The 55,926-nt window shown below is 67.1% G+C and carries 56 protein-coding genes (1 of these 56 only partly in view); 37 read left to right on the forward strand and 19 right to left on the reverse strand.

The window, feature by feature from the left end; translation table 11 throughout:
* The 7 genes from ABTX24_RS21275 to ABTX24_RS21305 form a co-directional block, all read left to right on the forward strand.
* Positions 1-1,611, forward strand: a 1,611-nt coding sequence (locus ABTX24_RS21275) for an acetyl/propionyl/methylcrotonyl-CoA carboxylase subunit alpha (protein ID WP_350842380.1), incomplete at its 5' end; no start/stop codon positions are given.
* A 299-nt stretch (positions 1,612-1,910) separates the two neighbouring features.
* Positions 1,911-2,492 carry an adenylate kinase gene (locus ABTX24_RS21280; protein ID WP_350842382.1) on the forward strand — a complete coding sequence of 194 codons (582 nt, stop codon included), beginning with the start codon at positions 1,911-1,913 and terminating at the stop codon, positions 2,490-2,492.
* Positions 2,493-2,643: 151 nt separating this feature from the next.
* The gene (gene egtB / locus ABTX24_RS21285) at positions 2,644-3,900 is read left to right on the forward strand and encodes an ergothioneine biosynthesis protein EgtB (RefSeq protein ID WP_350842384.1); all 1,257 of its coding nucleotides are present in this window, start codon (positions 2,644-2,646) and stop codon (positions 3,898-3,900) included.
* Positions 3,897-4,367, forward strand: a complete 471-nt coding sequence (locus ABTX24_RS21290) for a hypothetical protein (protein ID WP_350842386.1) — start codon at positions 3,897-3,899, stop codon at positions 4,365-4,367. The genes egtB and ABTX24_RS21290 overlap by 4 nt, the downstream gene beginning before the upstream one ends.
* Positions 4,364-5,338: an L-histidine N(alpha)-methyltransferase gene (gene egtD, locus ABTX24_RS21295; RefSeq protein WP_350842388.1), complete on the forward strand. Its 975-nt coding sequence runs from the start codon at positions 4,364-4,366 to the stop codon at positions 5,336-5,338. Before ABTX24_RS21290 ends, egtD begins: the two co-directional genes overlap by 4 nt.
* Positions 5,339-5,398: 60 nt before the next feature.
* On the forward strand, positions 5,399-5,722 hold the full coding sequence (locus tag ABTX24_RS21300; protein ID WP_350842390.1) for a hypothetical protein: 324 nt from the start codon (positions 5,399-5,401) through the stop codon (positions 5,720-5,722).
* Positions 5,719-6,129: a MerR family transcriptional regulator gene (locus ABTX24_RS21305; RefSeq protein WP_350842392.1), complete on the forward strand. Its 411-nt coding sequence runs from the start codon at positions 5,719-5,721 to the stop codon at positions 6,127-6,129. The genes ABTX24_RS21300 and ABTX24_RS21305 overlap by 4 nt, the downstream gene beginning before the upstream one ends.
* Before the next feature lie 18 nt (positions 6,130-6,147).
* Here the strand turns inward: ABTX24_RS21305 and ABTX24_RS21310 are convergent, their stop codons facing one another.
* Positions 6,148-6,825 (reverse strand): TetR family transcriptional regulator, encoded by a 678-nt coding sequence (locus tag ABTX24_RS21310; RefSeq protein ID WP_350842393.1) that lies wholly within the window; start codon positions 6,823-6,825, stop codon positions 6,148-6,150.
* A 71-nt stretch (positions 6,826-6,896) separates the two neighbouring features.
* Between ABTX24_RS21310 and ABTX24_RS21315 the strand changes: the two genes are divergently transcribed.
* The gene (locus tag ABTX24_RS21315; protein ID WP_350842395.1) at positions 6,897-7,748 is read left to right on the forward strand and encodes a 3-hydroxybutyryl-CoA dehydrogenase; all 852 of its coding nucleotides are present in this window, start codon (positions 6,897-6,899) and stop codon (positions 7,746-7,748) included.
* A 26-nt stretch (positions 7,749-7,774) separates the two neighbouring features.
* Complete coding sequence (locus ABTX24_RS21320) at positions 7,775-8,938, forward strand: acyl-CoA dehydrogenase family protein (protein ID WP_350842397.1); 1,164 nt, start codon at positions 7,775-7,777, stop codon at positions 8,936-8,938.
* A gap of 7 nt (positions 8,939-8,945) precedes the next feature.
* Here the strand turns inward: ABTX24_RS21320 and ABTX24_RS21325 are convergent, their stop codons facing one another.
* Genes ABTX24_RS21325 through ABTX24_RS21335 form a run of 3 tightly spaced genes read right to left on the reverse strand, consistent with a single transcriptional unit; the run spans position 8,946 to position 11,172 of the window.
* A complete protein-coding gene (locus ABTX24_RS21325; protein WP_350842399.1) occupies positions 8,946-9,179 on the reverse strand; it encodes a hypothetical protein in 234 nt (77 codons plus the stop codon).
* Positions 9,180-9,181: 2 nt separating this feature from the next.
* Positions 9,182-10,459 (reverse strand): sensor histidine kinase, encoded by a 1,278-nt coding sequence (locus tag ABTX24_RS21330; protein WP_350842401.1) that lies wholly within the window; start codon positions 10,457-10,459, stop codon positions 9,182-9,184.
* Positions 10,456-11,172: a response regulator transcription factor gene (locus ABTX24_RS21335; protein ID WP_350842403.1), complete on the reverse strand. Its 717-nt coding sequence runs from the start codon at positions 11,170-11,172 to the stop codon at positions 10,456-10,458. The genes ABTX24_RS21330 and ABTX24_RS21335 overlap by 4 nt, the downstream gene beginning before the upstream one ends.
* Before the next feature lie 193 nt (positions 11,173-11,365).
* On the opposite strand from ABTX24_RS21335, the gene ABTX24_RS21340 reads away from it, so the two are divergent.
* From ABTX24_RS21340 to ABTX24_RS21355, 4 genes are all read left to right on the forward strand, one after another.
* Positions 11,366-12,433 carry an AAA family ATPase gene (locus tag ABTX24_RS21340; protein ID WP_160022092.1) on the forward strand — a complete coding sequence of 356 codons (1,068 nt, stop codon included), beginning with the start codon at positions 11,366-11,368 and terminating at the stop codon, positions 12,431-12,433.
* Positions 12,430-13,374 carry a DUF58 domain-containing protein gene (locus ABTX24_RS21345; RefSeq protein WP_350842404.1) on the forward strand — a complete coding sequence of 315 codons (945 nt, stop codon included), beginning with the start codon at positions 12,430-12,432 and terminating at the stop codon, positions 13,372-13,374. The genes ABTX24_RS21340 and ABTX24_RS21345 overlap by 4 nt, the downstream gene beginning before the upstream one ends.
* Before the next feature lie 16 nt (positions 13,375-13,390).
* Positions 13,391-14,395 (forward strand): VWA domain-containing protein, encoded by a 1,005-nt coding sequence (locus ABTX24_RS21350; protein WP_350842406.1) that lies wholly within the window; start codon positions 13,391-13,393, stop codon positions 14,393-14,395.
* A 225-nt stretch (positions 14,396-14,620) separates the two neighbouring features.
* Complete coding sequence (locus ABTX24_RS21355) at positions 14,621-15,463, forward strand: S1C family serine protease (protein ID WP_350842408.1); 843 nt, start codon at positions 14,621-14,623, stop codon at positions 15,461-15,463.
* Between the two features lie 1,083 nt (positions 15,464-16,546).
* On the opposite strand, the gene ABTX24_RS21360 is transcribed toward ABTX24_RS21355, so the two are convergent.
* Positions 16,547-16,723 (reverse strand): hypothetical protein, encoded by a 177-nt coding sequence (locus ABTX24_RS21360; RefSeq protein ID WP_350842409.1) that lies wholly within the window; start codon positions 16,721-16,723, stop codon positions 16,547-16,549.
* Between the two features lie 678 nt (positions 16,724-17,401).
* On the opposite strand from ABTX24_RS21360, the gene ABTX24_RS21365 reads away from it, so the two are divergent.
* From ABTX24_RS21365 to ABTX24_RS21375, 3 genes are all read left to right on the forward strand, one after another.
* Positions 17,402-18,004 carry a hypothetical protein gene (locus ABTX24_RS21365; protein ID WP_350842411.1) on the forward strand — a complete coding sequence of 201 codons (603 nt, stop codon included), beginning with the start codon at positions 17,402-17,404 and terminating at the stop codon, positions 18,002-18,004.
* 2 nt (positions 18,005-18,006) lie between these two features.
* The gene (locus tag ABTX24_RS21370) at positions 18,007-19,452 is read left to right on the forward strand and encodes a hypothetical protein (RefSeq protein WP_350842413.1); all 1,446 of its coding nucleotides are present in this window, start codon (positions 18,007-18,009) and stop codon (positions 19,450-19,452) included.
* Positions 19,453-19,612: 160 nt separating this feature from the next.
* Entirely contained in the window at positions 19,613-20,848 is a 1,236-nt protein-coding gene (locus tag ABTX24_RS21375) for a hypothetical protein (RefSeq protein WP_350842415.1), read from the forward strand.
* A gap of 215 nt (positions 20,849-21,063) precedes the next feature.
* Here the strand turns inward: ABTX24_RS21375 and ABTX24_RS21380 are convergent, their stop codons facing one another.
* Positions 21,064-22,743 (reverse strand): alpha/beta hydrolase, encoded by a 1,680-nt coding sequence (locus ABTX24_RS21380; protein WP_350842417.1) that lies wholly within the window; start codon positions 22,741-22,743, stop codon positions 21,064-21,066.
* Positions 22,744-22,835: 92 nt separating this feature from the next.
* On the reverse strand, positions 22,836-23,390 hold the full coding sequence (locus ABTX24_RS21385) for an LURP-one-related/scramblase family protein (RefSeq protein ID WP_350842419.1): 555 nt from the start codon (positions 23,388-23,390) through the stop codon (positions 22,836-22,838).
* Between the two features lie 260 nt (positions 23,391-23,650).
* Here ABTX24_RS21385 and ABTX24_RS21390 point away from each other — a divergent pair, with 260 nt between their 5' ends.
* From ABTX24_RS21390 to ABTX24_RS21400, 3 genes are read left to right on the forward strand one after another with little or no spacing between them, the layout of a single operon-like run.
* A complete protein-coding gene (locus tag ABTX24_RS21390; RefSeq protein ID WP_350842421.1) occupies positions 23,651-25,105 on the forward strand; it encodes a basic amino acid/polyamine antiporter in 1,455 nt (484 codons plus the stop codon).
* A 27-nt stretch (positions 25,106-25,132) separates the two neighbouring features.
* The gene (locus ABTX24_RS21395) at positions 25,133-26,383 is read left to right on the forward strand and encodes an arginine deiminase (protein ID WP_350842423.1); all 1,251 of its coding nucleotides are present in this window, start codon (positions 25,133-25,135) and stop codon (positions 26,381-26,383) included.
* A gap of 17 nt (positions 26,384-26,400) precedes the next feature.
* Positions 26,401-27,465, forward strand: coding sequence for a lysylphosphatidylglycerol synthase domain-containing protein (locus tag ABTX24_RS21400; RefSeq protein WP_350842425.1), 1,065 nt, complete (start codon positions 26,401-26,403; stop codon positions 27,463-27,465).
* Positions 27,466-27,544: 79 nt separating this feature from the next.
* Here the strand turns inward: ABTX24_RS21400 and ABTX24_RS21405 are convergent, their stop codons facing one another.
* Entirely contained in the window at positions 27,545-27,718 is a 174-nt protein-coding gene (locus ABTX24_RS21405; RefSeq protein WP_160022078.1) for a CsbD family protein, read from the reverse strand.
* Positions 27,719-27,772: 54 nt separating this feature from the next.
* On the reverse strand, positions 27,773-28,168 hold the full coding sequence (locus tag ABTX24_RS21410; protein ID WP_350842427.1) for a hypothetical protein: 396 nt from the start codon (positions 28,166-28,168) through the stop codon (positions 27,773-27,775).
* 67 nt (positions 28,169-28,235) lie between these two features.
* Between ABTX24_RS21410 and ABTX24_RS21415 the strand changes: the two genes are divergently transcribed.
* The 5 genes from ABTX24_RS21415 (at position 28,236) to ABTX24_RS21435 (ending at position 34,356) form a co-directional block, all read left to right on the forward strand.
* Positions 28,236-29,270 carry an AraC family transcriptional regulator gene (locus tag ABTX24_RS21415; RefSeq protein ID WP_350842429.1) on the forward strand — a complete coding sequence of 345 codons (1,035 nt, stop codon included), beginning with the start codon at positions 28,236-28,238 and terminating at the stop codon, positions 29,268-29,270.
* Positions 29,271-29,396: 126 nt separating this feature from the next.
* Entirely contained in the window at positions 29,397-30,353 is a 957-nt protein-coding gene (locus tag ABTX24_RS21420) for a 3-hydroxyacyl-CoA dehydrogenase (RefSeq protein WP_350842431.1), read from the forward strand.
* Between the two features lie 45 nt (positions 30,354-30,398).
* Positions 30,399-31,940, forward strand: a complete 1,542-nt coding sequence (locus ABTX24_RS21425; RefSeq protein WP_350842433.1) for a flavin-containing monooxygenase — start codon at positions 30,399-30,401, stop codon at positions 31,938-31,940.
* Positions 31,937-32,812, forward strand: coding sequence for an alpha/beta fold hydrolase (locus ABTX24_RS21430; RefSeq protein ID WP_160022068.1), 876 nt, complete (start codon positions 31,937-31,939; stop codon positions 32,810-32,812). Before ABTX24_RS21425 ends, ABTX24_RS21430 begins: the two co-directional genes overlap by 4 nt.
* Complete coding sequence (locus ABTX24_RS21435; RefSeq protein ID WP_160022067.1) at positions 32,806-34,356, forward strand: long-chain-fatty-acid--CoA ligase; 1,551 nt, start codon at positions 32,806-32,808, stop codon at positions 34,354-34,356. The genes ABTX24_RS21430 and ABTX24_RS21435 overlap by 7 nt, the downstream gene beginning before the upstream one ends.
* Positions 34,357-34,430: 74 nt before the next feature.
* On the opposite strand, the gene ABTX24_RS21440 is transcribed toward ABTX24_RS21435, so the two are convergent.
* Positions 34,431-34,685, reverse strand: a complete 255-nt coding sequence (locus ABTX24_RS21440) for a hypothetical protein (RefSeq protein ID WP_350842435.1) — start codon at positions 34,683-34,685, stop codon at positions 34,431-34,433.
* Positions 34,686-35,039: 354 nt separating this feature from the next.
* Here ABTX24_RS21440 and ABTX24_RS21445 point away from each other — a divergent pair, with 354 nt between their 5' ends.
* From ABTX24_RS21445 to ABTX24_RS21455, 3 genes are all read left to right on the forward strand, one after another.
* Entirely contained in the window at positions 35,040-36,371 is a 1,332-nt protein-coding gene (locus ABTX24_RS21445) for an LPXTG cell wall anchor domain-containing protein (protein WP_160022063.1), read from the forward strand.
* Positions 36,372-36,669: 298 nt separating this feature from the next.
* A complete protein-coding gene (locus tag ABTX24_RS21450) occupies positions 36,670-37,182 on the forward strand; it encodes a SigE family RNA polymerase sigma factor (RefSeq protein ID WP_160022061.1) in 513 nt (170 codons plus the stop codon).
* A complete protein-coding gene (locus ABTX24_RS21455; protein ID WP_350842438.1) occupies positions 37,179-38,294 on the forward strand; it encodes a beta propeller repeat protein in 1,116 nt (371 codons plus the stop codon). Before ABTX24_RS21450 ends, ABTX24_RS21455 begins: the two co-directional genes overlap by 4 nt.
* An 18-nt stretch (positions 38,295-38,312) precedes the next feature.
* Here the strand turns inward: ABTX24_RS21455 and ABTX24_RS21460 are convergent, their stop codons facing one another.
* On the reverse strand, positions 38,313-39,782 hold the full coding sequence (locus ABTX24_RS21460) for a peptide MFS transporter (protein WP_350842440.1): 1,470 nt from the start codon (positions 39,780-39,782) through the stop codon (positions 38,313-38,315).
* A gap of 70 nt (positions 39,783-39,852) precedes the next feature.
* Positions 39,853-40,548, reverse strand: a complete 696-nt coding sequence (locus ABTX24_RS21465) for an SDR family NAD(P)-dependent oxidoreductase (RefSeq protein ID WP_350842442.1) — start codon at positions 40,546-40,548, stop codon at positions 39,853-39,855.
* 154 nt (positions 40,549-40,702) lie between these two features.
* On the opposite strand from ABTX24_RS21465, the gene ABTX24_RS21470 reads away from it, so the two are divergent.
* Entirely contained in the window at positions 40,703-41,554 is an 852-nt protein-coding gene (locus ABTX24_RS21470) for a helix-turn-helix domain-containing protein (RefSeq protein ID WP_350842443.1), read from the forward strand.
* Positions 41,555-41,559: 5 nt separating this feature from the next.
* Here ABTX24_RS21470 and ABTX24_RS21475 read toward each other — a convergent pair whose 3' ends face one another.
* On the reverse strand, positions 41,560-41,943 hold the full coding sequence (locus ABTX24_RS21475) for a winged helix-turn-helix transcriptional regulator (RefSeq protein ID WP_350842445.1): 384 nt from the start codon (positions 41,941-41,943) through the stop codon (positions 41,560-41,562).
* Between the two features lie 87 nt (positions 41,944-42,030).
* Here ABTX24_RS21475 and ABTX24_RS21480 point away from each other — a divergent pair, with 87 nt between their 5' ends.
* Positions 42,031-42,921 carry an NAD(P)-dependent oxidoreductase gene (locus ABTX24_RS21480; RefSeq protein ID WP_350842447.1) on the forward strand — a complete coding sequence of 297 codons (891 nt, stop codon included), beginning with the start codon at positions 42,031-42,033 and terminating at the stop codon, positions 42,919-42,921.
* Between the two features lie 54 nt (positions 42,922-42,975).
* Here the strand turns inward: ABTX24_RS21480 and ABTX24_RS21485 are convergent, their stop codons facing one another.
* Positions 42,976-43,836 (reverse strand): alpha/beta fold hydrolase, encoded by an 861-nt coding sequence (locus ABTX24_RS21485; RefSeq protein ID WP_350842449.1) that lies wholly within the window; start codon positions 43,834-43,836, stop codon positions 42,976-42,978.
* Between the two features lie 25 nt (positions 43,837-43,861).
* Between ABTX24_RS21485 and ABTX24_RS21490 the strand changes: the two genes are divergently transcribed.
* Together ABTX24_RS21490 and ABTX24_RS21495 are read left to right on the forward strand one after the other, a co-directional pair.
* The gene (locus ABTX24_RS21490) at positions 43,862-44,041 is read left to right on the forward strand and encodes a hypothetical protein (protein ID WP_350842451.1); all 180 of its coding nucleotides are present in this window, start codon (positions 43,862-43,864) and stop codon (positions 44,039-44,041) included.
* A 131-nt stretch (positions 44,042-44,172) separates the two neighbouring features.
* Positions 44,173-44,850 carry a hypothetical protein gene (locus ABTX24_RS21495; RefSeq protein ID WP_350842453.1) on the forward strand — a complete coding sequence of 226 codons (678 nt, stop codon included), beginning with the start codon at positions 44,173-44,175 and terminating at the stop codon, positions 44,848-44,850.
* 5 nt (positions 44,851-44,855) lie between these two features.
* Here the strand turns inward: ABTX24_RS21495 and ABTX24_RS21500 are convergent, their stop codons facing one another.
* Together ABTX24_RS21500 and ABTX24_RS21505 are read right to left on the reverse strand one after the other, a co-directional pair.
* Positions 44,856-45,266, reverse strand: a complete 411-nt coding sequence (locus ABTX24_RS21500; protein WP_350842455.1) for a hypothetical protein — start codon at positions 45,264-45,266, stop codon at positions 44,856-44,858.
* Positions 45,267-45,285: 19 nt separating this feature from the next.
* Positions 45,286-45,933, reverse strand: a complete 648-nt coding sequence (locus ABTX24_RS21505; protein ID WP_502890787.1) for a hypothetical protein — start codon at positions 45,931-45,933, stop codon at positions 45,286-45,288.
* A gap of 114 nt (positions 45,934-46,047) precedes the next feature.
* On the opposite strand from ABTX24_RS21505, the gene ABTX24_RS21510 reads away from it, so the two are divergent.
* The 5 genes from ABTX24_RS21510 to ABTX24_RS21530 all read left to right on the forward strand — a co-directional run bounded on the left by ABTX24_RS21510 (position 46,048) and on the right by ABTX24_RS21530 (position 51,293).
* Positions 46,048-46,626, forward strand: coding sequence for a carboxymuconolactone decarboxylase family protein (locus ABTX24_RS21510; protein WP_160022037.1), 579 nt, complete (start codon positions 46,048-46,050; stop codon positions 46,624-46,626).
* Between the two features lie 123 nt (positions 46,627-46,749).
* Entirely contained in the window at positions 46,750-48,012 is a 1,263-nt protein-coding gene (locus ABTX24_RS21515) for a hypothetical protein (RefSeq protein WP_350842457.1), read from the forward strand.
* A 66-nt stretch (positions 48,013-48,078) separates the two neighbouring features.
* Positions 48,079-48,594, forward strand: a complete 516-nt coding sequence (locus ABTX24_RS21520) for a YxiG-like protein (RefSeq protein ID WP_350842459.1) — start codon at positions 48,079-48,081, stop codon at positions 48,592-48,594.
* Between the two features lie 167 nt (positions 48,595-48,761).
* Positions 48,762-49,634 (forward strand): tyrosine-type recombinase/integrase, encoded by an 873-nt coding sequence (locus ABTX24_RS21525; protein ID WP_350842461.1) that lies wholly within the window; start codon positions 48,762-48,764, stop codon positions 49,632-49,634.
* Between the two features lie 153 nt (positions 49,635-49,787).
* The gene (locus tag ABTX24_RS21530) at positions 49,788-51,293 is read left to right on the forward strand and encodes a toll/interleukin-1 receptor domain-containing protein (protein ID WP_350842463.1); all 1,506 of its coding nucleotides are present in this window, start codon (positions 49,788-49,790) and stop codon (positions 51,291-51,293) included.
* Between the two features lie 146 nt (positions 51,294-51,439).
* On the opposite strand, the gene ABTX24_RS21535 is transcribed toward ABTX24_RS21530, so the two are convergent.
* On the reverse strand, positions 51,440-52,705 hold the full coding sequence (locus tag ABTX24_RS21535; RefSeq protein WP_350842465.1) for a hypothetical protein: 1,266 nt from the start codon (positions 52,703-52,705) through the stop codon (positions 51,440-51,442).
* Positions 52,706-52,938: 233 nt separating this feature from the next.
* Here ABTX24_RS21535 and ABTX24_RS21540 point away from each other — a divergent pair, with 233 nt between their 5' ends.
* The gene (locus ABTX24_RS21540) at positions 52,939-53,118 is read left to right on the forward strand and encodes a hypothetical protein (protein WP_350842467.1); all 180 of its coding nucleotides are present in this window, start codon (positions 52,939-52,941) and stop codon (positions 53,116-53,118) included.
* A gap of 284 nt (positions 53,119-53,402) precedes the next feature.
* Here ABTX24_RS21540 and ABTX24_RS21545 read toward each other — a convergent pair whose 3' ends face one another.
* Together ABTX24_RS21545 and ABTX24_RS21550 are read right to left on the reverse strand one after the other, a co-directional pair.
* Positions 53,403-54,314, reverse strand: a complete 912-nt coding sequence (locus ABTX24_RS21545; RefSeq protein WP_350842469.1) for a DUF8453 domain-containing protein — start codon at positions 54,312-54,314, stop codon at positions 53,403-53,405.
* Between the two features lie 546 nt (positions 54,315-54,860).
* Positions 54,861-55,926 carry the final stretch of an NACHT domain-containing protein gene (locus tag ABTX24_RS21550; protein ID WP_350842471.1) on the reverse strand. Its footprint extends 1,781 nt past the window's final position, so the window shows 1,066 of its 2,847 coding nt (coding positions 1,782-2,847); the start codon falls outside the window, past its right edge; it ends in the stop codon at positions 54,861-54,863.

Raw genomic sequence — 55,926 nt, forward strand, 5'->3', positions numbered from 1 at the left:
TCCTACGCCCTGGGTGGCGCGACCCCGGCGGAGTCGTACCTCTCGATCGAGAAGATCCTCGACGTCGCCAAGCAGTCGGGTGCGGACTCGGTCCACCCCGGCTACGGGTTCCTGGCCGAGAACGCCGACTTCGCCCAGGCCGTGATCGAGGCGGGTCTGACCTGGATCGGTCCCTCGCCTGAGGCCATCGATGCGCTGGGGGACAAGGCCAAGGCCAAGCAGATCGCTTTGAAGGCCGGGGCGCCGTTGGCGCCGGGGCTCAAGGACCCGGTCAAGGACGCCTCCGAGATCGTCGACTTCGCCAAGGAGTACGGCCTGCCGGTCGCGATCAAGGCCGTCTTCGGCGGCGGTGGCCGCGGTCTGAAGGTCGCCCGGACCCTGGAGGAGATCCCCGACCTGTACGAGTCCGCGGTCCGCGAGGCCGTGGGTGCGTTCGGGCGGGGTGAGTGTCTGGTGGAGAAGTTCCTCGACAAGCCCCGTCACGTCGAGACCCAGTGCCTGGCCGATACCCACGGCAACGTGGTCGTGGTCTCCACCCGGGACTGCTCCCTGCAGCGCCGCCACCAGAAACTGGTCGAGGAGGCCCCCGCCCCGTTCCTGACCGAGGAACAGAACAAACGGCTGTATGAGTCCTCCAAGGCCATCTTGCGCGAGGCCGGCTACGTCGGCGCCGGAACCTGTGAGTTCCTGGTCGCCGCCGACGGCACCATCTCCTTCCTCGAGGTCAACACCCGCCTCCAGGTCGAACACTGCGTCTCCGAGGAAGTCACCGGCCTCGACCTCGTGCGGGAGATGTTCCGCATCGCCGCCGGCGAAGAGCTCGGCTACGACGACCCCGAGGTCCGCGGCCACTCCATCGAATACCGCATCAACGCCGAAGACGGCGGCAACAACTTCATGCCCGCCCCGGGCACCCTCACCGAATGGGCACCCCCCGCCGGACCCGGCGTCCGTCTGGATGGCGGCTATGAGAAGGGCGAGACCATCCCGGGAGCCTTCGACTCCCTCATCGCCAAGCTGATCATCACCGGCACCACCCGTGAACAGGCCCTGGAGCGTTCGCGTCGTGCCCTGGACGAGTTCAAGGTCGACGGGATGCCCACCGTGATCCCGTTCCACCAGGCCGTCGTGAACGACCCCGCCTACACCGCCGCCAACGGGTCCTTCGACGTCTACACGACCTGGATCGAGACCGACTTCGACAACCAGATCACCCCGTACGCTGGCGGTCTGGGTGAAGCCGAGGAGGCCGGCGAGCGTCAGACCGTGGTGGTCGAGGTCGGCGGCAAGCGCCTCAACGTCTCCCTGCCCGCCGGGCTCGGCGGCCTCACCACCGGTGGCGGTGCCGCGGCGAAGAAGCCCAAGCGCTCCGCGAAGAAGACCGGCGCGGCCGCCTCCGGCGACTCCGTCACCTCCCCGATGCAGGGCACCATCGTCAAGATCGCCGTCGACGAAGGCCAACAGGTCGCCGAGGGCGACGTCGTCGTGGTCATCGAAGCCATGAAGATGGAACAACCCCTCAAGGCCCACAAGGCCGGCACCATCACCGGACTGAACGCCACCGTGGGCGAGACCGTCACCAACGGCGCCGTCATCGCCGAGATCAAGTAGCTGAAGGGACCTGTGATGACACCAGCGCCTGCGACTCTCCCCAGGCCCCAGTCACGCGGCAACGTGAGCATGCAGTGGCTGGCGACGGCGCCGCAGACACAGCCGCGGCACTCTCGCGACCGCTCGCCGTGGGGGACCGTACACATCCGGAGGAACGGCTCCCAGCGAACGGCCTGCGGAGAACCGACCGCGCTCTGGTACACGTTCTGGGAGCTCCCGATCAACATGACGTCTCCCGAGATGTGCCGGTCGTGCGCGCAACGTGCCGCGGGCGAGCCCGCGACCATGGCGGGTCGCTGATGCGGATCATCATCATGGGCCCGCCGGGCGCTGGTAAGGGAACTCAGGCCAAGCGCCTCGCACAGCACTTCGGCATCCCGGCCATCTCCACCGGCGACATCTTCCGCGCCAACGTATCGCTGGCCACTCCACTCGGTCTGGAGGCCAAGCGCTACCTGGACGCCGGTGAGTACGTGCCGGACGAGATCACCAACAACATGGTCCGCGACCGGATCGGCGAGCCCGACGCGGCCAACGGCTTCCTTCTCGACGGCTATCCCCGCACGCTCGCACAGGTCGAGGAGCTCGACGGGATGATCAGACCCGCCGGCGACGAGATCGATGGCGTCATCAGCCTCGTCGTCGACGAGGACGAGGTGGTCGAGCGGCTGCTGCAGCGTGCCCAGACGGAGGGCCGAGCGGACGACACCGAGGACATCATCCGCCGTCGTCAGGAGATCTACCTCGAGCAGACGGCGCCGCTCATCGACGCGTACCGCGAGCGCGGTCTCATCGTCGAGGTCGACGGCCTCGGTGAGGTCGACGAGGTCACCAAGCGGATCCTCAGCGCCTGCGATTCATCCGCAGACGCCGTCTGCTGACACGCGAACGGTGACGTCGGTTGCCGCACACCGGGGCCGGTATGGCCCCGGTGTGCGGCACGGCTAAAAGCGCGTGGCGAAGGTTGGGCGACCAGGCAGAGTAGTTCGTAGCACTCGCCGTACTCGACCCTCCACCGTCAGGAGACGTGAGATGGACACGACCACTGCGATCGCCCGCTTCGACGAAGTCCGGGCCGACACCGAACGCCTCGCCGCACCCCTCTCCCCCGAGGACCAGACGGTCCAGTCGATGCCGGACGTCTCGCCGACCAAGTGGCATCGCGCACACGTGACCTGGTTCTTCGAGACCTTCGTACTGGCCGAGAACGAGCCCGGCTTCACACCGTTCCAGGACAAGTACTGGTTCCTCTTCAACAGCTACTACGAGCAGGTCGGGCCGAGGTACGCGCGGCCGATGCGTGGCGTGATCAGCCGCCCCGGTGCGTACGAGGTCGGTGACTACCGCCGCAACGTCGACGACCGGGTGCGGGACCTGCTCGACCGCGTGGACGAGGGCACCTTCGCCAAGCTCGCTCCGACCATCGAGCTCGGCTTCCACCACGAGCAGCAGCACCAAGAGCTGCTGCTGATGGACATCAAGCACGTGCTGTCGCTCAACCCGCTGCAGCCGACCTACGCCGGGCGTCCGGTCGCGGCCGGCGGGACCGACCGACTGGGGTGGGTCGACCTCGACGGTGGTCTGGTCGAGATCGGGTCCGAGGGTGGTGGGTTCTGCTTCGACAACGAGCTGCCACGGCATCAGCAGTGGCTGGAGCCGTACCGGCTGGCTGACCGGCTGATCACCAACGGCGAGTGGCTGGAGTTCATGGCCGACGGCGGCTACCGGCGCCCCGAGCTGTGGCTCTCGGACGGGTGGGCGCGGGTCAACGCCGAGGGCTGGGAAGCGCCCTTCTACTGGCGCGACCTCGACGGAGAGTGGTTCGAGCACACCCTGCACGGCACGTCCCCGCTCGACCCCGGGCTGCCGGTCTGCCACCTGAGCCACTACGAGGCCGATGCGTACGCCACCTGGGCAGGCAAGCGCCTGCCCACCGAGGCCGAGTGGGAGCACGCTGCCCGGACGTACGAGGTGATCGGCAACCTCGCCGACCGGGACAGCTTCCACCCACGGGCGGCCGGCCCCGCGACCGGCGGCCTGCGACAGCTCTTCGGGGACTGCTGGGAGTGGACCTCCTCGGCGTACCTGCCCTACCCGGGCTTCCACCCCGCCGCCGGCGCGATCGGTGAGTACAACGGAAAGTTCATGTCGAGCCAGATGGTGCTCCGCGGCGGCTGCGCGCTCACCCCGCCGGGACACACCCGCGCCTCGTACCGCAACTTCTTCCCGCCTGGTGCGCGCTGGCCCGTCACCGGGCTCCGGCTCGCCGACGACGGGCGTCGTGCGTGACCTGGTCGGCAGCCGTCACCTGTGCCCATCGCGGCATCCTCGGACCAACCCACACCCACGTCGACTGGGCCTGTGACCACGACTACTGCCCCGCTCCGCTGCGACTCGGCCCATGGACCGCCGCGGTCAGCGGCACCATCGACGACTCCTGGACGCTCATCCTCGACAAGGCGCAGCAGGAACGCCTGCCGATCGGCTCTGCCGTGGTCCAGATCGCCAACGAGATATCGGTCGGCGGCTTCTCGGTCCTCCTCAGCGACGGGGAGGAGCTTGCCCTGCTGACCGGTGACGAGGGCGGCCACCTGGTCGAGCCGGCGTCCTGGGAGTACGTCGTCAGCGGCCGTCCGCTCCCGGGCGCTCCGTCCACCTCGATCCCGCCGCGCACCATCGGCGTCCTCAGCCCGTGCGGGCCCACCTGGTGGCGACTCGACATGCCGCTTCACAACCCGAAGGAGAACCTCGCGTGACCCTCGACAGCACCGACCTCACCACCCTGCTGACCGCCGAGGACCTGCGCCGGAGCCTCGCGGAGGACGCCCGCACCGGCCTGAGCGCGTCGCCGAAGTGGCTCCCGCCGAAGTACTTCTACGACCAACGGGGTTCGGAGCTGTTCGAGGAGATCACCCGGCTGCCGGAGTACTACCCGACCCGCACCGAGCGAGCGCTGCTGACCGAGCATGCCCGGGAGATCGCCGAGGCCTCCGACGCCGAGGTGCTTCTGGAGCTCGGGTCCGGGTCCTCGGAGAAGACCCGGCTCCTGCTCGACGCGCTGACTCGGACCGGCCGGCTGACGACGTACGTCCCCGTCGATGTCAGCGCCAGCGCGCTCACCCAGGCGATGGACGCGCTCGCCGACGAGCGGCCGGGGCTCGCGCTACACGGTGTCGTCGCCGACTTCGACCAGCATCTCGGGCAGCTGCCGACCCCGGGACGCCGGCTGATCGCGCTGCTCGGCAGCACACTGGGCAACTACGACCGCCCCGGCCGCGAGCGGTTCCTGGGATCGGTCGCCGCCGCCATGCAGCCCGGGGAGGGTCTGCTGCTCGGGCTGGACCTGGTCAAGGACCCCGGTCAGCTGGTCGCCGCCTACGACGATTCCGCCGGCGTGACCGCCGAGTTCAACCTCAACGCACTGCGCGTTCTCAACAAGAGTCTGGGCGCCGACTTCGATCTCGACGGGTTCCGGCACCTGGCGCGGTGGAACGCCGACGAGGAGCGGATCGAGATGCGGCTGGTCGCGCAGGACTCCGCCCGCGTGGAGCTGAGCGAGCTCGAACTCGTCATCAAGTTCGACGAAGGTGAAGAGCTCCTCACCGAGCTGTCCTGCAAGTTCCGTCGCAGCATCGCCGCACTCGAGCTCGCCGCGGCGGGCTTCGGCGACCTTCGCTGGTGGACCGATCCGGAGGAGGCGTACGCGCTCGTCCTGGCCACCCGCTGAGCGACGCCGGCAGGCTTGGGCTTGCAACCTGTACCAAGGTCCAGGTTTACCGTGGTGGGTATGGAGAACCTGCTGACCACCGACGCGTGCACGCTGCCGACCGCTGAGCGCCCGCTACGACTGGCGGAGTTCGATGACCTGTTCGCCACGTCGGTCCGCGGCGTTCGGCGCCGCGGCGACGGCGTACTCATGCAGCTCACCGGCACGGAGGGGCTCCTCGAGCGCGTCCGCGACCTCGCCGCACGCGAGACCGCGTGCTGCTCGTTCTTCACCTTCACGATCGAGGGCACCGACCAGGACCTCACCCTCGACATCTCGGTGCCGCCCGACCGTCGGGAGATCCTGGACGCCCTGGCCGAACGAGCCCAGGAGCTGTCGGCATGAGCCTGCGGATCGCCGACGTCGCCCGGGCGGCCGGCGTGAACAAGGAGACGTTGAGGTACTACGAACGCCGCGGGCTGATCGCTCAGCCGGACCGAAGTCCGGGCGGGCATCGGCTCTATGACGAACGAGCCGTGCAGACTCTGCGGATCATCAAGGCCGCCCAGCGTCTCGGGTTCACCCTCGACGAGGTCGCCGACCTGATCGAGGTCGGCCGCCGGCGAGGGCGCGACTCCGGACTCCAGACGCGCGCTCGGGCCAAGCTGGTCGAGGTCGAGGCCAGGATGGCGGACCTCACGGCGATCCGGGACAACCTCCGCGCGGCCCTCGACGCCGGTTGCGATGACCTGCACGAGTGCGCGAGCAGCGACTGCTGCCCGCTGCCGTTCGCGGAGATCACCACCCGATAGGCCGACGTGCCTCGCGGCTCAGGGCGCTTCGTCGTCCAGCAGGGGCTGCAGCTGCGCCTGGATGGCGGCGGGCGTGGCCGAGGTGCGCAGCACGACCACGGTGGAGGACGGCTCGAGCCCTGAGGGCTGATAGCGCTCGAGGGCGACCCGCATCGCCTGGTCGAACTCGCTCTCGGGATCGGAGGTCTGGTCCCGGAGCCAGCGCCGGAGCACGTAGTTGTGGGCGGTCACGAGGTCGGCCGCCAGCAGATCGGCGCGCAGATGTCCGTCAGGCAGGTGGGACATCCACTCCCGAAGCCAGCGTGCGAACAGCCGCTGGTACTGCTGGATGCCACCCGTCTCACGGGCGCGCAGGGCAGGCACCGAGCCGACCAGGCGGTAGCGCGCTCGCGCCAGCTCCCCCTCGTCGAGGTAGTGACGCAGCACCACGCGCGCCGCCTCACTCAGCGCGACGGCGCGCGTCGCCGGGGTCGCCGCGGCCAGACGCTCGTCGATGCGGCCGAGCAGCAGGTCGTGCTCGGGAAAGATCACGTCGTCCTTGGACCCGAACGCACGGAAGAAGGTCGTACGCCCGACGCCGGCGCGACGCGCGATGTCCTCGGCGGTCGTCGCGTCGAAGCCGCGTTCCTCGAACAGTTCGTACGCCGCGGCGACCAGGCGATCCTTCGTCGTCGCTGATCGAGGCTTCTCGCTCATGACCTGAACCTACTTGTTGGTACGCCGTTCCGTCTATAAGGTACGGCGTACCAACACCTAGGAGGCTGCACATGAACGGGTTCAACCGCGTCGGCGTCGTCGGCGCCGGACTGATGGGGGCCGGCATCGCCGAGGTCACCGCGCGCGCCGGCAAGGACGTCGTCCTCATCGACGCCAACCCCGCGGCCGCCGAGGCCGGCCTCGACCGGCTACGGGCCTCCCTCGAACGGGCCGAGCAGCGCGGCAAGATCAGCGACGCCGCCGAGGTGCTGGAGCGCATCACCGTCAGCAGCGACCTCGAAGCACTCGCCGACCGGGACCTGGTCATCGAGGCGATCGTCGAGGACGAAGCCGCCAAGACCGCGCTGTTCACCCGGCTCGACGCCATCGTCACCGACCCCGAGGCCGTACTGGCCTCCAACACCTCCTCCATCCCGATCATGAAGCTCGCGGTCGCCACCGAGCGGCCCGCGCAGGTGATCGGGCTGCACTTCTTCAACCCGGTCCCCGTGCTCTCCCTGGTGGAGCTCGTGCCCAGCCTGCTGACCGCGCCGGAGACCGCCGACCGCGTGCGTACGTTCGTCGAGAACGACCTCGGCAAGCACCCCATCGACTCCCAGGACCGGGCCGGCTTCGTGGTCAACGCGCTGCTGATCCCGTTCGTGCTCTCCGCGATCCGGATGCTGGAGTCCGGGTTCGCGACCGCCGAGGACATCGACCAGGGCCTCGTCCGCGGTGCGGCCCACCCGCAGGGACCGCTGGCGCTGGCGGACCTGATCGGGCTGGACACGACCAAGGCCGTGGCCGAGTCGCTCTACGAGGAGTTCAAGGAGCCGCTCTACGCCCCGCCCCCGCTCCTCGCGCGCATGGTCGACGCCGGTCTGCTGGGCCGCAAGACCGGCCGCGGCTTCTACCACTACTGACCAACGCCATCGATCAAGGAGGCACCATGTCCGACGACTTTCCCTACCTCGAGCTCGCCGACCACCACCTCGACCTGCGCGAGGCCGTGCGCGCGATCGCGGTGAACAAGATCGCTCCGTACGCCGCAGAGGTCGATGCCGACGCGCGGTTCCCGACCGAGGCCTACGACGCGCTCGTCGCCTCCGGCCTCCACGCGGCGCACGTGCCCGAGGAGTACGGCGGCGAGGGCGCCGATGCCCTGGCGACCTGCATCATCATCGAGGAGATCGCTCGCGTGTGCGCCTCCTCCTCCCTGATCCCCGCGGTCAACAAGCTCGGCAGCCTCCCGCTCATCCTGGCCGGCTCCGAGAGCCTCAACCAGCGATACCTCCCGCCGCTCGCCGCCGGCACCTCGACGTTCTCCTACGCCCTCTCCGAGCGCGAGGCCGGCTCCGACACCGCCTCCATGAAGACCCGCGCCGTCCGCGACGGCGACCACTGGGTGCTGAGCGGCCAGAAGTCGTGGATCAGCAACGCAGGTGTCTCCGACTACTACACGGTTCTCGCGGTCACCGATCCTGACGGCCGGCGCGGATCCAACGTGAGTGCCTTCGTCGTGGAGAAGGGCGACGAGGGGTTCACCATCGGCGCACCCGAGAAGAAGCTGGGCATCAAGGGCTCCCCCACCTGCGAGCTGATGTTCGACGCCGTCTACCTGCCTGACGACCGCGTCATCGGCGAACCCGGCACCGGCCTTCAGCTCGCCCTGCGCACCCTGGACCACACCCGCATCACGATCGCCGCCCAAGCCGTCGGCATCGCCCAGGGCGCCCTCGACCATGCACTGGCCTACGTCCAGGAGCGCCAGCAGTTCGGCAAGCACATCGCCGACTTCCAGGGGATCCAGTTCATGCTCGCCGACATGGCCATGAAGCTCGAGGCCGCCCGCCAGCTCGTCTACGTCGCTGCCGCCAAGTCCCAGCGGGACGCCGGCGACCTGTCCTTCTTCGGGGCAGCCGCCAAGTGCTTCGCCAGCGACACCGCCATGGAGATCACCGTCGACGCCGTCCAGCTCCTCGGTGGAGCCGGCTACACCCAGGACTTCCCCCTCGAACGCATGATGCGCGACGCCAAGATCACCCAGATCTACGAAGGCACCAACCAGATCCAGCGCGTGGTGATGGCACGCCAGCTGCTCGGGAAGCGGTAGCCGCGGTTCAGCTCGCCCAGCAGTCGTCCCACGTCTCGTACGTCCGGTCGTCGGCGTACGTCGTCGACCAGCGGGCTTCCTCGACCGTCTCGACCGTGCCGTAGTAGGTCGTCGGCTTGGTGGGCGGCGGGGGCGCCGGGTCCACCTGGACGGTGACGTTCATGCAGGCGCTGGTGACGGCTCCGAGCAGAACCACCGGGGCAAGAGCTCGTACGCCGAACCACGTCGTTGCTGTTCTCATGCTCACTCCTCGAGCGGTGGGTCGGCGGGCAGCCCCAGCAGCGGGTCGCCTTCTGGTGGCGAGTCGGTGCGCCCCGCGGAACGGTTCATGGCGTGGTCGGGGAGCCAGAGCACGAAGGTGCTCCCGGCCTTCCCGTGGCTGACCAGGACGAGCCGGCCCTCGTGGCTCTCGGCGATCTGGCGGGCGATGGAGAGGCCGAGGCCCGACCCGTCGGTGACGGCGTCGTCGCCGGACGTACCGTTCCCGCGGTAGAACCGGTCGAAGACGCGTTCCTGGTTCGCCTCGTCGATTCCCGGTCCCTCGTCGGCGACCGCGGCCCAGGCCCAGCCGTCGCGGCTGCCCATGCCGACCGTGAGGGTGGAGCCGGCCGGGGCGAGTCTGACGGCGTTGGACAGCAGGTTGGCCATGACGCGCTGCAGCGCGTCGGGGTCGCCGACGACGACCGGTCCACCATGGCTGCGCTCGACCACACTGAGACCGCGTGCCTCCGCCGGCAGCCGGTACTCCCGAACGGCCGCGGTGACGGCTCCGGCCAGGTCGACCTGACGGTCGGTGAAGGCCTCCGATCGGCTGCGGGCGATGGCCAGTAGGTCCTCGATGAGGCGGCGCATCCGGCGGGTCGCCTGGAGCACGACCAGGCTGGCCTCGCGCCGCTCGGGGATCGTGGAGCGTTCGTTGGCGAGGACGGCCTCGACGTTGGTGTGGATGAGCGAGACCGGGTTGCGCAGCTCGTGGGAGACGTCCTCGACGAACCGGCGCTGGTCGGAGAACGCCCGGTCGAGGCGGGCGAGCATGGAGTCGATGGTGTCGGCGAGCGTACGCAGCTCGTCGTGCGGCCCGGTCGCGCCGATGCGCCGGGTGAGGTCGGAGGCGTTGATCTCCTGGGCGGTGCGGGTGATCGCGCCGACCGGCCGCAGCGCGCGACCGGCCACCCACCAGCCGATGGCCAGGCTGAGCACGAACATCACGATCAGCGCGATGATCGAGTAGTTGCGCAGCGTCTGGAGCGAGGCGTAGTTGACCGCCTCCTGGACGTCGGCGAAGTCCGCGGCCTGGAACTCCTGGCCCGGCTTGTAGACGATGTGGCCGTCCTCGGTCTCGAACTTCTTGACCGTCACCGGGTCCAGCGGCGCGGCGCTGATGCTGCTGGAGACCGCGAGATAGACCCCCGCGAGCAGCAGCGCGGTCACGCCGAACAGGAGCGAGGAGTACGTCAGGGTCAGCCGCACCCGCACCGTACGGAGCCAGCGGGGCACCCGCGCCAGCCGGCCCTCACTCATGCGGTCACACCCCGGTCCAGCTCGGGCAGATCCCGGAGCCGGTAGCCGCGGCCGACGACGGTCTCGAGGGCCGGCGCCTCCTCGCCGACGGTGAGCTTGCGGCGCAGCGTGCCGACGGTGACCCGCACGGTCTGGGTGAACGGGTCGGCGTTCTCGTCCCACACGTGCTCCAGAAGCTCCTCGGCCGAGACGATGTAGGCGGGCCGGGACATCAGGTAGCGCAGGACGGAGAACTCCTTGAGCGTCAGGCCGAGCTCGCGGTCGCCCCGCCGGGCCAGCTGCCGGGCGGTGTCGAGCCGGATCGGCCCGTGCGTCAGCACGGCGGAGCCATCGCTGCTCGGCCGGCGCAGCAGTGCGCGCAGCCGCGCGGTCAGCTCGGCCAGCTCGAACGGCTTGGTCAGGTAGTCGTCGGCACCGACGTCGAGGCCGCGGACCCGGTCGTCGAGACGGTTGCGGGCGGTGAGCATCAGGATCCGCGGTGCCTCCTCGCCGGGGATCTCCAGATCCCCCGTACGCAGCGCCGCGGCCACCTCGAAGCCGCTGCCGTCGGGCAGATTGATGTCCAGGACGACGAGGTCGTAGGCGTTCACGCCGAGCTTCTCCATCGCGTCGGCAACAGATCCAGCCCCGTCGACGGCGTACCCCTCCCGCTGCAGCGCGACCCGCAGGGCGCTGACCAGGCCCGCCTGGTCCTCGACGATCAAGACCCTCACGCTCAAGAACGGTAGCGCGTGGCCGGGCCGGCGCCCATGCGTAGGAAGTAATCGCTCGGTATCGGTTCCGCCCAGCTCTTTCGGATCGCTTTCGGTGCCGTTTCCGCTGGTTTTCGCCCTTCTCCGATGTGATCGGTGCTCAGCAGAGCCATCCAGGCCACAGCCACGACACACCCAGCCAGGGAGGTCCCCCATGTGGGAGCCAGAGCAGAAGCAGCCGATCACCGAGCCGATCCGGTCCGACATCGGGACGAGTGCCGTCCTCGAGCGGGTGCTGTTCGAGGTCAAGCGCGTGGTCGTGGGACAGGACCTGATGATCGAGCGGATGCTGGTCGGGCTGCTCGCCCGCGGCCATGTGCTGCTCGAGGGTGTGCCGGGTGTCGCCAAGACCCTGGCCGTACGCACCCTCGCCGACGTCGTCGGCGGCTCGTTCGCCCGGCTCCAGTTCACCCCGGACCTGATGCCCTCCGACATCGTCGGCACCCGGGTCTGGCGCCCGTCGGCGGAGCAGTTCGACACCGAGCTGGGACCGGTCTTCGCCAACCTCGTCCTCGCCGACGAGATCAACCGGGCCCCGGCCAAGGTGCAGTCGGCGCTGCTGGAGGCGATGGCGGAGCGCCAGGTCAGCATCGGCGGCACCAGCCACCGCCTGCCCGACCCGTTCCTCGTCCTCGCCACCCAGAACCCGATCGAGAACGACGGCGTCTACCGGCTGCCCGAGGCCCAGCGCGACCGCTTCCTGCTCAAGGTCGACGTCGGCCACGTCGACGAGCTCGAGGAGATGACCATCATCCAGCGGATGGGCACGCAGCCACCACGCGCCGAGCAGATCCTCGACGCCACCGCGCTGCGACACCTGCAGTCACGAGCGGACCAGGTCTTCGTCCATCACACCGTCGCGCAGTATGCGGTCAAGCTCGTCATGGCGACGCGTACGCCGCATGCCTACGGGCTCCGCCACCTCGAGGGGCTGCTGGCCTACGGCGTCAGCGCACGTGGCAGCCTCGGTCTCATCACCGCAGGTCGCGCCCTGGCACTGCTGCGCGGGCGCGACTACGTGCTGCCCGGCGATGTCGCCGACCTGGCCGGCGACATCCTGGCCCACCGGCTGGTGCTCACCTTCGACGCCGAGGCCGACGGGGTCGACCCCCGCGCCGTCGTGGACGCCGTCCTCGCCGTCGTCCCGCAACCGCGGGCGACGCCGAGCGACGACGACTCCGAGACCGCCGAGCCGGCACCCGATGCGGAGCTGGCCTCGTGAACCCGGCACGGCGCTCGCCCGACGGCGCCTTCCGGAGGCTGGATCTGACCGTCCAGCGGCGAGTGAGCGGGCTGCTCCAGGGCGAGACCGCCGGCCTGCGGCTCGGGCCGGGCAGCGACGCCGAGGAGCTGGTCCCCTACTCCCCCGGCCACGACGTACGCCGCATCGACTGGAACGCCACCGCCCGCCTGGGCGACCCGCACGTCTGGCTCACCCAGGCCGAGCACGAGCTCGAGACCTGGGTCCTGGTCGACCGCACCCCCAGCATGGCATTCGGAACCGCGCTCGCCGAGAAGGTGGAGGTCGCCGAGGCGACCGTCTCCGCGATCGGCATCGTGGCCGACGGCCCCGGCAACCGGGTCGGTCTCGGGATCCTCGATGCCGGCGGCGTACGTTGGCGCCCGCCCACCACCGGTCGCCGGGTAGCCCGCCGGCTGCTGACCACGGAGCCGCCCTCGCCGCGTACGTCCGAGGCGGCGACCGGCGCCACCTTCGCCGCAGCGCTGGTCGAGCTCGGCCGCCGCGCCCGGATCCCGGGGCTGCGGGTGATCGTGTCCGACCTGCTGCCCGCGGACGGGACCTGGGAGCGGACCTTCGACTGGGAGCCGCCGCTGCGGCGGCTGACCGCCCGCCACGACGTGATCGTCGTCGAGATCGTGGACCCCCGCGAGCTCGACCTTCCCGCCGTCGGCCACGTCACGATCCTCGATCCGGAGACCGGCCGTCAGCACGAGGCCGACACCTCCGACCCGCGGCTGCGGGCGGCGTACGCCGAGGCGATGAGGTCGCTGCGCGAGCACAACGCGGAGGCCCTCCGGGCCGCCGGTGCGGACCACCTCCGGGTCTCGACCGACGACGACTGGGCACGCCTGCTCATCCGCCTGCTGCGCCGCCGGGCACGGCATCCCCGACCGGCCCGCTCACGCTCGGCCACCCACTGATCGGAAGGAGCCCTCGATGAGACTCACCCAGCCCCTGTTCCTGCTCGCGCTGGTCCCGGTCGCCCTGCTCGCCATCGGCTATCTGGTGATGCAGCGCCGCCGGATCAAGTACGCCCTCCGGTTCGCCACCGCGCCCATGCTCGAGCGCCTCGTCCCGCACCGCCCACGCTGGCGCCGCCATCTGGCCGCCGGGCTGGTGGTCGGTGCCCTGGCCCTGCTCGCGGTCGCCACCACCCAGCCCCAGGTCCGGGCACAGGTGCCGTACGAGCGCGCCACGATCCTGGTCGCCATCGACACCTCCGCCTCGATGTCGGCCGAGGACATGCCACCCAACCGTCTCGAGGCCGCCAAGGCAGCCGCCGTCGACTTCATCGAGCAGCTGCCACCGCGCTACAACGTCGGACTCGTCAGCTTCTCGAGCAACGCCCGCGTCGTCTCCAGCCCGACCACCGACCACGCCCTGGTCACCCGGAGCGTCGAAGGTCTCGGCCCACCCGACGGCGGCACCGCCATCGGCGAGGCCGTCTACTCCTCGGTCAACGACCTGCGGCAGATCCTGGACGAAGCCGCGGGCGGTCCGTCCGCCTCACCCTCGCCCAACGGCTCCGACGACACCGACGAAACCGACGAGAGCGGGTCCCCAGCCCACCTCGTACTCCTCTCCGACGGCGGCAACTCCGCAGGCCGCAACCCGGTGGCGGCGGCCGAGGCCGCCAGTGAGGCGGGACTGCCGGTCTCGACGATCGCCTACGGGACCGAGGGCGCCAGCGCCGCCCTGCCCGGCGGACAGTCGGTCGAGGTCCGCGAAGACACCCTGCGCCAGCTGGCCGACACCACCGGCGGCGAGTTCTACCGCGCCTCCAGCGCCGACGAGCTGCGCGAGGTCTACGACGACATCGGCACCCTCGTCGGCTACCACGTCGAGTACCGCGAGATCACCGTCTGGGTCGTCCTCGGCGCCATGGTCCTCGCCTTCGCCGCCGCCGCGCTCTCCCTGCGCTGGTTCGCCCGGCTCATCTAGGCACTCCGGAAAGGCACTCTCGTGAACGACACCGCATCGCCGGGGCCGGGCCTCGGCCGACCCACCGGACCCCAGCAGTGGACCGTCTCGGCTCCGCCCTCGCGCGCCGCGCGCCCGCTCCAGCCCGCACCACCACCCCCGATCCGACCAGTCGCACCCACGCCGGCACCACCGGCCGCGCCGAGCCCGACCCCCCTGTCGGCGCCCCCTCCGGCGCGACGTGTGGTGCGTGACCGCTACGGCAGGGTGCGGCTGGTCGCCCCACGACGCTTTCCCGATCCACAGGGCCCACCGGCCGGCGCTCCCCCGGAGCCGCCCGCCGCGCTGGCCAAGCGGCCACGGCGTACCCGCACCGTCATGCTCACCCTCGCGGCGGCCGTCGTAGCGGGTGCGGCGACCAGCGGCGCGATCACCCTCATCACCCCCGACCCCGAGCCCGGCGCGGGCACCATCGCCGCGCCGGCCCCAGCACCTCAGGGAGGCGCGCCGACCAACGCCACCGAGGCCGCCGCCCAGCGCATCCTGCCCAGCGTGGTGCAGGTCCGTGCGGGCCGCGGCACCGGCTCCGGGGTCGCGATCGACGGCGTCGGTCATGTGGTCACCAACGCCCACGTCGTCCAGGGCTCCGACTCGGTGAGCCTGGTGCTCGCCGACGGCAGCACCACCTCGGGCCGCGTCATCGGCAGCGACGAGCGCAACGACATCGCGGTGATCGCCACCAACCCCAATGCCGTACGCGCCGCCACCATCGGTCAGAGCGGCAACCTCCGGATCGGGCAGCCCGTGATCGCCGTCGGCTCGCCTCTCGGTCTCAACGGCACGGTGACCTCCGGCATCGTCAGCTCACCCCACCGCTCCTCCGGATCGAGGCCCGAGATGATCCAGACCGACGCCGCCATCAACCCCGGCAACTCCGGCGGCCCGCTGGTCGACCTCCAGGGCCGTGTCGTCGGGATCAACACCTCCATCGCCACCCTCGGCGGCCCCAGCGGCAACATCGGCATCGGCTTCGCCGTCCCCATCGACCGGGTACGCACCGTCGCCCAGGCCCTGATCAGTCAAGGCTGAGCGAACCCCACGTCAACAGCCATTTCTCCCGCCGGAGTGATTATGACCCGCGCATGGTCGCGGCGGCGCGGTCCTGCACCTGGAGAGCGGCGCCGCACCGAAGGGTCTGTGGGTACGGTCGGGACGGAGCTGGGTCTCGATTCATGCGGCACACGGCCTCACCAACTCGCCACGGCGAACCAGTGGCGATGCGCAGGGTGCCTCAGCGCGATCCTTTGGCCCGCGTGGAAGCCCTGCGGCGCGAGCACCGCTAAACCAGAAGTCCTCGAACATAGACCCCAGGACGGACCGGCGGCGACGGATGGGCACTAGACGAGTCTCACTTGTCCAAGACCCGAGTAGTAGGGGTACGGCCTCTGATCCCGCCCGCAAGGACTGAACTGGCCCTAAACTGATCTCATCATGTCAAGCGGCCGGGATGACTTCTCGCCTAAAGCCAAGCAGGCGTTGGCAAGTGAAGCTGGCCTGCGCTGTGGAAACCCTTACTGCCGCTCCATGACCTCGGGGCCGTCGGATTCCTCGGCTACGGGCACGGCGAATCTCGGAGACGCGGCTCACATCACCGCCGCCTCAGAGAACGGCCCGCGGTACGACGCTACCCTGTCCCACAGCGAAAGGTCTGCGGCCGCGAATGGCATCTGGTTGTGCAAGAACCATGCCAAACTGGTGGACAACGACACAGGTCGCTACACAGTGCGACTTCTGCGTGCTTGGAAGAGGCGAGCAACGGAACTTGCGGCGGCCGACCTCAGCGGTCAAAGAGGCATTGATCGCTCTGCTGGCCTGCTGCCTCACTACCGTCGCCTTCAAAGCCCACGAGACCCTCGGGCGGAGTGGCGCACGACGTGCGCCGAGTTCATCGAGGACGCCTCGCCGAGACACCTATGGACTGCGCAGAAGACGGAACTGGTCAAGTTCGTGCTCTATGAGCTCGGCCTTAACGCGTTCATACATGGAGAGGCGACGTGGACCAGCATCCGCTCACGCGGCCATCACATCTTGCTGCGTCACGATGGTCCGGCTTTCGACCCGCTTCAACTCTTGGAGCAAGGCGGCCGCGGCGGTGCGAGTGCGCTCCGGCAACTACGGGCTCACTTTCCAGACTCTCTCGTCCTCCGGTACCAGCACAATGGCAAGGTCGCCTCTCACACCGTTGCTGACGTCAGCGTCGGTGGAGTAGCCGCCAACCCATGCGGACTCACCAGCGATGCCCTCATCCACGGCCAGCCGCTTCATATCTCCGGATGCGAGGCCGTCCATGTTTATGTTTCTCCTAACTGGGCATACAGCGACGCGTTTCTGCTGCAGAGCGCGTTGAGCCAAATCGACGAACCAAGACCAGTCATCCTGCACGGACTCTCACCGGAGAGCCACTGGGACACATTTTTTCGGACGAGCCACTCGAACATGCGTCGAGCCGACGACCGGGGACCCACACACCCAACATCCGATTGAGACCGAACGACCCGCGTCTGATGAAGCCCGAGTGCATGCCTCAGAGGCTCCATTCGTCTCGGCTCGCTGCAGGCCGCCCTAGCACCAATCTCGTGCTGACGAACGTCCCCGACCACATCGCCAGCATGGACGACGCATCGCCAGCAGCCTGTCGTTAGCTCCAGGAACGACGACTTCCGGCGACGGCCCTACCCGCTGACAGCTCAAATCGCCGAGTCTAGCGGGAGATCGACCCTGGCGCGGCAGCGACAGGCTTGGGCCGCGACCTGGCATGACCGCATCGCGGTCTACTCTGAGATCGAGCAACTGCGCCCGACTGCTGATGCGGTTCTTCCCTCTCCACGGGGGCAGGGCCGAACCCTTGTGCTGAAGCAGTGGCCGCGTCCGACTACGCATTCTCCAATGACTTTCCGAGTTCGACCTCTCTTGCCTCTTCACCTCCGCTAGCGTCGCTGAACGTGGGAGAGCGCGGAGGTACGGATCTTGGCAGGTGAAGACAACCAGGACACCGGCCGAGACGGATTGCACGAGGCCAAGAGGTGGCTGGACCTGACGACGCGCGTCAAGACCAGCTGGACACATCGCGACGTCCCGCTCTCCGAGCTCTTGGCGTTCGACTGGCCGCACGGCACCACGTCGTTCTCGTTCGATATTGGCGGGATGTTCCGGGGCGATCCACTCGACAGCCAGTCGTTCCTCGCTGAGGTCAAGGCCTACAAGAACGAGAGTGACCTACCGACACACTTCCGAGACTTCCTTGCCAAGTGTTACGTCGCCTATCTCGCTTATCCCGATCGATGTGGTCACTTTTTGTGGCTTTCGTGGTCTCCGTTCCAAGCGCAGTCGTGGGACAAGCACACCACTCCTGAATCTATTCAGAAAGCTCTGCTGCACAAGGAGAATCGGCAGCGTGTCCTCGGCACCGAGGACCAAACTGGCGCCGAGGCGGCCATCGATCACCAAGCCATACTCCAAGTCTCCGAACGTCTCTGGCTGCTCACTCTGGCACGTAAGCAGCGCGATCTGGTCCTCACCAGGGACCACTATCTGGAGGTCCTTAAACTCATTCAGGGGGAAGCGGTGTAATCATGAGACGAGAATTCGCTTCCGCCATGGCACTTGCGGCCGAGCAGCCGCGCGCCAGTGAGCGGATCAGCCGCATCAAACGTGCCGTCACTGACGAGATCCGACTTGCCGACCCTGAAGTCACCGTCAAGTACACCGACTACTTCAACAACGTTGCCGTGCCCGACTTGGTGCTACGCTGGCCAGCCGAGTCGCGGGAGCGACTCCTCTTCCTCCGCCCCCTTGCTGACCCTGACTGGCTCAACGACGAACTGACCGCCCTCTCACCGCATGAGCCGATGATCTTCACACTCGAAGACATCGGATCCGGCCACTCAGAGGATGACACGGCTGCGCAACGAGCCGCATCTATCACTCAGCTTGCTGAGCGCGCGTCAGCAAACAACACATGGGTTACAGATGCGTCTGCAATCGCGAGCATCGGGGAATCACGTCGTGACTCACCGGTGATAGGCTTACTAGGCCAAGCCCTGGTGCGCGGCGGACGCGGAGTCTCGAGCGGTGGCGAAATGCGCAACCTAACATCGACTACCGAGCACGCGTTCCAAGAGGCTGAGACTCTTCATCGCGCGCCCGTCGCAGCAGGAATCCGGTCGATGGAGACGGCCTTGCAACCTGCCCAGGCCAACCGAATCACTCGCGTCCTCCGAGCTGTTTGGGAAGGACACGGGGGCTCCGCGGCCGACTTCCCCACCGTCGCGACAACGGGTCCCCTATCTGACGATGACCTGTATTACCTCATGACGTCGCTCGACGACGCTCCTGCAGAGTTCTGGCGCCGGGTCGGCCGGACCGTAACGACGGAGCAACTAGGACGAGTGGCCCTGGCAGATCCGTCGCAAAGCCTCCAGCATCTTGTCGAGATGCATCTTGAACGTCTCACCGCGAAAGGGCTTCGCGTCACTCGTCGTCAGGCGCAACTCATTGAGCCCGACCTCACACCGCGTTGGATGATCGACCGAAGATGCCTGGCGATCCGCGGTGACGACTGGATCGCCCACATTGCCGCACGTAAAGCTGACGAACTACCTGCCGCGGAAGACAGCCAACAAACGGACCTCGACGGGCTCAGAGCAAGGGCACGTACCTCAGAGAGCGTCGTCACCCGCATCGAGTTTGGCAAGGAAGACCGCGTTGTCTCGTACGAGTCCAAGGAGAGGGCCGACGTGCTCGCCGACGTAGACCTTGAAAGATTGGCCGCAGACGTGCCCGGTCTCTCAGTCGCGAGAGCCGTGCTGTCGCTGCGCCGCGGCGGACAAGTCCATGCAGACTTCTCGACAGGCTCCGCTGTCGCGCCGACTAGTTCTACCGTCGAACTCGGCCCACTGATCCGTGCCGCAGTCCCCCTGTTCCTCGATCAAGACGCTGCTGATTGGTCGCAGATCCAAGGAACCGAGGCAAAGAACGATCCTACGACGCTGTTCGATTTGGGGAACGACCACGAATGAAGACCACCGGTCGACAGATTCACCCCGGCAACTGGAGATCGGTCCACTGGGCCGGTCACGCTCAATCAGTACGCAGCGAAGGGTCGCTGTCACAGGTCGGCGGAAGGTATTTCGAGTACGCACCGACGACGCGCCGATTCTCGGAGCGAGGCGAGAACACGTGGTAGAACAGCTGCACATTATGGGCCGTTCGACCGTACACGAGATCAGAGAATGGTTAGAGGGAACCGACCGGTTCGAGTTCCCGGTCACGGTGTTTGACGATCCTTCCAAGTGCTCGGTGACCTGCCTCAACGGCGAAAGCAAGACCTTTGACCTGTTCGGCTACATCATCGAGGCTCCCAGTGCAGCTGTGACCGGATCCAGGCGTCCTGTGTCACTGGAGTGCAAGAAATATTCGGCGGCTGGAGGTCAAGCGACCGAGTTCAGGAGGTTCCTTGCAGTCGCATACAGCAGCACGGCGCGCGCGATCCTCCAACACAAAAGGGACGAGGAACGCGAATTCATGTGGGTGACCTTTCACCCATTTTCGCTGAGTAACTGGTCAAAACTCTGTTCAGTTCCATACCTGCGCGAGTGCGTGGAAGAGCACGATGAACTTCTCGGAGCGGAAGCAATCGACGAGGATCTGCTGGCAAGGGTCGCCGAACGGGTTTGGGTCCTTGTCGTTAGCCAGAAGCAGATAGGTATCCCGCTAAAGCCCGCTGCCACGTCGCAACAGATCCAGATTCCGATCGATCGGAGAGCGGTGCGCGTCGCAACCGCTGCGATCTCGGCCAACGTCGGCGTTTCTGACCCGAGGATCTCTGATGAGATATACGAGGACGTGGTCCGTACCATCCGGGCAGTGGGCAACTCATTCGAGCGGTTGCCGAAGACGACAGGGCGGTTTAACGAGGAAGAACTTCGCGACGTACTGCTGTTTATCCTCAACAGTAACTACGAAGGCCTTGCTAGAGGAGAGGTCTTCAACGGAGCTGGCAAGACGGACATTCTGATTCCCTATCATGATCACAATCCGTTCGTGGGTGAGTGCAAGGTGTGGCGTGGCCAGAAAAAGTTCTCCGCCGCTATTGATCAACTTCTGGGGTACACGGTGTGGCGAGATACCAAGGCGGCGCTGGTACTGTTCATCAACGACGGAAACGCTGCGAACGTCATCGAGAAGGCAGACCGATGTATCCAGGATCACTCGTGTTTTGTCAGCGCCCCGCCGTCATCTGATCCGGACTCACGAAGAGACTACCTTCTGCATGCTATCGACGACCGCGTAAAGCAGATCCAAGTGGCGCTTCTTCCGATAGTGGTTCGTCAGCTCCAAGCACCACAGGCGCGACCTGATCCGACACCTGCCAACCACGTTTGGAGCAGCTCGGCGACCCCGCCAAATTCGTAGTTTCGCGCGAACACGATCACAATCGAGCGGCGACTCAACCGAGTCTCCCGCATACGTGCTTTGGACTCCAGCTATCTTTCCAACCGCTATCAGCCGTCGATAGAGGTCAACGATTCCGCAGTGCAGTTAAAGTACCGCCCACGTCCGTTAGTACCGCCGCGAGGCCCCGAATTTAGGTGCCACCCCGACCCCTCGGGTGCCCAATTAGCAGTCGGTCATCTCAGCCACACCCGGTTGCCGATGACCGCGGCCAGCTTGTCGGTGCGCTCATCCGTCCATCCCGGTGGCGGCAGGATCTCCGCCCAGGCGTTCACCGGCGCGGTGCCGAACTGGTGGCCCTCCCCCGCCGGCACCGAGTTGGCGGAGAACTGGTCGACGCCCAGCTGCAGCATGGTGACGCCCGGGATCCAGCGCACGTTCGGGGAGACGCCACGGCCGCGCTCCTCCTCCAGCCAGTCGGGCCGGTCCAGCGCCAGCGACGGTGACCACCACGTGATCGGGTCGTTCGCGTGCTGGAGATACCCGATCCGGGTGCCGTCCCAGGCTCCGGGCAGCTTCCACTCCTCGGGCCGGTCGGCGAAACGTACGATCTCGCCGTCGTCCAGGATCGGCAGCACCTGAGGCGTGCCCTGCTCGCGTTCCTCGGTGAACCGGTTCCAGAGCCGGTTGTCGGCGGTCGGGCCGACGAACAGGGCACCGTCGGTGCGGGTCGCGAGATCCTGCGCTCCGCTGAAGGCGGCCTCGCCGCCGAAGCTGCCCAGGCTCTCCCCGCTCACCACCAGCAGCGGGCGTTCGGCCTCGGGGATCTCCAGCCAGCGTCCGTAGACGGCGTCGAAGAGCGCCAGGCCGGCGTCCTGCGCACGCTGGCGGTCCAGGACGAAGGACATCCAGCTCGGGAGGTAGGAGTACTGCAGGCTGACCGTCGCCGTGTCGCCACCCCACATGAACTCCAGCGCCTGAGCCTGGTTCTCGTTGATCCAACCTCTGCCCGTGCCGGTCACCACGTTGATCACGGCGCGGTCGAAGCCGCCGAGCGCGTCGAGCTCGGCCACCGCGGCCTGCGCCTCGTCGCGGATGTCGACGCCTTCGGGGCCGGCCCCGATGTAGGCACGCACCGGCTGCTGGGCAGGCTCCTGGGTGAACTCGCCGATGTCCGCGGCGGTCGGCGCGCTCGCGATGAAGACCCGTCCCTGGCGGCCCAGGTCCTCCCATGCCTGGGACGAGGCCGGGCCGGCCGTGAGCTCGGGCGTCGTGGGAACGGGTACGCCGGTGGTGAACTCCTCGTTGATCGTGGCGAAGCTGGAGTCGAGTGCTCCCAGCAGCCGGTTGCCACCCACCCCGATGGCCAGCTCGTAGATCAGGACCGCAGCGATCAGGCCGCCGATCACGGTCGACGCGGCAGCGGGAAGGAAGCGGCCGACGAACCTGCCGATCGAGCGGCCCAGCGCCCTGATCGCCCGCGACAGCCCGAGGAACAGCGCGAACAGGACCGCTGTGATCAGCACGGTGAGCACCAGGTGCCAGAAGCCCACCCGGTCGACCCCGACCAGGTCGCGTACCTCGTTCTCCCACCGCAACGACAGTCCCAGCACGATCAGGGTGCCGACGCCGGCGACGCCGGCGAGAACCCGCCAGGCGATCACCCGTGCTCTACCGGTCAACCGGCCACCACAGCTGCGGACCAGCCATCCCGCCAACGCGCCCGCGCCGTACCCGGCCAGCATGCACAGCGCGGTGAGCAGCGCTTGGAAGAGCGCGGTCCGCGGCATCAACGACGGAGTCAGCGACGCCCAGAGAAGCACCACCATGCCGGCCGTCGCCGCGAACGGCGCTCGCAGCTGCCTTCGCAGCACGCTCACCACTCGGGCGACCCGCGGGCGCCCGATGTCGCTCATCGCCAACCCTTCATACGGGAATGATCCCCGAACTACAGGTGAGCCCGTCCGCAAATCAGGGCTTTATCTGCGGAGAGTTGAAGTCAGCGTCGTCACTTCGCGGGATGGACCATCGCATCGACCGCGACGGTCACGGCCAGGATGAGGGCTGCTTCCTCGCCGGGCGCGACCTCGACCCCGTAGGTGTCGCGGACCCGGAACCACTTCTTGGACACCTCGGCGATCTTGCGTCCGTCAGCCTCGATGTCGTACTCGTGGTCGACGATGTTGCCCTGGACCGTCCAGTCCTCACCCTGCTCGCGGTCGACCTTCCAGCGATCACGCAGGGGCGAGATGAGCGCCTTGTGCACGAGGGCGAGCTTCTCGCCGTCGGCGTCCTCGATCGCCATCGAGTCCCGGATGTGCAGGACCCTCGTCTGGATGCGGCAGACCTTGTTGCCGTGGGCGTCCTCGAGATCGAACGTGTCGCGCAGCCGCAACGCCTTGCCATCGACGCGGAAGACCCGGTCGCCGTCCTCGTTCTCGATCCAGTAGTCGTCACCGATGGAGATCATCTTCTGGCGCATCTGGAAGCGGTTGGCGCTCCCGCCACGCCCGAAGGCCTGGCGCTCCTCTTGTCGCTTGTCGCGTCGGTCTCGAAAGCCCATCGTCGTCTCCCTTCACAGGACCATCCCAGGGTCGTCGCAGACGAGGCGTCGCGGATCACACGTTCCGGGTGAGGTGGACGGATCGGATCCGACATGAGATCGGGAGGCTGCCGTACGCACGAACCTGGCACCGCGTCCGGGCCCCGGACGCGGAAAAAACAGATCAATGACCCTGTTAGCAACCCTTCCGGGAGTGTAAAGATGCGAACGGTTGCTACCGACAACAACTGGGCTCACCCGCCAAGGAAACAGGAGCCAGCATGAGTTCTGACGCTGCCACCACCGAAGCACCTGCCGTGGCGAAGATGAGTCTCCCAACCCTGACCGGGATGGTCGTGGGTGGGATGGTCGGCGCCGGGGTCTTCTCCCTGCCGGCCCGGTTCGGGGTCGCCACCGGCATCCTCGGCTCACTGATCGCGTGGGCGATCGCGGGCGCCGGGATGCTCATGCTGGCGTTCGTGTTCCAGACCCTCGCGGTCCGCAAGCCCGAGCTCGACTCCGGGGTCTTCATCTACGCCAAGGCCGGCTTCGGCGACTACGCGGGCTTCAACTCCGCGATCGGCTTCTGGGCCAGCTCCGTGGCCGGCAACACCTTCTACTGGGTCTTCATCGGCGCCACGATCGGAGCGTTCTACGACGGCTTCGGGGACGGCGACACCGTGCTCGCGGTCGCGCTCTCGACCGTGGGGGTGTGGCTCTTCCACTACCTGATCGCGCGTGGCGTCCGGGACGCCGCCGTGATCAACCGGATCGTCACGATCTTCAAGGTCCTGCCGATCCTGGTGTTCATCGTGGTCCTCTTCATCTCCTTCGACGCCGGCGTCTTCGCCGACAACTGGGTCGCCACCGGCTACGGCGATCTCGGCGGCCTCGACGAGCAGATCCGCAACACGATGCTGATCACCACCTTCGTCTTCATCGGCATCGAAGGGGCCAGCGTCTACTCCCGCTACGCCAGGAAGCGCGAGGACGTCGGGAAGGCGACGGTGCTGGGCTTCCTCAGCGTGCTGTCGATCTTCGCGCTGGTCACCCTGTCCAGCTACTCCGTCGTCCCGCAGCCCGAGCTGGCCGCCACCCGGCAGCCGTCGATGGTCGGGGTCTTCGAGTCGGTGGTCGGCGACTGGGGCGAGGTGTTCATCAGCGTCGCGGTGATCGTGTCGGTCCTGGGCGCCTACCTCGCCTGGACGCTGATGGCGGCGGAGGTCATGTACGTCCCGGCCCGCTCCGACGACATGCCCGCCTTCCTGGGTCAGGAGAACCGCAACGGCACCCCGATCACCGCGCTCGTGGTGACGTCGCTGGCCGTACAGGGGCTCCTCGCCCTCACCCTGTTCGTCAACGACGCGCTCAACTTCATGCTCGACCTCGCCACGAGCCTGGCGATCCTGCCCTACCTGCTGGCCGCTGCGTACGCACTCAAGCTCGGCCTGACCGGCGAGGCGTACGAAGGGGTGGCGGCCGGCGTACGCCGCAAGGAGACGATCGTGGCCGGCATCGCGACGGCGTACACGATCTTCCTCTTCGACGCCGCCGGGCTGAAGTTCGTGCTGCTGATGACGCTGATCCTCGCGCCGGCGTCGCTGCTGTACGTCAAGGCCCGCAGCGAGCGTGGCAGGAGGATCTTCAGTCCCACCGAGATCGCGCTGTTGGTCGCGATCCTCATCGGAGCGGCGATCGGCGTCGTCGGCCTGTGGACCGGCCGGATCTCCCTCTGATCTCCATCCCCGACAGAAAGGCATCCCATGTCCGAGCAGGAGTCCGCGTACGGCGTCCACTCCGAGGTCGGCAGGCTCAGGAAGGTGCTCGTCTGCGCACCCGGCCTGGCCCACCGCCGGCTCACTCCCAGCAACAACGACGAGCTGCTCTTCGACGACGTCATGTGGGTCGAGAACGCTCAGCGCGACCACGCCGACTTCGTGAACAAGCTGACCCAGCGTGGTGTCGAGGTCGTCGAGCTGCACGACCTGCTGGCGCAGACGCTCGCGGTCGCCGGCGCCAAGGACTGGATCCTCGACCGCAAGATCGTGCCGAACCAGGTCGGTCTCGGGCTGGTCGACGACACCCGCACCTACCTCGAGTCGGTCTCGGACCGGCAGCTGGCGGAGTTCCTCATCGGTGGCCTCGCGACCAGCGACCTGCCCGGCGACTTCCGCTCCGACTACGTGGGCCTCGCGCGGGAGTCGACCGGTGCCCGGGAGTATCTGATGCCGCCGCTGCCGAACACGCTCTACACCCGGGACACGACCTGCTGGCTGTACGGCGGGCTGACCATGAACCCGCTCTACTGGCCGGCCCGCAAGGACGAGACGCTCCTCTACAAGGCCATCTACCAGCACCATCCCGACTACGTCGGCTCGACCGTGTGGTGGGGCGACCCCGAGAAGGACTGGGGACAGGCCAGCTTCGAGGGCGGCGACGTGATGCCGGTCGGCAACGGGGTGGTCCTCGTCGGCATGAGCGAGCGCACCTCCCGCCAGGCGATCACCCAGGTCGCCAAGGCCCTCTTCGAGCAGGGTGCCGCGGAGAAGGTCATCGTCGCCGGGATGCCGAAGCTGCGGGCCGCCATGCATCTCGACACCGTGTTCACGTTCGTCGACCGCGACATCGTCACGCTCTATCCGACGATCATGGACGCGGTCCACACGTTCACGCTGGTGCCCTCCGACAAGTCACCCGGGGTCGAGGTGATCGACCACGGCGACGCGGCCTTCGTCGACGTCGTGGCGCAGGCCCTCGGGCTGACCGAGCTCCAGGTGATCGACACCGGCGGGGACGTCTACCAGTCCGAGCGGCAGCAGTGGGACAGCGGCAACAACGCGGTCGCGCTCGAGCCCGGCGTGGTGTTCACCTACGACCGCAACACCCTCACCAACACGCTGCTGCGCAAGGCGGGGGTCGAGGTCATCACCATCGTGGGCGCCGAGCTCGGCCGGGGCCGCGGTGGCGGACACTGTATGACCTGCCCGATCAGCCGCGATCCCGTGGAGTTCTGAGTCATCGCGGCCGCGCAGTGAGCACATCGGAGAGCCCCGACGTCAGCGACGCCCGCCCCGGACGTCGTGCCTGGATCACGCGCGTCGTCCTGCTGGTGGTGGCCGCGCTCAGCACCGTCACCATCGTGGGCCTGATCGGACGCGTCGACTGGGAGGCGGCCCGGGACGCGCTGACACACCTCAGCTGGTGGCATCACATCGTGCTGCTCGTCATCGTGGTGGCTCGTCAGATCCTGCTGGCGATGCCGCTGAGCTTCTTCATCCGCGGCGTGACGTTCTACCGGGCCACCATCAACGACCTCGGCGCGACGCTGATGTACCTCATCGCTCCGCCACCGAGCGACATCGCGCTTCGGGTCGCGATGTTCAAGTCGTGGGGGGTCAGTCCCGCCAAGGGCCTCGCCGGCACCGTGATGAACTCGCTGACGTTCTACGTCGCGAGGTTCTCGGCTCCACTCGTCGGATTCATGCTGCTGCTGGCCATCGGCGAAGACGCGTCGTTCCGGTTGCTCGAGCTGCTCAGCATCGCGATCGCGGTCGCCACCCTCGTGATCGTTCTCATGATCGTACGCAGCGACGCGCTCGCGCGCGCCGTCGGAACCCGCGCTGGGCTGATCGTGCGCCGGTTCCGGAAGACGGTCGACCCCGACCGCTGGGCCGACAGGTGCCAGAACTTCCGTGCCGACATCGCCGAGCGGTTCCATAGCGGGTTCCCCCTGGCGGTGCTCTCTCAGGTCGGCATGATGGTCGTCGACTTCGCCGCGCTCACGCTGTGCCTACGCTTCGTCGGGGTCACGGCGGACGAGGTGAGCCTCGTATGGATCGCGATCGCCTACCTGTTCGCCTTCCCGTTCACCGTGTTCCCTCTCTGGGGGATCGGCATCGTCGACGCCCTCCTCCTCGCCACCCTGGTCGAAGCCGGTGGCCTCGAGATCGAGGCGGCGGCCGTGGCCGGGATCCTCGTATGGCGGGTGTACACCGTGGCCGTGCCGGTGCTGCTCGGCGCCGTCGCCATCGCGGCCTGGCGGCGCGAGGTCGCTGTGGCCGATGCCTCTCCGGGCGCTCCCACGCGTCCCGAGTGAGACAGCTCGATGCTCCTGGCGACGGCGTGACCCCGCCCCCGCTCGGGTCACGCCGTCATCAGGAGCATCGAGAGGACTTCTACTTCTTGAACTTGTCCTTGACGTCCTCGACGGTGTTCTTGGCCGAAGCCTTGGCCCGATCCATCTTTCCCTCGGCCTGCAGGGAGCGGTCGTTCGTCGTCTTCCCGGTAACCACCTTGGCCTTGCCGAGAGCCCCCTTGGCGGCGTTCTTGGCCTTGTCGATCATGCTCATCGTCGGTCTCCTTCGGTTGTGTCGTGATGGATGGTGAGGGGTCCAGGGGTGCCGTCAGCGCACGCGAACGTTGGACTGCTGCCGCGCCTTGCCACGCCGCGGCGAGTCGACCAGGATCCGGCAGGTGATCGCCTGGTCGGGGAACGCCGCAGCCAGGTCGCGGGTGCAGATCTCGGCGGCGTCGATGATCGACGCGGTCGAGGCGACGGGGTCGACCCGTCCACGCAGCAGGATCACCGGCCGCGACCGGATGGTCACGACCGTTCCGGTGACGCCGGTGAGGGCAGCCATGCTCTCGAGCCTACCCCCGGAGGTATCGGCGATCGAGCGGAGATCGGCCTGGACGCGACCGGTCTCGTCGCTCGTCCGGAGCCGCAGGGTCGAGGGGCCGCGCCGGCGCAGGTGCGGCAGCAGCCACATCAGCCCGAGGAACCCGAGGAAAGATGGCACAATCGAGATCCCGGACCATGGCGATCGAGGTGCCGCCCGGCCGACCTTGACAAGGAAGATCGTCGACGTGAGTCTCCTCATCCGCGGCCGCGTGCTCTCGCAGGCCGACGTCCTGATCAATGATCTCGGCGGCGATGCGGACACGATGCTTGCTGCTCACGGCATCGATCCGTCGGCGATCGAGGACATCAACCGGTACGTCCGCTACCAGGATGCCGGCGCAGTGCTGGGACACGCAGCCCGGGAGCTCGACGCGCCCGACTTCGGGCTCCGACTCGGGGGCAAGCAGGGGCTCGAGACACTCGGGCCTCTCGGAGTGATCATGCGCAACTCGGAGACGGTCGGGGCGGCGGTGGAGAGGTTGTGTCACTTCCTGCGGGCCATGGTGCCGTCCGACACCGCTGTCCTGACCCAGTCGACGGGGACGTCCGCGTTCTCGTACTCGGTGTTGCTGAGCAACGACTTCGACCGCCGTCAGATGCTCGAACGGGCCTTCGGCCTGGCGATGCGCGCCTACCGCGTGCTGATCGGACCGACCTTCGTCCCGAACCGCGTGACGTTCGAGCACCAGCGTTACGCGCCTCTCGCGACCTATCACGAGGTGTTCGGCTGTCAGGTCGACTTCAGGCAGGAACGCAACGCGATACATCTCAGTCCCGTCGACCTCGCGCGTGTCATCGACGGCCGGGACTACTCGGCGTTGGTCCTCGCCGAGGACTACCTGAAGCGGCTGGTTCCGGAGCCCGCGGTCGCCGATCACGTCCGCGAGGTCACGCGTCGACTGCTGATGGTCGGCGGCGCCAGCCTTCCTCAGGTCGCACGCGAGCTCTCGCTGCACGAGCGAACGCTCGAGCGCCATCTCCGCGCGCACGGCACGACGTTCGAAGCCATCCTGGACGACCTGCGCCGGGCGGCAGCGTGGGAGCTGGCGGCGACCGGGATGCAGGCGTCGCAGATTGCGCGCGCGATCGGCTACTCCGAGCAGAGCAGCTTCAGCCGCGCCTGTCGGCGGTGGTTCGGCGAGTCGCCCCGAGAGCTGCTGCGGCGCCGACGCGGACAGCGTCCTGAGGAGGCACCTGCCGCTCGTCACCCAGATCCCTAGGCCACAGACACCGGCCTGTCGGCAAATGACAACTTCGTGTCGGCTGGTGACAAGTCTTTCCGCAGGTCCTCTGCGACGGTGGTCCTCGGCGCCGATGTGGCGCACGACACACGTGGAGGCCATCGCATGTCAGATCTACATCGAATCGCTGTACTGGGAGCCGGAGTGCTGGGCGGTCAGATCGCCTGGCACAGCGCGTTCAAGGGCAAGGACGTGGTCGTCTACGACATCAGCGCCGACGCCATCGTACGTCTCAAGGCTCAGCACGAGGTGTACGCCGCGATCTATGCCGGCGAGCTCGGCGCCTCCGAGGAGGACCTGGCGGCGACGAGGAGCCGCCTGACCTACTCCACCGAGCTGACCTCGGCGGCGGTGGACGTCGATCTCGTCGTGGAGGCGGTTCCCGAGATCCCCGATGTGAAGACCGACGTCTACAAGCGGCTGGCCGATCTGCTGCCGGAGCACACGCTGGTCGTCACCAACAGCTCGACGTTCCTGCCGCGCGACTTCGCGGATGCCACGGGGCGCCCGGACAAGTTCTGCGCGCTCCACTTCGCCAACCTGATCTGGTTGATGAACGTCGTCGAGGTCATGGGGCACGCCGGAACGTCCGTCGAGACATTGACGGCGGTGACGGAGTTTGCCATCGAGATCGGCATGGTGCCGATCCCGGTGCGCAAGGAGCAGAACGGCTACATCCTCAACTCGTGGCTGGTGCCGCTTCTGAACGCGGCGCAGACATTGGTGACGAACGAGGTGGCCACGCCCGAGGACGTCGACCGGACGTTCATGCTGAACGGGGCGCGATTCGGACCGATGGGGATGCTCGACGTCATCGGCATGAAGACCGCGGTCGACGTACTCGCCTACTGGGGCGACCAGGCCAACGATGCGCAGATGCTGTCGAACGCTGCCTACATCAAGGAGCGTTTCCTCGACCAGGGACATCTGGGCCTCGCCACCGGGTCCGGTTACTACAGCTACCCGAATCCCTCGTACGAGCGAGACGACTTCCTGTCGGTTCCGGAGCTGGAGGCCGTTCCCTCGATCGTCTCGCTCCTGTCGGCCGATCGCACGAGCTGACCCCCGCCCGACCCACCTTTTCCGCACTCACCTCCAGGAATCACCATGGCCGCGAAGAAGAAGACCTCGTCCACCACCCCGCCGTCCTTCGACCACGTCGACGTACTCGTCGTGGGAGCTGGGATCGCCGGCATCAGCATGGCCCACCACCTCAAGACACTTCAGCCCGGGCGCACCTTCGCCGTGGTCGACGCCCGGCAGAACATCGGCGGCACCTGGGACCTGTTCAAGTACCCGGGCATCCGTTCCGACGCCGATCTCCAGACCTACGGCTTCGGGTTCAAGCCGTGGGTCCGCGAGAACGCGCTCGCCGATGCCCACGAGATCGTCTCCTACCTGCACGAGACCGTTGAGGAGGACGGCCTCGGACCGCATCTGCGCCTCGGGCACAAGGTGGTGGCGGCCGACTTCTCGACGGCGGACCAGCGATGGGTCGTCACCCTCGAACGCAGTCAGGACGGCGCGCGATTCGATGTGACGGCCGGGATGCTGTTCTCGGCAGCGGGCTACTACGACTATGACCAGGGTTACGCTCCGACGTTCCCTGGAAGTGAGGACTTCAGCGGCCCGATCATCCACCCGCAGCACTGGCCGGAGGACCTCGACTACGCCGGCAAGAACGTCGTGGTCATCGGCAGTGGCGCCACGGCAGTCACCTTGCTGCCCTCGTTGGCCAAGGTCGCCCAGCACACGACGATGCTGCAGAGGTCGCCGTCGTACGTGCTGCCCATCCCGCGCAAGGATCCGATCGCCAACACCCTGCACCGCTTCCTCTCCGCCAGGCGGGCACACGCGATCGCGCGGGCGATCAACGCCCGCCGGCTGAGCATCCTGTACAACGCCAGCCAGAGGTTCCCGCGCCAGATGCGGCGCCTCGTGCGACGGGTCAACGTGGCGATGCTGCCCGACGGGTACGACGTCGACACCCACTTCGCCCCGACGTACAACCCGTGGGACCAGCGGATGTGCATGGTGCCCGACGGCGACATGTTCAAGGCGATCTCCGACGGTCGGGCGTCCGTCGTCACGGACAAGATCGTGCGTTTCACCAACACGGGAATTCTGCTGGAATCGGGCACCGAGCTTCCGGCGGACATCATCGTCACCGCGACGGGGCTCAACATGGTGCCCTTCGGCAAGATGCAGCTGGCCGTCGACGGCGAGCCCGTCGACCTGCCCAGTCGCGTGGTCTACAAGGCGGCGATGGTCAGCGGCATCCCGAACTTCGGCTACACCGTGGGCTACACCAACCAGGCGTGGACGCTGAAGGCCGATCTGGTCTCTGCCTGGTTCTGCCGCCTGCTCGCGCACATGGACGAGCAGGGCTATGCCACCGTGACCCCGGTCGTCACCGACCCGTCGATGCCGCTGAAGCGCTTCGTCGAGATGGACAACGGGTACATGAACCGCGCCATGCACCTGTTCCCCAATCAGGGCACCACGGGCCCGTGGGCGGCGCCGCAGGACTACAAGCACGATCAGGCCGTTCTCGGCAAGGGTCCGATCGACGATCCGGCGTTGCAGTTCACCCCTTCGAAGTTGGAGGCAGCCCCGGCCCCGAAGACGCTCGAGGGCAGCAGCCGATGAGCAGCCCGTCCTTCATCACGGTCCGCGACAAGCAGGTGCGCGTGCGAGTCGCTGGCAGCCCCGACTCCGCGCCCGTCGTGCTGATCCACGGGATCACCAGGTCGTTGGAGGACTGGTCCGAGCAATTCGTCCGACTCGCGCACGGTCATCGTCTGATCGCTCTCGACCTCCCCGGTTGCGGGTTCTCCGAGCGCGCATCGACCGAGACGTCGCTGACCACCTTGGCCGAGTCCGTGCTCGACGTCCTCGACGCACTCGGTGAGACACGTCGGGTCCACCTGATCGGCAACTCCCTCGGTGGCGCCGTGGCGATGAGGGTCGCGACCCTTGCGCCGACCCGGACCGCGGGCCTCGTCCTGGCGGACAGCGCCGGGTTCGGCAAGGAGGTCGCGCTACCGCTGCGGCTGATGAGCATCCCCGGCCTGGGTGAGGCGATGACGTTCCACACCACACGCGGTGCGGCGTACGTGCTCGAGCGCATGTCGCTGGCCGACCCACGCCTGGCCACGAGCGCCCGAGTGGATCACGCCATCGCGATCTCGCGCCAGCCCGACACCGGGCGCGTCTCGCTCGAGATCGCGCGAGCGCTGGGCACACCCCGCGGGATCAAGGACAGCTGGCGCAAGGAGCTCCTCGCTGAGGTGGCCTCGTTGCGTATCCCCACCTTGCTGATGTGGGGCGACCAGGACCGAGTTCTCCCGGCAACGCACTTGACCGAGGCCGTACGGGTCTTCCCGCATGCCGAGGCGGTCCTCTTCCCCGGCATCGGCCACATGCCGCAGATCGAGGTGCCGGACGAGTTCGCCGACCGGGTGACCCATTTCATCGGCACCACCGCTCAGATTCACCCAGCCCCAGGAGTGTCATGTTGAACCTGTCCGTCCTGCTCGAGGACTCCGCCCGCAAGTGCCCCGATCGGGAGGCGTTGGTCCTCGGCGACTCGCGGTTGACGTACGCGCAGGTGAACGCCGCAGCCAACCAGGTCGCCAACCTGCTCGTCGAGCGCGGCATCCAGCCTGGGGACAAGGTGGCGCTCAGCTGCCCGAACCTCCCCTACTTCCCGGTCATCTACTACGGAATCCTCAAGGCCGGCGCCGTCGTCGTCCCGCTGAACGTGCTGCTCAAGGGCCGGGAGGTGGCCTACCACCTGGCCGACGCCGATGCGAAGGCGTACTTCTGTTTCCAGGGGACCCCCGAGCTCGCGATCGGCGCGGAGGGCCACGCTGGTTTCGAGCAGACCGACGGGTGTGAGCACTTCTTCATGATCACAGCCGACCCGGCGGCGGAGAGCCCCCTCGAGGGGACCGAGACGCTCGGTCAGGCGTTGGCCGGAAAGTCAGCGGTCTTCGACCCGGTGGTCACGGAGGCGACCGACACCGCGATCATCCTCTACACCTCCGGGACGACCGGTCAGGCCAAGGGTGCGGAGCTGTCGCATGCGAACACGATGATGAACGTGGTCACGATGAACCGGATCTTCAAGAGCCAGCCGGCGACCGACTCCCATGTGTTGACGCTCCCGCTCTTCCACACCTTCGGCGCGACCGTCCAGATGCACGCCGGCTTCTCGATGGCGGCAACGCTCTATCTGGTGCCGCGCTTCGACGCCGAGCAGGTGATCGGCTTGATGCAGAAGGAGGAGATCACCTTCTTCGCCGGCGTCCCGACCATGTGGTGGGGGCTCCTCGGCGCCCTCACGGACGCGGTCGATGTCCAGCGGATCGCCGGCAACCTGCGGATCGGCGTCTCCGGCGGCGCCAGCCTTCCGGTCGAGATCATCAACCGGGTCAAGGAGAAGTTCGGGGTCACCATCCTGGAGGGCTACGGCCTCTCGGAGACGTCGCCCGTCGTGACGTTCAGCGACCCCGACCAGGAGCCGCGGGCCGGATCGATCGGCGTCCCGATCTGGGGCGTGGAGGTCAAGCTGATCGACGACGACTGGAACGAGATCGACAGCTCGGGCGGCGGAGTCGGGGAGATCGCGATCAAGGGTCACAACGTGATGAAGGGCTACTACGGGCGGCCCGAAGCCACCGCGGAGGCGATCAAGGACGGCTGGTTCCGCTCCGGCGACCTGGCCCGCAAGGACGAGGACGGCTTCTACTACATCGTCGACCGAGCGAAGGACATGATCATCCGCGGTGGCTTCAACGTGTACCCGCGCGAGATCGAGGAGGTCCTCGTGACACACGGCGACGTCAGCCTCGCGGCCGTGGTCGGCGTACCCCATGAGTCGCACGGCGAGGAGATCAAGGCGTTCGTCATCCTCAACCCGGGAGCGAGCGTGACCGCCGAGCAGCTGGTGGCGTGGGGCAAGGAGCAGATGGCCGGCTACAAGTACCCCCGCATCGTGGAGATCGTCGATGCGCTGCCGATGACCGCGACCGGCAAGATCCTCAAGCGCGAGCTCAGCTGACACCCGCTCGAGCTGGTCCAGCTCGCGTTCAGGTGCGTGTCCGGCCGTGATCGGCCACGGGACCGGAGAGGCCTTCAGTCGTCTGTACGGAAGGCCTCTCCGGTCTCCACCCGCACCGGCAGTCCCTCGCACTCCTGCGGCAAGGACCGCACCGCCGCAGAGGCCGGGTCGAGGGCGTAGACCACGACCGCCGGGCCGCCATCGTCGGCGGCACCGATCGCGACTCCCTCGATGCCCTCCCCGATCCACTTCTCGGCAACCGTGAGCGCTCGTCGTGACCGCTCATCGAGGGCTGGGACATCGGCGTACAGATCGTCGTCCGAGCTCATGCCTCCAGGCTACGTCGGCTGCTCCGGGGGAAGACGGATACCACCCGACTTTGGTCCCAAGTCAGGTCGAGCGCAAGGGAGTCGAAGGTCCCGTCTACCCCAAAATTGAGTAGGCGAAGAGAATTCCCGCAACCCGCTGAGACAGCCCCGGGAGACCCTCCTCTCACAGGCCTCGCCGAGGCGGCCCACGCGCCGCACTTTGCTCCTCGGTTTCAAGAGGTCCGGACGATCCACCCGAGATCGGCCCAGGCCGACCGCGACACGGGCATCCCTGTCCGCCCGCCCGGTCTCGGGTACCTCAGCCCTGCCTGCTCACCACAGGCACGGACCACAAACCCAGCAAGGAACCCGCCCATGAACATGCACAACTCCACCAAGATCGGCCTCGCAGCTGTAGCCGTTGCCGGAGTCGCTTCGGTCGTGGCAGCCCCGGGGGCTCAGGCCGCGCAGGACTGCAAGACGACCACCGTGACCTCGCAGGTCAAGGTCGCCGACGAGAAGACGACCACCACGGTCACGCCTGCGGTCACGCACGTGGAGCACACCGACGCGGTGTCCCACGAGGAGTCCCGCTTCTCGAAGGTGGTCAAGGGTGAGAGCCACGAGGCTGTCACCGAGGACCAGTTCCGCAACTCGGTCTACACCCGGACCTACACGCCCGGCACCGCCGCGGTGACCGACACCATCGAGCACCCGGCTGAGACCCACACGGTCGAGCACCCGGCCGAGACCCACACGGTCGAGCACCCAGCCGAGACGCACGTCGTCCACCACGAGGCGGTCACCCACGAGGAGACTCGCGTCACGGCCCGTGGCTACGCCTACAGGCAGAAGCAGACCGGCAAGGTCCGCTACCTGAACACGCCGGACTGGAACGGCGAGGACGAGCACGGCGACCTGGGCTGGGTCCGCTTCGCCGAGGGCGACCTGACCGAGACCGTCACCGTCGTGGACCAGGAGGCGTGGGACGAAACGGTCGTGGACAAGGAGGCCTGGACCGAGACCGTCGTGGACAAGGAGGCCTGGACCGAGACCATCGTGGACAAGGAGGCCTGGACCGAGACCATCGTGGTCGAAGAGGCCACTCCCGCCGTCTTCGGCCCGTGGCAGTGGGACCACTTCACCGCCTGGACCACCACGCCGGGCACCCCGGCCGATGAGGACGGTCAGGACGGCGAGGACAACCCGCTGAACCTGTCCCAGATCGGCGAGCAGTACGAGCAGACCGTGACCACGAAGGAGGCCTACACCGACCCCGACGTCACGCTCTACTTCGTCGAAGACGGTGAGCCGACCACGAACCTGGCCGACGCATCCTGGACCGCCGACGAGCCTGAGGGTTGGGACCTGGTCGACACCCGCACGGTGGAGGACAGCCCGGCATCGGACGTCACGGTGGTGGACTCGCCTGCCTCTTCGGTCACGGTCGTCGTCCCGGCTGTCTACGAGACCAAGACCGACAAATCGGAGAAGTGCGCGGCGGTCGTCAAGGACGCCAGCACCAAGGCCGGCACCAAGGCCGACTCCAAGGCTGACTCCGAGGTCCCGACCCGGATCGATGCCGGTCTGGCTGGGAACCTGCCGAACACGGGCGGTCCGAACGGAGCGCTCCTCGCCGTCGGCGGGCTGCTCGCCGGCATCGGGGGCATCGGGGCCTTCCTCACCCGCCGCCGGAAGAACGCCTGACCCACACTTCCAGGCGGCGCCATCGGCGAGGGCCGGACCTTGGGCGACCTGGAGCCCGAAGTCGTCGAGGCGCTGCAGATTCAGCCGTTCCGGCGGACCCTCACGGCCGGGTGGCCGCTGTCCGGGGCGAACGAAAATTCGTTCGCCCCGGACGCTCTTCGGACGCGAACGCCGCAGAGATTCAGAAGGACGGACGCCTCGCGGTTCGATGAAAGCGCTCACAGATCACGTACAACCATCTACGTGCCTCGGGCGTCACCTGGACATAGACCGGAAATATGACCTGGGTGGAGGCACGATGACGGCTCAACTCACGACCGGCGCCGACGGCGCCCGGGACGATGCTGCCTTCACCGAGTACGTGATCGCGCGGTTGCCACACCTGCTCAAGGTGGGGCGGGCACTGGCCGGGGACGAGCAGCGCGGCGCCGATCTGGTGCAGGATGCCCTGGAGCGGACGCTGCTGCACTGGCGCAACGTGCGCGATCCCGATGCGTTCGTTCGCCGTGCCATGGTCAATCGCAGTGTGTCGGTGTGGCGCAAGCAGAGGCGGGAACGGCCGCTGACCGAGATGCGGGAACCGGTCGGCAGCGACCGCACGCCGGACCACGACCTGCTCGAGGCGGTCAGACGACTTCCGCCTCGCCAGCGTGCGGTGATCGTGCTGCGCTACTACGAGGACATCACCGAGGCCCAGACCGCAGAAGCCTTGGGCTGCTCGGTCGGCACGGTGAAGAGCCAGGCCCACCAGGCGATGAAGGCGCTCCGTGCCGAACTATCCAACTACGCCGACCGGGAGGAGACGTCATGACCGGGCTGGAAGACCGACTTCACCGGGCGCTCGACCTCGAACTCGAGACCGAGGTGGGGCCGATGCAGATGCTCGACGACGTACGACGCGGCGCGAAGCGGCGGCAGGCCCGCCGGCGTACCACCGGATTGATGGCTGCCGCCGCGGTGCTGGTTGTCGGTGTCGTCGTCGGTGGCGCCATTCTCACCCGCGGCGAGAGCGAGCCACGGCCTGCGCCCCAGCCGTCGGAGACCGCGATCGACCCCGACCAGGACGGCAATCGGTCAGTCGACGGCCCGAAGCCCGGTAGAGCGCTGCAGGTCGAGGCCGCCGACGGCCAGGTGTTCGCGACCTCAAACGAGGCCGACTGCGGCTGCTCCGCGTTCTGGCGGTTAGGCGGCACCGCCTGGGAGCGGCTGTACGACTTTCCCGTGGACTCCGTGGAACGGCTCGCCATGGCACCCCACGGGCAGAACGGTTGGGCCACTACTCCGGGTGGCCCGGTCTGGGCCACCCACGATGGAGGAAACACCTGGACCAAGGTGTGGAACGGTGGCGCGATCCTCGATGCATCAACCAACCACGTCTGGATGCTCGACACAACTGACGGCATCCTCCGGCGCAGCACGGTCGCGGGCGATGACTTCGAGGCGGTGCCGGTCTCTGGTGCCAAGGTCTTGTGGGACGTGGTGGTGCTCGGCGAGGCCGTGGTCGCCACCGCTGCGCCTGAGGGCGAGGGCAGCGTCACGGCCACACCACTGGTCAGCCGAGACGGTGGCGAGACCTGGGAGGAGCTGGCCGCCCCTTGTGGTGAGGCGCGGGTTCACGCCGCTGACACCGCCGCCTTCGTTGCCTGCGCCGACGGCCCACGGGAGACGATCCACCGCTCCACCGACCTGACGTCGTGGGAGGAGTTCGGAGTCATCGAGGGAACGGGCAGTCCGGTGCCGCTGGCCGACGACGTGGTCCTGATCGGGGGGACCGTTCTCACCGAGGGCGGCGCGTCCGAGGTGGATCCGCATGCCGACCCGGACGCGATCTGGGATGCCGCGGTTCTCGACGGGACCATCTATCTCGCGACCAGCGACGGCATCCGCACCTCCATGAACAGCGGGCGAACCTGGCAACCCTGACCGCGCAGCCGAATGGGATCAGTGCACGCCGGCCATCAGCCGCCGGATGGGCCGGTTGCCGATGAGCAGCAGGACGCCGACGACGACGGAGGCGAGGCCGACCCACCAGAAAAAGCCGCTGTCGTCGCTCACGTCGTAGAACTCGGCGAGGCGACCGGACATCGCGGTGCCGAGCGCGACGGAGAGGAAGAACAGGGCCATCATCTGGGTGCGGAAGCGCTCGGGGGCGAGCTTGGTCGCCAGGGAGAGACCGACCGGGGAGAGCAGCAGCTCGGCGAGGGTGAAGAGCAGCAGGATGAACGCGAGGCCGATCAGCGGCACGGTGTGCTCACCACTCGGCATCAGCAGGAACACCCAGAACGCGATGCCCATCAGGATCGTGCCGATCGCGAACTTCACCGGCGTCGACGGCTGACGGGAGCCGAGCTTGGTCCACAGAGCCGCGAAGACTCCGGAGAGCAGGATGATGAAGACCGGGTTGATCGAGTTGACCCAGGAGACCGGCATCTCCCAGCCGAAGATGTCTCGGTCCAGGCGCTGGTCGGAGTAGACCACCATCACGGTGAACTGCTGCTGGTAGAGCGACCAGAAGACCGCGGAGGCGATGAAGAGGGGCACCATCGCCCACACCCGGCTCCGCTCGATGGCGGTGACCTGGCTGCTGAGCAGGATGACGGCGAAGAGCGCGACCGCGGCGACCGCGCTGATGCCGATCACGATGTTGGCCAGCCGAGGCGCGGTGATCACACCGGTCAGGCAGAGCACCACGATCGCCGCCACGGCGACAAGGGCGATGACGATCCAGCGGCCGCGCTCGGCGGTGGGAAGCGGGTTGGGGACGACGCGGCTCTCGTCGGGAAGCGCGCTGCGGCCCAGGGCGTACTGCACCAGGCCGAGGATCATGCCGATCGCGGCCAGCCCGAAGCCGACGTGGAAGCCCCACTGCTTCTGCAGCAGGCCGGTCAGCAGCGGGCCGACCAGGGCGCCCAGGTTGATGCCCAGGTAGAAGAGGGAGAACCCGGCGTCGCGGCGCTCGTCGTCGGCGGCGTACAGGGTGCCGACCAGGGAGGAGGCGTTCGCCTTCACGCCGCCCGAGCCGAGCGCGATCAGCACCAGCCCGACCCCGACCCCGGCGATGCCTGGGATCAGGGCGAGCCCGAGGTGGCCGAAGACGACCAGCCAGGCAGAGGCGAAGAGCGTACGCTCCGCGCCGAGCAGGCGGTCGGCGATCCAGGCCGCGATGATGGTCGAGAGGTAGACCGCACCGCCGTACGCACCGACGATCCCGAGCGCGACCGTCTCGCTGATCCCGAGGCCACCCTGCGCCGCGGAGTAGTAGAGGTAGATCGCCAGGATGCCCTGCATGCCGTAGAAGCTGAACCGCTCCCACAGCTCGACGCCGAACAGATTGGCGAGGACGCGTGGCTGCCCCAGGAAAGACCGCTCGCCGGCATCGCCGGCGGTGGCCTCACTTTTTACTTGGCTCATTACCTCAGGTTCACAAGTCCTCGCTCCCCCGCCCAAATCGCGAACGGCCGATAACCGCCGGATGTGACCACTACCACGCGAGTTCACCGTCCTTGTCCTGGAGTGTCCCGGTGGGTCCGTCGGCACCCAGGGTGGCGAGGCGTACGACGGTCTTGGCGCTCTCCGCGGGCGAGGCGGCGATGTCCTCGATGCCGAAGCCGGCGGTCATGTCGGTGGCGGTGGGTCCGGGTTCGACGGCGTTGAACCTGATGTCGGGGTGGGCCTTGGCGTACTGCACGGTCAGCATGGTCGCGGCGGCCTTGGACGCGGCGTACAGCGGCAGGAACATCCCGTGCTCGACCCGGCCCGGGGTGGTGTTGGCCCAGAACGAGCCCATGCTGCTGGACACGTTGACGACCCGCGGGCTCTCCGAGCGGCGCAGCAGCGGCAGCGCGGCCTCGGTGACGCGGAGGATCCCGACGGCGTTGATGTCGAAGACCCGCAGCGCGGTCGGGCCGTCGAGCGGGTCGGCGACGAGGATGCCTGCGTTGTTCACGAGTACGTCGAGGCGGCCCGCGGCCTCCTCGATGCCGGCCAGCGCGGCGGCGACCGACGCGTCGTCGGTGACATCGAGCCGTACGAAGCGTGCCCCGATCTCGGCAGCCGCCTTCTCGCCTCGTTCGACGTCTCGAGCTCCGACGAAGACGTCATAGCCGGCGTCGGTGAGCTGGCGGGCGGTCTCGAAGCCGATGCCCTTGTTGGCGCCGGTGATGAGTGCGACGGTCATCTCTGTTTCCTTCTCAGTACGTGGCCCGGTCGGGCCGTCTTCGACGCTAGGCGCGCCGGCGCGCACCACCCAGAGCCCTGGTCAGACCGGGTCCTGACAGGACCCCCGCTGTCCGCTCGCCACCGACCTAGGCTGGAGACATGAGGCGGCACACATGAGCGAGGCGACGAATCCGCTGGGCGCGTTCCTCCAGGCCAGGCGGGCGCTGGTGACGCCGGAGGCCGCGGGCATCCCGGTCTCGGGCCTACGCCGGGTCCCCGGGCTGCGCCGTGAGGAGGTCGCGATGCTGGCCGGGATCAGCGCGGACTACTACCTGCGTCTGGAGCGCGGCCGCGACCGCAACCCGTCGGTGCAGGTGCTCGAGTCCATTGCCCGGGTGCTCCAGCTCGACGACGACCACATCGCCCACATGATGTCGCTGGTCGCCGAGGCACCCCGCCGTCGTCGGCGCCGTCGCAAGGAGACCGTCCCGCCCGGAGCACTCAAGCTGCTCGACTCGCTGGCGCAGCCGGCGTTCATCGAGGGGCGCTACTTCGACATCCTGGCCGCCAACGACCTGGCTCGCGCGCTCTCGCCACGGCTGACCGCGGGCGGCAACCAGCTGCGTGACCAGTTCCTCGACCCGGGCCAGCAGTCGTTCCACCCGGAGTGGGAGTCGATGACCGAGTGCTTCGTCGGCAACCTGCGCCAGGCCGTCGGCACCGACATCGACGACCCGCGGTTCATCGAGCTCATCGGCGAGCTCTCCCTGGCCAGCGCCCGATTCCGGCAACTGTGGGCCCGTCATGACGTACGCGCCCAGACCGGCGCCCCGATCCGCATGGACCATCCGCAGGTCGGCGAGCTCACCCTCAACCGGGAGCGGCTGGCGATCGGCGGCACCGACGACCTGATGCTCGTCGTCTACCACCCCGACGCCGACTCACCTGATGCGGAGAAGCTGGCCCTGCTGGCTTCGGCTGGGCTGCCCACCCGGTCCGTCGCGGCGGAGGCTCGGCAGGCCTGATCCGGTTACACCGGCCGGGGCAGCATGTCCGCGTCGCGATGCTCGACGAGCTCGGTGCGCTCGCGAGCGATCCGGTCCATCCCCCAGCGGCCGAGCGGCCCGAGCGCGGCGTTGAGGCTGCGGCCGTGCTCGGTCAGCGAGTACTCCACCCGCGGCGGCACCTCGGCGTACACCTCGCGGTGCACCAGCCCGTCCTGCTCCATCTCACGCAGGTGCTGGGTCAGCATCTTCTCGCTGACTCCGGGCAGGCCGCGGCGCAGCTCGGCGAAGCGGCGTACGCCATAGTTGTCGAGCTCCCACAGGATCAGCCCCTTCCACTTCCCGCTGACCACGTCGAGCGCGGCGTCGATGCCGCAGATGTAGGGGCCGATTCGGGTCGACTTCGCCATGGGACTGCTCCTCACTCACCTTTTGGTAAGTACCCCAGTAAATAGTGGGTACTCCCGCAATCGTAGGCGATTGGTGAGGATGGTGCCATGAACGAAACTCGCACCCCCGTCACCGTCATCGGCCTCGGCCCCATGGGCCAGGCAATGGTCCACAGCCTGCTCGCCGCCGGGCATCCGGTGACCGTATGGAACCGCACCGCCTCGCGTGCCGACGAGGTCGTCGCCGCCGGCGCCCAGCTGGCCGACTCCCCCGCGAAGGCCGTCGCCGCCAGCGACCTGATCGTGCTCAGCCTGACCGACTATCAGGCGATGTACGACGTGCTCGGCTCCGCCACCGACGAGCTCGCCGGACGTACGGTCGTCAACCTCAGCTCCGAGGCCCCCGAGCGCACCCGCCAGGGCAGCGAGTGGGTCACCAGCCACGGCGCCACCTTCCTGACCGGCGGCGTGATGGTCCCCGCTCCGATGGTCGGCACCCCTGATGCGTACGTCTATGTCAGCGGTCCGGCCGAGGTGCTCTCGCGGCACGAGGACGCGCTGGCCCGGATCGGGTCCGTCCGCTACCTGGGTGAGGACCCCGGGCTCGCCCAGCTGATGTACCAGGCCAACCTCGACATCTTCCTCACCTCCCTCTCCTCGCTGCTCCACGCCGTCGCGCTGCTGGAGACGGGCGGCATCAAACCGTCCGCCGCGATTCCGGAGCTGATGCAGACCCTCGCCGGCATCCCGCCGATGCTCGCCGCCGGCGAGGACCTCGGCGCCCAGCTCGAGGCCGGCAAGCACCCCGGCCACCTGAGCACCGTCACCATGATGGGCGCCACCACCGACCACCTCGTCGAGGCCAGCGAGGCCGCCGGCATCGACACCGACCTCCCCCGCGCCGTCCAGGCCCACTACACCTGGGCCCGCTCGCGTGGGTACGGCGCTGAGAACTGGTCCCGCATCATCGACGCCATCCGGCCGTACGCCCGAGGGTGAGCTTTCGCTGCGGGCGGCCTCCCGGGAGGAGGCCGCCCGCAGCCAGGACCGCAGTCAGGAATGAGTCGTGAGCCAGTCGATCACGTCGGCCGTGATCGCATCGCGGTTGGTCTCGTTGAAGATCTCGTGGCGCGCCCCGGGGTAGAGCGTCACCGTCACATCCTTCAATCCGGCCTCGCGATAACGCTCCCCCAGCAGCTCGACCAGGGCGCCACCTCCGGCAAGCGGGTCGGCGTCGCCGGAGACGACGAGAACCGGCAGATCGGAGCGGATCCCACCGATGGTTGCCGGGTCGGCCAGACGCTCGGCACCGGCGAAGAGCTGAGGCACGGCGGTGTCGGGCAGATCGAACCCGGACAACGGGTCTGCGACGTACGCGTCGACCTCGGCCTCATCGCGCGAGAGCCACTCGTATCCGGTCCGATGCTCGAACCCGGCATTGAACGCCTCCAGCCCGACCGGACCCTCGGCGCTCGAGAGCGCACCAGCGAGTACGTCGAGGGCGGTCGAGCCTGACAGCACCACACCGTCGTACAGGTCGGACCGGTCCAAGATCACCGTCTGCGCCGCAAAGGACCCCATCGAGTGCGCGACCAGGAACACCGGAATCCCGGAGAACTCATCGCGCAGCGAGGCACCCACGGCCGCGACGTCGGCCACCAGCGCCTCGAAGTCGAAGTGACCGAGCTGGTCGGCCGACGCAACAGACCCGCCGTGACCGCGGTGGTCGACCGCCCGCACGACGTACCCAGCCGCGACGACAGCCCGAGCGAGCCGGTCGTAGCGCTGCCCGTGCTCGGCGATGCCGTGAGCGATCTGGACAACGCCCCGAGGCGCGGACACGTCCTCCCCCCATGTCCGGATCAAGAGCGCAGTGCCGTCGGTCGGTGAGACGAATGTGGCAGTGGTGGGCATGGGGCCTCCTGGTAACGGGGTGCCCATGCTGCCATTCCTGCAGCGATCCCGGCAGGTCATCTGGCTCAAGGCGCTGGGCATGGCGTTGCTCGCCTCGTGCGAACGACGTCACATAGATCCAGTGCTGGACGTCCGCGCCCAGCTGCTCGCGTGGGACACCGAGAACCGGTCCCGCGTCATCGACGCGATCCGCCCGTGCGCCTGAAGGCGGAAACGTACGTGGGCTGGGCCGTCCCGCAGCTGCTGAGTTCTGGGGCGTTTCGAGGCATCGCCACACGCAGGGAGATCTGGCGATGCATGATGACACCTCCTCGTCGACAACTGAGCTGAGATCGCATGGATGTCTCGATCACAACAGCGGAGATCATGGATCGGCTGCCGGATCCCACAAACTGGCGGCGAGATCCCCTTGTCCGGTACCTGAGCAGCACCAGCGGCGACCTGCCGCCGCTGGGCTTCTTGGTCAACGAGGCACTCTCGAGCAAGAAGGCGTCGTGCCGGGGCGCAGGTCTCTTCACGCTCCGAGCGCGGTATGCCGCCGACGGCATGACCACGTACGTCACCGCGCTCCGAGACCGCTCCGGCGAGGTGAGTCTCCTAGCAGCCACTGCCATCGCGGAGCTTGGCGACAGCACCCAACAGAAGGAGTTCTTCGACTGGGCCCGACGACGGATATCCCGGAAGTCGAGACTCAACAACTGGGACATGCACGAGCTGGTCGCGCTCGTCCAGTACAGCCATCGAATCAACGCGTTCGGTCAGCTTGCCCGACTCCTACGCCAGTATCACCGGAACCTTGCCCCCGAGGAGCACGCCGTTCTCAACAAACACGCCCCGACTCTCCTCGACCCCGACGTCGACCCTGGAAGCATCTCTGACGGGGACATCGGGCTGGACGCCATTGTCGATTGGGCGCACACGGCAACCGGCACCCTGTTCGGCGACCGCGACCTCGGGCCCGACGAGGTCGCTCTCGTAGAGAAGGACATCCGGGAGCTGCTCCAGCTGCGGTGAGGCCGTCAAGCTCCGGCGATCAGCGACTCCGGCAGATCTCCGAGCTCCACACGCCGGGCGTGGCGCTCTTCGCCCCACCCGAACGACGTCTCGCACAGCCAGTCCTCGACACGCGAGCCCAGCTCCTGAAGCGCAGCGACCAGCCCGGACGGATCATGGAGATCCTCCGATCGCCCCAACCGCCACTCCGCTGCCTCGTTCGTCGGCTGATAGGTGGCGTGCACCCACACGTACTCGTGCCCATCGTCGGCAAACGTCCAATGCGGCTCACTCGGATCCCGCAGTGAGCTGTCGTGCTCCGTACCGGTCACGACCGCGATGGTGACCTCGGGGATCTCATCCTCTGCCAGCGCGCTGCTAATGAGCGGCCGGACGACCTGGTCCCGAAGTCTGCTCACGAAGGAGGTCCGACTCATGCTGCGCCTTCGATCGAGCCTATGCGCCAGACCCGCGCCGGACCCAAGGGCCACCCACGCGATCCCGGGTCGCACTCTCCCCCGGTTCGAGATCGAGTACACCGGCAATGGTGGGGTCGTCGTCCACGAGGTGGAAGAGATGACCAACCCGTCCGTTGTCGACGGTGCCGTCCGACATACCGATGACCTGCCACATGCCGTCGTCAGGGTCGTGTGAGACATAGAGGGCTGGCTCATCACCTGTCATGACTGCAGCCGTCGTAATGCTGTTCGTGCGCAGAACCCAGTGCCGCAACCACGCCGCCCGGCTGTCCCGAGTCATCACGGAATCCACCACCCACCAGACGAACGGAAGGTCCTGGTGTGCGCGAGCCTGGGCGGCCGTGAGATCTCGCCCGCCTTGAGGGACAGACTCGAACGGCTCGTCGATCAGCGCGTACGCCATATCGCCGTCGTTCTCGAAGACCGCCGCATGAAACGTGCCTCCACCCTCGTTGCCGGCGCCGATGCCGATGGAGATGCGGCCGCTGTCGGCGTGCGAGGACCAACCGAACGCGTACGACGCCAGCTCACCATGCGGTCCGACAAACTCCCCGAACACACGGCGGTCCGTGCCTTGGTCGGTCGCGGACTCGACCAAGCGACCCTCTTCCACCTTCATCTCCACGGCGTCAGAGTAACGGCCGCCGCGTCGGCCGGACGCTCGGTCTCCGATCCCCAACGCAGGGGACATGTGGCACTTGTACGGCACGACCAAGCGCGGCATCGATGTGCTGAATGCGTGACCTTCTTAGAGGAGCCTGCGCCGAGCGCCGGTCAGGAGCTGCTGTACACCGCGGACCTCGCCGAGGACGGCTACGTCTGGGACCTCACGCGGGCGTGGGCACATCAGCCAGAACTGAAGGAACAGCTCGTGAGACTGTTCGACGCCACGGCGGATGCGGCCGGGCTGACACCGCGCGACAAAGCCGTGATCGTCATCGCGCAAGCACGGGTGGTCGGTGACTCCTATTGCGCCGTCGCCTGGGGCAAACGCCTGACCGATTGGGCCGACCCGCAGACCGCAATCGCCGCCCTCACCGCCGACGACGATCCGTTCAGCGAACGCGAACGGGCCCTGGCCGCTTGGGCCCGCACCGTCGCCCGCTCCCCCGGCAGCAGCACGCCGCAAGATGTGCAACGCCTGCGCGACGCCGGGTTCAAGGAGCCGCAGATCGCGGCCCTCACTGTGTACGCCGGGCTCCGCACAGCCTTCTCCAGTATCAACAGCGCCCTCGGCGCTCGCCCAGACATCGCCCTCGCTCAGACTCTGGACCCGGCCGTCCGCACAGTCATTACATGGGGTCGCGGCCCCGAGTGACGGGGATGGCGATGCTGCCCCTTATCGCCCAGAAAGACGGGGCGTGACGGCCAGCCGTTGACACCGAATTGATTGCGCATCCAGGTCATCCAGCAGGTCGCCACATAGGGCACACTTCGACCTGTGGCAGACCATGGGGAGTACGTCGACGACTTGATCGAAGCGGTTCCGTGGTCGCGACTGACCCATGCATACGACGTCGCACTCGATGCGCCGACACGGCTTCGGTCGCTCGCATCCAGCGTGGAAGCCGGTACATCCGAGGGCGTTGACGACCTTGAGGATTGGCTTCTGTGGTCGGTCGTGCACCAGGGGACGCCCTACTCCGCCACAGCACCCGTACTTTGGATCGCGCGCCGGATCCTCGGGGACGGATCGACGCATCCAGCACTTGGCTGGTGCCTGTCGGCTGTAGCGGAGAGCGCGACTGCACTGCGCTGGATGGAAGAGCACCCAGCTAACCTCCCCAACGAGACGCCCGATCCCCAGCGGAGCATCCCGCACCAGCCGCCCTGGGCCACCTACCTTCCACTTGAGCGCGAACCCACCCCAAAGCTGGGCGACCGCCTCGACGATGATTACTTCCTCGCAGCCCCGGCGGATGACGTCACACTCACCGCCTGCGTCGTCGACTGGGAGCAGACCGTTGCGGAGTGCGTGCGCGATCGCCGATTCCTAGACGAGGCCATCAATGCGGTAAGCGCAATGGTGAGGCTTGCGCCGTCGCCGCCACTGGTTCAGGCGCTGCGATCGCTTGTGAACGGCCCAGAAGACAGCGGACGACGCGCGGCCGCGGCGTTCGCTCTTGCCTCCGCGGGTTCAAAGACCGGTGATGCTGAGGCCCTCATGGTTCACGACGACCGCACGATCCGAGTATCTGCAGCGCTGGGATGCCCCGACCATCCACGGGCGCTCGAGACTCTTGTCAGTGCGGCCGCTGACCGAACCTGGGTTCTTGAAACCTTTCCGCACGGGTTCGCTGGCCCGGAACCGTGGCTCGCGCCCGCGCTGTTGGCGGCCGTGCTCGATCGTGTGCCCTTCGACGCGGCAGATGACCGGCTGGTCGACGGTCTGGAACAGCAGCTCGCGACGCTGCCGTATGGACCCTTCGGTGCTACATATGAATGGGGACGCATCCTTGCCTGGATTTTCCCGGATCGCTGGCAACAGACTGCCTATCGCGACGTGCCATCGTCCGGTGATCTGTCGAACACACAGCGTCAGCTCCTCGGCGCCCTCGCGCGTAACGACGATCCATGGGAGAAGGGTGCAGGCAACGCCAGTCTCGTGCTCGGACAAGTCGGGCTCCCTCACGACCGTGCTGTCGTCGCTGCGCTGGCCGGCGTGGAAGTTCCGCGCCGCGGATTGTGGTGGCGTCGTCGTTGACGCGGCCAGCGGCTAGCCGCGGCAAGTCCTGCGGCAGTGACGCGCCGGTTGGTGCAGGGTATCCGTGTGGATGAGCAGCAGATCCAGGAAGCGTTTGATGATGTGCTCGACCAGGCGTTGGTCTTTCACGGCTTCGCCGACTACATGCGCGATTACGAGTTGTACATCTACGCAACAGCAGATCCCCGAACTGGGATCGAGCCCGAGCACCTGAGGTACCGGTTCACCCACTGTGTCCGCGCCACAGTGAACACGGCCGTCCGGCGAGACGTCTGGTTCTACTCGCAGGACGACGACCTGATCGACTACGACAGCTGGATCCAGGCCGGTGAGCGCGAAGCGTATGTCTGGGGCGTCAAGTGGCAGGTGTTGTACCCCGGCATGCAGCTCGTGGACGAGTCCCCCGAGGCTCAAGAGTGGTCAGCCGAGATGGGACGGCCGTTCCACGAAGCCTTGATCGAGACAAACGGGCACAACATCTCCCTCGTGTTCGCTGACCTCGAGGTCACAACGATCCCACCCGGGTTCGCGCCATTCGTCGTGCCGACGTCAGGGCCCGACGCCAAGTTTCCCCTGGACTGACGTTCAGGACGCCGGCGTCTGCCGTGCTGCTCAAACGTCGTTAGCGTTGATCTGATTCGAGTGCCTCGCCGTGTTGGCGGCGAGCATGGCCAGGCCTCGCTGTGGGTCGTCGCGTGAGGTGCCGCATGTCCACCACATCAAAACTGCTGCCATTCCAGCCACTGTCGATGACTACCGCCGAACTGGCCGCGGTCTCGTTCCTCGCCCGCTACTCCGGCCACACCCACGAGCTCTACGCCTACCAGTTGCGCCGCTGGTTCACGTGGTGCCAGACCAACGGTCTGGACCCGCTGACCGGGATCCAACGTGCCCACGTCGAGCTCTACATCCGCAACCTGGACGAGGCCGGTCTCATGGCGTCCTCGATCAACACGATGATGCACGGGGTCCGGGGCTTCTTCCGGTTCGCCCACATCGACGGACTGATCCAGGCTGACCCGGCCGTCTACGCACGGCTACCCAAGGTGCACGCAGACGAATCCCGAACCCAAGGCCTCGACCGACTCGAACTGATCCGATTCCTTCAGGTCGCCCAGACCATCACCGTCCACCACGGCGCCCTGGCCTACCTGTTGGGCATCAACGCGCTACGTGCCTCCGAAGCGGCGGCGGTCCGGATCGAGGACTACGCCGAGACACTGCGGGGCCACCGAGTGCTCCACCTGGTCGGCAAGGGCGACAAGCCCGCAACCATGCCGCTGACCGTCCCAGTCCGCCGCGTCCTGGAGGCTTGCCGCGGCGAACGAACTACCGGTCGGCTGATTCTGCGACCGATGTCGGGAAACCCGATCGATCGCCGAGATGCCTACAGGATGGTCGTTCGCGTCGCGAAGGCCGCTGGCATCCCACGGCACATCAGCCCACACTCGCTGCGCCACGCGGCGATCACAAACGCCCTTGACGCCGGTGTCCCGCTCCGTGACGCCCAGATCCTAGCCCGGCACGCAGACCCCAGAACCACCGGACACTACGACCGCGCCCGCGGGAACCTCGACCGCCACGGAGTCCACTTCCTCACCGCCTACGTCGCCGGCGTCTGACTGCTCAGCAGGGGCACGTCAACTTCGCCCATTAAGACGCGCCCCCGCTTGTGCTCCCTTGGCCTCGATGGACGTGATCCCGAGGTCTGGATCTCGTCCACCGTTGCAGGTTTGCTAGGCCCTTGTGTCGGACGGTTGCCCTACGATCAGCGCATGGCTGATCTTGATGGCAAGCACGTCTTCGTCTCGTACGTGCGAGAGGACAAGGATGCAGTCGACGGCCTGTGCGCAGTGCTCGAGGCCGCGCAGATCCCGTACTGGCGCGACCGCAACGACCTCGGTCCAGGTGACGCGTGGCGCGCGAAAATCCGCGAGGCCATCCGTGGCGGATCGCTGGTCTTCCTCGCGTGCTTCTCGGACAACTCCCGCGCCAAGGGGAGGTCGTACATGAACGAGGAACTCACGCTTGCCGTCGATGAGTTCCGGCAGCGCCCGCCGGGCGCCACTTGGCTGATCCCGATCCGCTTCGACTCCGGTGATGTGCCGGGCTGGGAACTCGGAGCGGGTCAGATGCTGTCCGACCTCAACTACTCCGACTTGTACGGCGACGAGCACACCGCGAACGCAGCGCGGCTCGTGACCACCATCCACCGTGTGATGGGTGACAATACGATGAACGCTGCTTCAGCACTGGAGGCTGTCCAGCAGGTAACCGACGGTGAACGGGTCGACCTGCTCAAACGGCTGACAAAGGAGATGCTGCTCGACCCTCAGAAGCGCATCGACCTCGACGGCCTGATCTCGCAGGAAGTCCAGCGCGTCTTGGCTGTACTCAAGGACGACAGCCGGGTGCAGGGTCCGCTCGCCGGCAGCGGCTCGGAGCAGGTCGTCAAGCTCGCTGAAAATGCGACTGAGCTCGCCGCGCTGGTGATGCCCTTCTGCGCCTCATTGCAGGTGGCCGCGCGCTTTGGCTCTCCGGACAGCCTTAGTCCATGGGTTTCCGGCATCAAGACGTTCGTCAACGCCGCCAACAAGGCCGCCGGCGGAGTCGTCGCCCTGATCGACCAGCGCCATCTGCCGGGGATGCTGGCCATCGTGACCGCCGGTATCGCGTGTACGGCAGCGGGAAAGTGGGAGAACCTGCGCGTGTTGGTCGCCGACCAAGTGGTGCGCGAGCGCCACCGGCAGACGTCACTCTCGATCCTAGAGGTGGTCGACCCCTACGTGCCGTTCAGTACCGACTGGGTGGGCAACACGCTCGCGCGCTCCGTCCGCGAAGGCAGGCCACTGGCAGAAGCGCTTACGGACTTCGAAGAGAAGAAGGTCGGCAAGTTCCACACCCCGATCGCGGAGTGGCTGTTGAAGATCCTCCATCCGGTGTTCAACGATCAACTGCCCGATCAGGAGACCTACGAGGTCGAGTTTGATCGCGCTGAGGTCATGCTTGGGCTGGTTTCTACCGACGCGATCGAGCAGCGCAAGTCAGCCGATCCGGCGAACTCGGGTTGGGGCCGGACGGGCTGGTTCGGCCGGTCGCTTTGGCGGTCTCGGCACGACCCCGGGAACCCCATCGACGACTTCGCCCACGAGCTCGCGACGCGCGGCGGACAATGGGGCCCACTAAATGCCTCGCTGTTCGGAGGCGAGGAAGTCAGGGCGACAGCGGCACTTGAGAAGTACCGAGAGCAGTTCAACGAGTGGGGCAAGGGGATGCGGTAGCCATCCGCGCAGGGTCAACCCTCGACGACGAGAGCGCTCAGGTTCTTCGGTTCCCGATAGGTTCCGTGTGAGACAGTCTGTCCCCGTGTCCTTCCGCCGCACCGAACACGCCAAGCAAGGCATTTCACCAGGTGCGAACTGATCACCTAACCGTGCAGAACATCGTCGTGTCGGACCAATCCTCCGCACTCATCAAGGCACTTGTTGCAATCCACACGCATGCCGGGTTCAAAACTGTCCCCAAATCGGCGTTGCAGATCGGCCGTCAGAATACCGATCCGCTGAATTCGTGCATCGGGGTGCGCGGGCCGTCCAACGATACTTACCTCGTGGACGGCCATCTCGGTGATGATTGAGACGACTGGCGCGCGGTACTGAAGGTGCGATCGGTGCTCGCAGCCGTCGCGCGCCACACACACGCGACACCATCCGAGAGCTTGGCTTCCGCCCGGTACTAGGTACGTTCTTCCCCGGCGGTGTTCGCACTCCGACAAGTCTCGGCCGCATATGGAGCAGACGCGGGTGGCGACTCCACCGACGCTAAGTCCAATCCGGTTATGGGCAAGGGCCACTGGGCATTCCTCGAAGTAGTCGAACCCATCAACCGTGAGGGCGCACCCGAATGCTGAACGAACCCACTTCCCCGCCGCATCCATGCGCTTGTGAGCGTCATCCTCCATGTCCGTGCCTTCTGCCCAGTTCAGAGCCGACGCGAACGAAGCTAGGCTGCGACGGGCAATGATTTCGGCTTCCTCGCGATCAACTGATGAGGCCAGCAATTCACGAGATGCGGCCAGTTGTGCATCTGCGTTCTGGAGTCGAGTCTCGACCTCACGTCTGCTCCGCTCAGCGGCCAGGTCATCGTCCGGGCCATCGTCGGAAAAATCGCCCTCGCCTTGCGTAGCCGACCGAGAAGGCGCGACCCCCGGCGCGCGGTCCGACTGAAGGTTGTCGAGAGCTGCGAGTACGCGAACGGGGCTGCCGTTGATCTCCCATGTGCGCGGCTCCGAGGGGTCGTCGTCCCTGTCGAACTGCGTGATTTGCAGTGGCACCTCACCACTGCGCGAGAGCTTATGCAGAAGCCACTTGAGGCCGTCCCATCCTGCGTTTCCCGCGATGCCGAGGGCGATGCTTCCCAAGGCAAGCCCGAGGAGGCTTTTCTTGACTTCAAACACCCTTTGGCCGGCGTCGTCCAGGAACGACGCCTCGTACCCCGCACTACGCAGGTCCTTCACGAGGAACAGAGCATCCTCGGGATAGACGCCAACTCCGTCGTCGAGCCGACGTATGGGCAGGATGACCAAGTCCGTGCCTACACCCGCCAGTCGCAGGACAAGCTCGGGGTCTGTCTCGACTTCAGTGAACTCGATGTGGCGGTCAATACCGCCTTCACCGCTGGGATGCTCGGACACAGTCTGAGGATGCATCACAAAGCCGAGCTTGTCAGCAGTCGCGTGGATTTGCCTGGCCGATGCAGGGCGTCCACTGGCGTCCCAGGCGCTACGGTTCGAACGTCTCGTCCCCGATCGGGCCGCAGGAACGGGTGACAGCTTGAACTGTCCCATTCCGCCGCGATCGATTCGCCCATCCCGATGAGCTCTGGCGTCCGGTCGATGTCAACTCCGATCTACGCCAAGCTGTCTTCGTGAGCGACAACTGGATTCGACTGATCCCGACCGACACCTCGTGGGAGCCAGCACAGTCGTCCGTCGAATTGGCGGTCGCCTACGTCGTCAGTCTCTTCTCCCGCCCCGGAGATTCTGCGGACGAAATCTCGGCTGAACTTCACGACGACGTCGCCTTGATCCTCTCCTCCGACGGGTGACGACATACTGCTTCCCAGGCAACTCCACGTCGTCGTGGCCGACGGGGGCCTTCGTCCTCTCCCTCAGTGACGGACGCCCGTCACCAGCCTCCAGACACCTTGGCAAGCGCAAACCTGCAGGTCAAAGAACGCTACGTGCTGCCCCCTTCCCAACCGACATACGCCCGTGACACTTCGGGTCAGAGTAGGTCAGTCAGTCGATACCACGACGTCTGAGCCGCGCCGCTCTTTTGTCCGACGACGAGGCTGATCAGACCCACGCGGCACCCCTCAATTGGGCCCGCTCACTCAGGCTCAGGGTCTCCACTTCCCGGCTGTGGCCACAACTTTGCACGGAGTTCTTCATGCTGGCGCTCGCGCTCCTCCCGCTCGGCACGGATCCGGTCAAGGTAGTCGTCCCGGCCTTCGACCGTGACGGCGACGGGGCTCTGCATGGTCTTCGAACGCTTCAACAGGTCGCGGATCTCGCGCAATGCCTCGGCGGCGTGGTGCACCCCGTACTCGTTCGTGAACAGCAAACCCTCGAGGATTGTCATGTCTAGGACCGACCGCTCCTGCCAACTGTTGCCCCGGCCATCGTTGTATTCGATAGTGACATCGTGGGTGTCTGGCAGGTCAGCCTCAGCGCTGTGCCGATCGATACCGGAGTCGAAGAAAGTCCGCAGTCGGTAGCGCGGGGGCAACATCGGAACTGGTTCCCTGAATAGGCGTGCGTTGGCAAGTTCATGACCCGCTTCCTCCTTCGCCCGCCGCAGCGGCGGATCGACCGCGATCTTGACGTCAAAGGCCGGTCCGGCGCCCACGTTTTCGACTACCAGATCGAGGAGCGAGGAACTGATCGTGCTCATCTCGACGGTCAGCAGAACGTACGGGCGTGACTGGTCGAGGGCTGATTCCAGCGCCTGCTCCCGCTGCTGCTCCATCGCGCGACGATCCATGGCGAGTTGCTCGGCGGCCGCTTTCCGACTCTGCTCAAGCTGCTGCTCTGCCGCCTCGCGACTCTGTCGCAACTGTTCAGCGGCGGTCTGCCGGTCCTGCTGAAGCTGCAACTCCGCCGCCTCGCGAGTGTGCCGAAACTGGAGGAAGGCGACCAGAACCGCGAGCGCGGCGATGACGAAGGCCCCTGCTGTCGCCATGGATCCGACTGCCTGCCACTCGTCTGCCGTAAAGCCGAGTAACTCTGCTTGTTGCGTCATGGGCCAATCCTGCATGGGAGCGCAGTGCGGTTCAGCCGAGGCGCGCGGCGTCACCAGCGATCTCCGGGGGTTGGGTCTTACCGCCGCCTGTCGGACACACTCGTATGCCGAGATTCGATTGCGGCACGGCACACAGTTCCCACCCAGAATGACGTGTGCTGAACGCACGGATCTGCCGATGATCGGGCGGGACCCAGCGGGACGGTCCAGCCAGATGGCTACCATCATGAGGCGGAGTGGGCAGACCGGTGACTTCGACGTCCACCCTTCCGTGAGGACCCGAGCCGGGTCATCACGTTTGCCTCCGGCCAGAGACGGAATGCCTTGACAGGCGTGATCTTGAGCGTGCAGTTGGCGCCCACGTCGCCCATCGGCGCGGCGAGTACCAGCACAACCCGCGAACGTCGCTCAATTGCCGTCGAGATAGGCGTGGATCCGGTCCCCCAGTCACCGTATTGAAGTACTAGAGAGCCCAAGTTGCTGCCCAGGTCAAGCCGCGAGTACTGATGGTTCCGATGGAACGCTTGACGTTCGGCTGACACACGATCACGTGGCTTCCTGGCTTGACCAGTACCGGTTCCACTCCTCGGAGAGCAAGGATGGCACGGGTTTGAAGTGGTCCCCGAGCGAGCTTGCGCCTGGCTCCAGCAAGTCGGCAATCGATGCGAGGAAACTGCCCACCTGGTCGTCGCTGATAACAGAGTGGAGCTCGTTGATGAACCACTCTCTCGAACTGTCGCCCGTGTCGTTCTGCTCCCACCACCACCTGAAGTCGTCAGCTGCCTGTTCGCCATAGCGATGGGCGAAGTTGAGCATGGCGTGGGTGCGAGAACTCTCGAAGTTCGCGGCGCGGATGATGGTGTGCAGGTCTTCCGCATTCAGGTAGGACTCGACGTACTCGCGATCGCGAGCCATTGCGGAGACCCATGCGCATCGCAGACCGAATGGTTTGTACCATTTCTTCTCGAAACGGTTGGTCCACCCTCCCCTGCAGACGTCAGTCCCGTTGACGTCGCACAGGGTCGGTCGCAGGTGACAGAGCAACCACCCGGGGGCCGGTTTCCGTTCGGTCCATTTCCGCGTCGCTCCGTCGTTCTTGTAGAGCGTCAGGAACTCATCCTGGCCGGCATCGGGATGGGGTTTGATCACAGAGCCCGTCGGGGCGAAAGTGTCGTCAAATATGGGCCCTCCGCCAAGGTGTCCGTGCGCGCGGTAGAACAACCACGTGCGGACTTCCCGTTGGGCGTGCTCCAAGGCCGGCGCTGTCGAAGCCAGCCCTTCGCGGTCCAGGATGACCTGGACCAGCGCTTCCAGCCCGTCACCCGCCCGCGGTGCATCTTCCGCCACCCCGTTCCGGTCTAGGAAGTTGCTGAACTCGGCCGCGTAGCTTGCCCACATGGCGTTGTGTCTAGATGCATTGCGCGGGCGAGCAGCGCAGGCGGAGTAGGAAGCACGTCGGAGTTCGCCGATCGCCTTCTCACGCACATCGGCTGGGCACGCGCTACTTACGGCGGCGCAGTACTCGAGTCCCAGGTCGAAAGCTGGTGGGTGCGATCGCCATAGCGTGACAGCAATATCGAGAACGTTGCTCGGATCTGTCGCGACCACTGCG

Origin of the sequence: Nocardioides sp. NPDC127514 (assembly GCF_040302125.1) — a bacterium.
Classification (GTDB): Bacteria; Actinomycetota; Actinomycetes; order Propionibacteriales; family Nocardioidaceae; genus Nocardioides.

What these genes read in the sequence shown, in the direction of transcription:
- ABTX24_RS21385 (WP_350842419.1), bottom strand. Translation starts at nt 23,390, where the DNA reads ATGGGCTTTCGAGACCGACGCGACAAGCGACAAGAGGAGCGCCAGGCC.
- ABTX24_RS21545 (WP_350842469.1), bottom strand. Translation starts at nt 54,314, where the DNA reads ATGACGCAACAAGCAGAGTTACTCGGCTTTACGGCAGACGAGTGGCAG.
- ABTX24_RS21370 (WP_350842413.1), top strand. Translation starts at nt 18,007, where the DNA reads ATGAGACGAGAATTCGCTTCCGCCATGGCACTTGCGGCCGAGCAGCCG.
- ABTX24_RS21380 (WP_350842417.1), bottom strand. Translation starts at nt 22,743, where the DNA reads ATGAGCGACATCGGGCGCCCGCGGGTCGCCCGAGTGGTGAGCGTGCTG.
- ABTX24_RS21390 (WP_350842421.1), top strand. Translation starts at nt 23,651, where the DNA reads ATGAGTTCTGACGCTGCCACCACCGAAGCACCTGCCGTGGCGAAGATG.
- ABTX24_RS21525 (WP_350842461.1), top strand. Translation starts at nt 48,762, where the DNA reads ATGACTACCGCCGAACTGGCCGCGGTCTCGTTCCTCGCCCGCTACTCC.
- ABTX24_RS21315 (WP_350842395.1), top strand. Translation starts at nt 6,897, where the DNA reads ATGAACGGGTTCAACCGCGTCGGCGTCGTCGGCGCCGGACTGATGGGG.
- ABTX24_RS21475 (WP_350842445.1), bottom strand. Translation starts at nt 41,943, where the DNA reads ATGGCGAAGTCGACCCGAATCGGCCCCTACATCTGCGGCATCGACGCC.
- ABTX24_RS21480 (WP_350842447.1), top strand. Translation starts at nt 42,031, where the DNA reads ATGAACGAAACTCGCACCCCCGTCACCGTCATCGGCCTCGGCCCCATG.
- ABTX24_RS21530 (WP_350842463.1), top strand. Translation starts at nt 49,788, where the DNA reads ATGGCTGATCTTGATGGCAAGCACGTCTTCGTCTCGTACGTGCGAGAG.
- ABTX24_RS21405 (WP_160022078.1), bottom strand. Translation starts at nt 27,718, where the DNA reads ATGAGCATGATCGACAAGGCCAAGAACGCCGCCAAGGGGGCTCTCGGC.
- ABTX24_RS21450 (WP_160022061.1), top strand. Translation starts at nt 36,670, where the DNA reads ATGACGGCTCAACTCACGACCGGCGCCGACGGCGCCCGGGACGATGCT.
- ABTX24_RS21470 (WP_350842443.1), top strand. Translation starts at nt 40,703, where the DNA reads ATGAGCGAGGCGACGAATCCGCTGGGCGCGTTCCTCCAGGCCAGGCGG.
- ABTX24_RS21440 (WP_350842435.1), bottom strand. Translation starts at nt 34,685, where the DNA reads ATGAGCTCGGACGACGATCTGTACGCCGATGTCCCAGCCCTCGATGAG.
- ABTX24_RS21460 (WP_350842440.1), bottom strand. Translation starts at nt 39,782, where the DNA reads ATGAGCCAAGTAAAAAGTGAGGCCACCGCCGGCGATGCCGGCGAGCGG.
- ABTX24_RS21300 (WP_350842390.1), top strand. Translation starts at nt 5,399, where the DNA reads ATGGAGAACCTGCTGACCACCGACGCGTGCACGCTGCCGACCGCTGAG.
- ABTX24_RS21455 (WP_350842438.1), top strand. Translation starts at nt 37,179, where the DNA reads ATGACCGGGCTGGAAGACCGACTTCACCGGGCGCTCGACCTCGAACTC.
- ABTX24_RS21340 (WP_160022092.1), top strand. Translation starts at nt 11,366, where the DNA reads ATGTGGGAGCCAGAGCAGAAGCAGCCGATCACCGAGCCGATCCGGTCC.
- ABTX24_RS21445 (WP_160022063.1), top strand. Translation starts at nt 35,040, where the DNA reads ATGAACATGCACAACTCCACCAAGATCGGCCTCGCAGCTGTAGCCGTT.
- ABTX24_RS21425 (WP_350842433.1), top strand. Translation starts at nt 30,399, where the DNA reads ATGGCCGCGAAGAAGAAGACCTCGTCCACCACCCCGCCGTCCTTCGAC.
- ABTX24_RS21490 (WP_350842451.1), top strand. Translation starts at nt 43,862, where the DNA reads ATGCTGCCATTCCTGCAGCGATCCCGGCAGGTCATCTGGCTCAAGGCG.
- ABTX24_RS21320 (WP_350842397.1), top strand. Translation starts at nt 7,775, where the DNA reads ATGTCCGACGACTTTCCCTACCTCGAGCTCGCCGACCACCACCTCGAC.
- ABTX24_RS21360 (WP_350842409.1), bottom strand. Translation starts at nt 16,723, where the DNA reads ATGGACGGCCTCGCATCCGGAGATATGAAGCGGCTGGCCGTGGATGAG.
- ABTX24_RS21430 (WP_160022068.1), top strand. Translation starts at nt 31,937, where the DNA reads ATGAGCAGCCCGTCCTTCATCACGGTCCGCGACAAGCAGGTGCGCGTG.
- ABTX24_RS21395 (WP_350842423.1), top strand. Translation starts at nt 25,133, where the DNA reads ATGTCCGAGCAGGAGTCCGCGTACGGCGTCCACTCCGAGGTCGGCAGG.
- ABTX24_RS21435 (WP_160022067.1), top strand. Translation starts at nt 32,806, where the DNA reads ATGTTGAACCTGTCCGTCCTGCTCGAGGACTCCGCCCGCAAGTGCCCC.
- ABTX24_RS21485 (WP_350842449.1), bottom strand. Translation starts at nt 43,836, where the DNA reads ATGCCCACCACTGCCACATTCGTCTCACCGACCGACGGCACTGCGCTC.
- ABTX24_RS21465 (WP_350842442.1), bottom strand. Translation starts at nt 40,548, where the DNA reads ATGACCGTCGCACTCATCACCGGCGCCAACAAGGGCATCGGCTTCGAG.
- ABTX24_RS21280 (WP_350842382.1), top strand. Translation starts at nt 1,911, where the DNA reads ATGCGGATCATCATCATGGGCCCGCCGGGCGCTGGTAAGGGAACTCAG.
- ABTX24_RS21330 (WP_350842401.1), bottom strand. Translation starts at nt 10,459, where the DNA reads ATGAGTGAGGGCCGGCTGGCGCGGGTGCCCCGCTGGCTCCGTACGGTG.
- ABTX24_RS21350 (WP_350842406.1), top strand. Translation starts at nt 13,391, where the DNA reads ATGAGACTCACCCAGCCCCTGTTCCTGCTCGCGCTGGTCCCGGTCGCC.
- ABTX24_RS21325 (WP_350842399.1), bottom strand. Translation starts at nt 9,179, where the DNA reads ATGAGAACAGCAACGACGTGGTTCGGCGTACGAGCTCTTGCCCCGGTG.
- ABTX24_RS21310 (WP_350842393.1), bottom strand. Translation starts at nt 6,825, where the DNA reads ATGAGCGAGAAGCCTCGATCAGCGACGACGAAGGATCGCCTGGTCGCC.
- egtB (WP_350842384.1), top strand. Translation starts at nt 2,644, where the DNA reads ATGGACACGACCACTGCGATCGCCCGCTTCGACGAAGTCCGGGCCGAC.
- ABTX24_RS21305 (WP_350842392.1), top strand. Translation starts at nt 5,719, where the DNA reads ATGAGCCTGCGGATCGCCGACGTCGCCCGGGCGGCCGGCGTGAACAAG.
- ABTX24_RS21420 (WP_350842431.1), top strand. Translation starts at nt 29,397, where the DNA reads ATGTCAGATCTACATCGAATCGCTGTACTGGGAGCCGGAGTGCTGGGC.
- ABTX24_RS21500 (WP_350842455.1), bottom strand. Translation starts at nt 45,266, where the DNA reads ATGAGTCGGACCTCCTTCGTGAGCAGACTTCGGGACCAGGTCGTCCGG.
- ABTX24_RS21495 (WP_350842453.1), top strand. Translation starts at nt 44,173, where the DNA reads ATGGATGTCTCGATCACAACAGCGGAGATCATGGATCGGCTGCCGGAT.